Consider the following 55,338-nt stretch of genomic DNA (forward strand, 5'->3'; position numbering starts at 1 on the left):
CGGTGGCCGAGCCGAGGGCGAGCCAGGTGATCCCGGCGACGAGCAGCCCGAGGCCGCGGAAGGCCCACACGCGGCCCGGCGGGCGCGGGTCGGCCGGGGCCGCGACCGGGGGCTCGGTCCGGGTGCCGGGCCGGTCGGCGGGGCGCGGGGCGGGCTCCGTGCTCGTCATGCGGACTCCTTCGGCCACCGGGTTCGGGCCGGCGCACCGTACCCCGATCGTGGCGTTTCGTCCGGTCAGAGCGTTTTGTCGGGTTGCCGGTTCGTGTCCGATCCGTACACGACGGGCGCGGCCGCGACGCCTAGCGTGGCGGCATGACGATCGAGGCGAAGCTGGACGCCATCGGGCAGGTCGTGGGCGACATGGCCGCGACCTGCGCGTTCTACCGCATGCTGGGCCTGGCGATCCCCGACGGAGCGGAGTCCGCGCGGCACGTCGAGGCGACGCTGCCCGGCGGGCTGCGGCTGATGTTCGACACCGAGGACGTCGCCCTCTCCCTGGACCCCGACTGGGTGCCCCCGGTGACCGGTGGCCGGGTGGGGCTCGCGTTCCTGCTGCCGGACCCGGCCGGGGTCGACGCGGCGTACGCCGAGCTGACCGGCGCGGGGCACCCCGGCGAGCGGGAGCCGTTCGACGCGCCGTGGGGCCAGCGCTACGCCAGCGTGCTCGACCCGGACGGTACGACCGTCGACCTGTTCGCCCCCAGCTGACCGGGCGCCACCCCGCCCAGCGCCCGCACCTCGCGCGAGAGGTGCGGCTGGTCGGCGTACCCCGCGCGGGCGGCGACCTCGGCCGGGGCGACGCCCGCGTGCAGCAGCGCCACCGCGCGGCGGAAGCGCAGCACCCGGCGCAGCACCGACGGGCCGTAGCCGAAGGCCTCCAGGCAGCGCCGGTGCAGCGTGCGGGTCGTGCAGCCGAGCGCGTCGGCCGTGGCGGCGACGCCCGCCCCGGACCCGATCCGGGCGGCGAGCTCCGCCGCCGCGCGCTCGGGACCCGGCCCGGGGAGGGCCGTGACGAGATCGGTGAGCAGGGCGACCGCCGCGCGGAGGTCCGCGGACGGGTCCTCCCCGGCCCTGCGGTGGCGGTGCAGGCCGGTCGGGCGGGCCCCGAGGACGTCGCCGACCGGTTCTCTCCGGTCGCGCAGCGCCGTGGCCGGGACGCCGAGCAGCCCGGGCAACCGGCCGGGGGCGAAGCGCAGCCCGACCAGGACCGTGCCCGGGACCCGGCGGGCCGGATGGGGTGCGGTGTCGGGCCCCGCGACGAGGACGCCGTCGCCGGTCCAGATCAGGTCCATGCAGCCGTCGGGCAGCACGTCCTGGACCCCGCCCGGCTCGTCGTCCCCGGTCCGGGACACCCAGCCGCACTCGACGAGCCCGGCCAGCGGAGCCGGCGCCCGGAACTCGCGGTAGGTCACGGAGCCACGGTAGCCGCGCCCCGGACGCACCGCGGCCCCCGACGCGGTGCGTCAGGGGCCGTCGGGGAGCCGGTCGGTGCGGCGATCAGGCGGTGCGCAGCACGCCCTGGATCTCCAGGGTGATCTGGACCTTCTCGCTCACCACGACGCCGCCGCCGTCGAGCGGCATCGCGATGTCGACGCCGTAGTCGCTGCGGTTGATGCTGGTGGTGGCCGTGAACCCGGCGCGCGTGCCGCCGTAGGCGTCGGGGCCGAAGCCGCCGACCTCGACGGCGAGCGTGACGGGCCTGGTGACGCCCTTGATGGTCAGGTCGCCGTCGACGGCCAGGTCGTCACCGTCGGCCCGCACCGCGGTGGAGACGAAGCTCCACGTCGGGTGGTTCTCGACGTCGAAGAAGTCGGCCGAGCGGACGTGGCCGTCGCGCTGGTCGTTGCCGGTGGCGATCGAGGTGGCGTCGATCTCGACGCGGACACTCGATGCGGTGACGTCGTCCGACGTGGTGATCGCACCGGAGAACCCGGTGAACCGGCCGCGTACCTTGCTCACCATCATGTGGCGGACCGTGAACCCGACCTCGGAGTGCACCGGGTCGATGTCCCACGTGCCGGCGATGTATCCGGGGATCTGGGTCTGTGCCGTGGTCATCGGAACCTCCGTGGTTTTGTTGAACTCTCAGGTGTTGAGAGGGACAGTACGGTAAACGGGTTGAGTGTTCAACTATTCCGGGAGGGTGACGTGGACGACACACGGTGGCTGAGCGCCGACGAGCAGCGCACCTGGCGGAGCTTCCTCACGGCCAGCCGGCTGCTCTGGGACCGCGTGGAGCGCCAGCTCCAGCAGGAGGCCGGACTGCCGCACGCCTACTACGAGATCCTCGTGCGGCTCTCCGAGGCCCCGGACCGGACGCTGCGGATGAGCCAGCTCGCCACCACGTCGCTGTCCTCGCGCAGCCGGCTCTCGCACGCCGTCTCGCGGATGGAGGAGGCCGGCTGGGTGCAGCGGCGGCCCTGCCCGTCGGACAAGCGCGGGCAGCTCGCCTCGCTGACCGAGGCCGGGATGGAGCGCCTGCGGGCCGCCGCTCCCGGGCACGTCGAGGAGGTGCGGCAGCTGCTGTTCGACCGGCTCACCCCGGCCCAGCAGGCGTCCCTGCGCGAGATCAGCGACGTGCTCGCGGCCCACCTGTCCCCGGAGCCGCTGTGGCCCGCGGCGGGGGACGTGCCCGCGGACGCGTGAACGGCCCTCCCGCCGCAGCGGGAGGGCCGTTCAGGCGGGTGGGGTCAGGGGAAGGTGATGAGGGGCTTGACGATGCCGTCGGCCTTGGTCGTCATCATCTCGAACGCCTCGCTGATCCGGTCGAAGCCGAAGGTGTGCGTGGTCATGGGCGTCGGGTCGATGCGACCGGACTCCAGCAGGCGCAGCAGCCGCTTCATCCGCTCGCTGCCGCCCGGGCACAGGCCGGTGTGCACGGCCTTGTCGTTCATGCCCAGGCCGAACGCGTCGAGCGGCAGCTGCAGCGGGGCCGGGTTCTCGCCGTGGTAGCCGATGTTCGACACGCGCCCGCCCGCCTTCGTGACGCGCAGGCAGTCCTCGAAGGTCTGCGGGAACCCGAACGCCTCGATGGCGGCGTCGACGCCCTCGCCCCCGGTCAGGTCCATGATCTGCTCGACGGGGTTGCCCTTGCTGAAGTCGACGATGTCGGTGGCGCCGAAGCGCTTGGCCAGTGCCTGGCGCTCGGGGCGGGACTCCACCGCGATGATCCGCCCGGCCCCCATCAGCTGCGCACCGATCGTGGCGGACAGGCCGACGGGGCCCTGCGCGAAGATCGCCACCGTCTCGCCGAACTGCAGGTAGCAGTGCTCGACGCCCATGAACCCCGTGGTGAGCATGTCGCAGCAGTAGGCGGCCTGCTCGTCGCTGATCGCCTCGGGGATCGGGGTGAGGTTGGCCGCCGCGGCCGGGACGACGAAGTACTCGGCCATGTTGCCGTCCATCTGGACGGTGTACTTGTAGCCGCCGAGCGCGCCGCCGCACTGGCTCGTGAAGCCGCGCTGGCACGCCGAGCAGCGGTAGCAGGGCGTCACCGCGCAGACCACGACGCGCTGGCCCTCCTCGAAGCCGGTGACGGCCGAGCCCAGCTTGTGGATGACGCCGACCGACTCGTGCCCGAGCGTGCGGCCGTCGGGGACGGGGAGCGCGCCCTTGACGGTGTGCACGTCGGAGGTGCAGATCAGGGCCGCGGTGGTGCGGACGATCGCTTCCTCCGGACCGGGATCGGGGATCGGCTTCTCGACCACCTCGGTCGCTCCGACCGTCTTGATCACGAAGGACTTCATCGTCTCCGGCATCGAGTACTGCCCCCTTCGGGCTCGGGAAACCCCGATCATGCAGGAGGCCGCATGTGATCCCGGTCTCATCATGCAACATGATCGACGGGCGCACGCCGGGGACCTCCGGGGCGCGGCGGTTAGGCTCGACGCATGAGTGCGCTGAAGGCCCGCCCGTGACGGCCCGTCGGATCATGGGCACCGAGATCGAGTACGGCATCTCGGTCCCGGGCGACCCCACCGCCAACCCGGTGATCACGTCCACGCAGGTGGTGCTGGCCTACGCCGCGGCCGCCGACATCCCGCGCTCGCGGCGCGCCCGCTGGGACTACGAGGTGGAGTCGCCGCTGCGCGACGCCCGGGGCTTCGACCTCTCCGCGCCCACCATGCACAACCCCGTCGACTCCGAGCTCGACGACCTCGGCGCGGCGAACGTCATCCTCACCAACGGCGCGCGGCTCTACGTCGACCACGCCCACCCCGAGTTCTCCACCCCCGAGGTCACCACCCCGCGCGACATCGTGGTGTGGGACAAGGCGGGGGAGCGGGTGATGGAGGAGGCCGCGATGCGCTCGGCCACCGTGCCCGGGGCGCCGCGGATCCAGCTCTACAAGAACAACGTCGACGGCAAGGGCGCGAGCTACGGCGCCCACGAGAACTACCTGATGGCCCGCTCCACCACGTTCCCGTCGATCGTCTCGGGGCTGACGCCGTTCTTCGTGACGCGCCAGGTCGTCTGCGGCGCGGGCCGGGTCGGCCGGGGAGCGGCCGGCGACGAGGCCGGCTACCAGCTCGCGCAGCGCAGCGACTACATCGAGGTCGAGGTCGGCCTGGAGACCACGCTCAAGCGCGGCATCATCAACACCCGCGACGAGCCGCACGCCGACGCCGACAAGTACCGCAGGCTGCACGTCATCATCGGCGACGCCAACATGAGCGAGTACTCCACCCTCCTGAAGGTGGGGACGGCCGCGATCGTCCTGGACATGATCGAGAAGGGCGTGCGGTTCGACGAGCTGCGCCTCGCCGAGCCCGTCCGCTCGGTGCACCGGATCAGCCACGACCCGACGCTGAAGACGACGGTCGACCTGGCGGACGGCAGGCGGATGACGGGCCTGGACATCCAGCAGGCCTACTTCGAGAAGGCGCGCGCGCACGTCGGCGACAGCCCGGACGAGGCCACCGCGGAGGTCATGCAGATCTGGGGCGAGGTCCTCGACGACCTCGCGCGCGACCCGATGAGCACCGCCGACCGCCTCGACTGGACCGCGAAGCTGCGGCTGCTGGAGGGCTACCGCGAGCGCGACGGGCTCACCTGGGACGCCCCCCGCCTGCACCTGGTCGACCTGCAGTACACCGACGTCCGGATGGCGAAGGGGCTCTACAACCGGCTCGCCACGCGCGGCTCGATCAAGCGGTTGGTCTCCGAGGACGACGTCACCGCCGCGATGACCGCGCCGCCGGAGGACACCCGCGCCTACTTCCGCGGCCGCTGCCTGGAGCGCTACCCGGCCGAGGTCGCGGCGGCGTCGTGGGACTCGGTGATCTTCGACCTGGGCCGCGAGTCGCTGGTCCGCATCCCGACGCTGGAGCCGCTGCGCGGCACCCGTTCGCACGTCGGGGAACTGATCGACAACTCGCGCACCGCGGAGGAGCTCGTGGAGGCGCTCACCCGCGGCTGAGCGGCATCGTCGCGCGCCGGATCACGGACTTTCGTCGGCGTACTGGGTTAGTGTTCAACCCAGCACGACCTATCGACAGGAGGCGTCATGTCGCAGGAGCAGACGAAGCGTCAGGGTGGCGGCGGCGGGGACGACGACGAGGGTGCCGACGCCGCGGCGGCCGGCCAGGAGCGTCGCGAGAAGCTCGGCGAGGACGTCGACACGATCCTCGACGAGATCGACGACGTCCTCGAGGAGAACGCGGAGGACTTCGTCCGCGCCTACGTCCAGAAGGGCGGCGAGTAGCCTCCCCGGCTGCCCCCCTCCTCCCTCACCCGCACGAGCAGTACCCGCACGACGAGAGGCGCAGACCTGACCATGTCGTTCCCCGATCCGGGGCGTCGCGCCCCTGTCGGCCTGGACGCGTACCTCGCGCCCGGCCCGTCGTCCTTCACCGACTTCGTCACCGCCCACGCGCCGCACCTGCTCCCCTCCGCGGTGCCGGCCGGGCCCGCCGGCGGCGCGCTGGAGGTCCCGCACGGCACCACGATCGTCGCGCTGGTGTTCTCCGGCGGCGTGGTCATCGCCGGCGACCGGCGCGCGACCCAGGGCAACGTCATCGCCCAGCGCGACATCGAGAAGGTGTTCGTCACCGACTCGCACTCCGCCGTCGGCATCGCCGGGTCGGCGGGCATCGCTCTGGAGATGGTGCGGCTGTTCACCGTCGAGCTCGAGCACTACGAGAAGATCGAGGGCACCACGCTGTCCCTCGACGGCAAGGCCAACAAGCTCGCCGCGATGGTCCGCGCCAACCTCGGTGCCGCGATGCAGGGGTTCGTGGTCGTGCCGCTGTTCGCCGGCTACGACACCGAGGCGCCCGACCCGTCGAAGGCCGGCCGGATCGTCACCTACGACGCCACCGGCGGCCGCTACGACGAGCTGCTCGGCTACCACGCCGTCGGCTCCGGGTCGGTGTTCGCGAAGTCGGCGCTGAAGAAGCGCCACCGCGTCGACGCCGACCTGCCCACCACGGTCCGCACCGCGATCGAGGCGCTCTACGACGCCGCCGACGACGACTCCGCCACCGGCGGGCCGGACCTCACCCGCAAGCTCTACCCGATCGTCGTGTCGATCACCGGCCCCGAGGGCGCGATCCGCCGCCCGGAGACCGAGATCGCCGAGGTCGTCGCCCAGGTCGTGGCCGGCCGCACCGAGAACCCCGGAGGCTGATCCCATGACGATGCCGTTCTACTCGTCGGTCGACCAGCTCCTGCGCGACCGCTCGGAGCTCGCCCGCAAGGGCATCGCCCGGGGCCGCAGCGTCGTGGTCCTCACCTTCACCGACGGCGTGCTGTTCGTCGCGGAGAACCGGTCCACCGCCCTGCACAAGGTGTCCGAGATCTACGACCGCATCGGGTTCGCCGCGGTCGGGCGCTACAACGAGTTCGAGACGCTGCGCAACGCCGGCGTCCGGATGGCCGACGTCCGCGGCTACACCTACGACCGCCGCGACGTCACCGGGCGGATGCTGGCCAACACCTACGCGCAGGTGCTCGGCACCTCCTTCGTCGAGCAGCAGAAGCCCTACGAGGTGGAGCTGTGCCTGGCCGAGGTCGGGGCCACCGTCGACGCCGACCAGCTCTACCGCATCACCTACGACGGCTCCATCACCGACGAGCCGCAGTTCGTGGTCATGGGCGGCACCACCGAGCCGATCAGCGCGAAGCTCAAGGACACCTACCGGGCCGGGCTGGGCCTGGCGGAGTCGATCGCGCTCGCCGTCGAGGCGCTGCAGACCAGCTCCACCCCCGGCAACGGCGGCACCGCCCAGCCCGCCGTGCTCGGCGTGCGCGCGCTGGAGGTGGCGGTGCTCGACCGCGGCCGCCCGCGCCGGTCGTTCCGCCGGATCACCGGCTCGGCGCTGCGCGAGCTGCTCCCCGAGGCCAACCGCACTGTCGACGCCCCGGCCGGGTCCGAGGACGTGGGCGGCGACGAGAGCCCGGTGGTCCCGGAGAACGGCACCGGCTCCTGACGGGTGCGTGACGGGCGGGCCCGGCCCGCCCGTCGCGCCCACCCCCGGTCGGCGCGCACCCGCGATCAGGGAGCGGGGGGTTCCGACCCGCCGCGGGCGTCGATCAGGGCGTCGATCCCGGTGGCCTGCGCCAGGGTCTGCCCGCCGGCCACGGCGGCGAGCCAGTCGGTCTCCCGCTGCGCCACGGCGCGCGTCAGCTCCAGCACGGCGGCCAGCTCGGCGCGCGGTACGACGACCAGCCCGCTGGAGTCGCCGCGCACGACGTCGCCGGGGTGCACGGCGACGCCGCCGCAGTGCACGGGCACGTTGATCGCGCCGGGCCCCTGGTTCGACCCGGTCGCGGGGTGGGCGCCGCGCGCGAACGTGGGCAGGCCGACCTCGTCGAGCCCGGCGACGTCGCGCACCGCCCCGTCGACGACCAGCCCGACCGCGCCGCGGTCGCGGATCGTGCGGCCCACGATGTCGCCGATGACCGCGGCGTCGTCGCGGCCCCCGGCGTCGATGACGAGCACGTCGCCCTCGCCGACGAGGTCGGGGGCCTTGAGCACGAACAGGATGTCGCCCGGCTTCGTCCAGACCGTGACGGCGGTGCCGCAGATCTCCGGCCCGCCCGCCACGCGCCGCAGCGGGGGCCCGACCACGGAGACCGGCCCGCCGCAGTCGGCGATCTGGGTGGTCGAGAACTCCCGCAGGGCGGCGACGTCGGCGGGGTCCGGCCGGTCGACCGACCCGTTCACCGACCACTGCTGCGGATGCGACTTGCTCATGCACTCTCCTGGACGCGGGTGAGGATCGCGGCGGCGAACTCCGCCGCCGCCTCGATCGGGACGAAGTGGCCGACGCCGTCGAGGAAGCGGAGGTCGACGTCGGAGAAGAACGCGTCGAGCCGGTCGGACCACTCGCGCGGGAACAGCGGGTCGTGCTCGGGCCACAGCACGGTCGTCGGGACCGCGATGCGGTCGGCGGGCGCCGGGACCTGCTCCGCGACCGACCGGGCGACCGTGCCCGCCCCGGCGCGGTACCAGTTCACCGACGCGACGAACGCGCCCGGGCGGCCGTAGTCGGCGGCGAGGCGGTCGAGTTCGGCGTCGTCGGGGGTGAAGCCGGGCCCGGACCAGTGCGACCAGAAGTGGGCGAGGTAGCGGCGGGCCGCGGCCGGGTCGCCGTCGACGAGGTGCTCGGCGAGGGCGAGCCGGTGGAAGTGCTGGTACCAGAACTGCTCCTGCGCCGCCGCGGTCAGCACGCGGGGCCCCGCCCCCGGGGTCGGCGGGGAGACCACCAGCGCCCGCACCAGGTCGGGGCGGGACCGGGCCAGCTCCTGCGCGGTGCGCGAGCCGACGTCGTAGCCGCCGACGACGACCGGGCCGAGCCCGAGCTGCTCGATCAGCCCGGCGACGCCGGCGGCCTGCGGGCCGGCCGCGAACTCGGCGGCCCCGGCGCCGGCCGGGCGCTCGGTGGCGCCGAAGCCCCGCAGGTCGGGCACCACGACCCGGCACGACCCCGTGAGACGGCCGACGACGTCGCGGAAGTCGTGCCGGTCGCCGGGCCAGCCGTGCAGCAGGACGACGGGGTCGCCGTCGCCGAGGTCGTCGTGGGCCAGGCGGAACCCGTCGACGGGGTCGGCGAGCGCTGCGGCCGGGCGGGCGGGGGAGTAGGTGCGCAGCTCGACCCCGTTGCCGTCGGGATCGCGCAGGTAGATGCCCTGACCCTGGCCGCGGGCCCCGAACAGGTCCCGCGGCGGGTCGACGCCGTGCCCCGCGGCCAGGGCGGCGAGCGCGTCGGGATCGGCGTCGACGACCAGCGCGAGGTGCTCGACGTTGGTGCCCGACCGGGAGCCGCGCTGCACGTCGACGATCGTGCCCGCGTCCACCCGCAGCGACGCGAACGGCACCTCGCCCGCCCGCCACCGCTCCAGCCGCAGCGGCTCCAGCCCGAGCACGTCGACGTACCAGGCGATCAGCCGTTCGGGATCGTCGCTGACGAGCACGAGATGATCGAGTCCGGTGACGTGCATGCCCCCGTTCTACCGGTCCTGCCACACTCGGGCCATGCCGGAGCCGCTGCTGTTCTGGGACCACACCCCGCTCCACGACGGGCCCGGCCCGTGGGTGCTCAGCCAGTGGTTCGGAGCGGGCCGAGGCGCTGGGCCGCGGGGTGGCCGGGTTCGACGGCGCGCGCTGGGCCGCCGTCGCGTTCGACGTGGTCGTCGCGGGCAACCGGGCCACGTCCGCCCGGCCCGACCTGCGCGGGTACCTGCTCGGGACGGGGCAGCGGCTGCTGGTGGAGGCGAGCCCGCACGACCGCGTCTGGGGCAGCGGGCTGGCCGCCGACCACCCCGACGCCCGGGACCCGGACCGCTGGCCCGGCCGCAACCAGCTCGGCCGGGCGCTGATGCGGGTGCGGGAGCTGCTGCGGACGTGAGGGACTACGGCAGGAACGGCCGGTCGCGGCCGGTCCAGTTCTCCTCGCGGCGCCGGTAGACCTCGATCGGCTCCTTGGCCACGCGGAACGTGTAGTGCCCCGCCTCCTCGACGACCTCGCCGTCGGTGGCGAGCATCCCCGGCACGGAGAGCTGCACGTCGAACTCCGGCACCTCGCGCTGCCCGTAGACCCGGCTGTGGTCCAGCGCGCCGAGCAGCAGGGCCGCGACGGCGCGCAGCCGGGAGAACCGGACGTCGGCGCGCAGCCAGCGCACGTCGAGCAGGCCCGAGTCGAGCGTCGGGCGCCAGGCCGGGACCATGCCGCGCGGGTGGTAGGGCCCGTTGCCGACGAACAGGAACCACACCTTCGTCCAGCGTCCCTCGATCCGCACCCCCACCGGCTCGGCGCGGCGCAGCACCACGACCAGCGCCGCCGCGAACGCGGGCCACTTGCCCCACCGAGGCTGCCACTGCTCGCGCAGCCGCACCAGGTCGGGGTAGGAGCCCAGGCTCGCGGTGTTGAGGAAGCAGCGGGTGCGCACGACGGCCTCGGAGTCCGGGCCGGGGTGCACCTCGACCACCGCGAGGTCGACGGCGACGGCCTCGCCCGCCGCGGTGGCGTCGACGGCCTCCTGCAGGTCGTAGACGCCGACGTCGCGGGCGAAGTGGTTGAGCGTGCCCGTGGGGACCACGACGAACGGGAGCCTGCGGCGGCCCGCGACGGCCGCCGCAGCCGCGACGGTGCCGTCGCCGCCGGCGGCCCCGATGGCCCGCACCCGGTCGCCCGCGGCCTCGACGGCCGCGTCGAGCTGCTCGTCGAGGTCGCGGTCGGGCTCGGCGCGGACGACGACGGCGCGCGGGAACGCCTCCTCGAGGTCGGCGGCCGGGTCGTGCTCCGGGTCGCCCGAGCGCTGGTTGGACACGATGACCAGGCCCTCGCCGCCGGACAGGACCGGGACGGCGTCGAGCGGCCGGGCGCGGGCCTCGTCGGTGAGCCGGACCGGCCACCAGCGCCGCGACAGGAGCGCGACGCCCGTGCCGACCGCGGCGCCCGCGACGACGTCGGAGGTCCAGTGGACGCCGACGTGCACCCGCGAGTAGGCGACGGTGGCGGCCAGCGGCGCGACGGCGAGCCCCAGCTTCGGGCTCTCCATCGCGACGGCCGTGGCGAACGCCGCCGCCGACGCCGCGTGCCCGGACGGGAACGACGACGACGTGGGCGGGTCGGCCAGCTTCTGGTAGGCGGGGAGCTCGGAGGCGGCCGGGCGGCGCCGCGGCAGCAGCGGCTTGAGCACCGCGTTGGCCGACGTGCTGGCCACGGCGATGGAGAACAGGCCCCGCAGCGCCGCCTTGCGGCTGGACCCGCGGCGCGCCGCCAGCAGCCCGGCCACGGCGAACCAGAGCAGGCTGTGGTTCGCCGCCGTCGACAGCGCCTTCATGGCCCCGTCGACCGGGCTGGGAGGCAGCTCGGACACCGCGCGGGTCAGCGCGCGGTCCAGGTCGCTGACTCGTCCCCTGCTCCTGCTCACCCGACTTCTCACCCGGCCGACCCTACGGCGGAGGGTCCGGCGGCGTGCGGCGCGCCCGGAAACCGTCGGTCACATCCGTCACGGATCGGGCCCGCGCCGCCTAGGCTGTGGGGATGCAGCGGCGGATCTACGGTGTGGAGACCGAGTTCGGGGTCACCTGCACCTTCCACGGCCAGCGGCGTCTCTCCCCGGACGAGGTGGCGCGGTACCTGTTCCGCCGCGTCGTCTCCTGGGGGCGCTCGTCGAACGTCTTCCTGCGCAACGGCGCGCGGCTCTACCTCGATGTCGGGTCCCACCCGGAGTACGCCACGGCCGAGTGCGACTCGCTCGCGCAGCTGGTCAGCCACGACAAGGCGGGGGAGCGGATCCTGGAGGACCTGCTCGTCGACGCCGAGCGCCGGCTGGTCGACGAGGGCATCGGCGGCGACATCTACCTGTTCAAGAACAACACCGACTCCGCGGGCAACTCCTACGGCTGCCACGAGAACTACCTCGTCGCCCGGGCCGGGGAGTTCTCCCGGATCGCCGACGTCCTGCTGCCGTTCCTCGTCACCCGCCAGCTGATCTGCGGGGCGGGCAAGGTGCTGCAGACCCCGCGCGGGGCCGTGTACTGCCTCTCGCAGCGGGCCGAGCACATCTGGGAGGGCGTCTCCAGCGCCACCACCCGGTCCCGGCCGATCATCAACACCCGCGACGAGCCGCACGCCGACGCCGAGCGCTACCGCCGCCTGCACGTCATCGTCGGCGACTCGAACATGTCCGAGACCACCACCATGCTCAAGGTCGGTGCGGCCACGCTGGTGCTGGAGATGATCGAGGCGGGCGTCCAGTTCCGGGACTTCACCCTCGACAACCCGATCCGCGCCATCCGCGAGATCAGCCACGACCTCACCGGCCGGCGCACCGTGCGGCTGGCGGGCGGCCGGGAGGCCAGCGCGCTGGACATCCAGCGCGAGTACCACGCCCGCGCCGTCGAGCACCTCGCCACGCGCGGCAGCGAGGACCCCACCATGGCCCGCGTCGTCGAGCTGTGGGGCCGCACCCTGGACGCGGTGGAGAGCCAGAACCTGTCGCTGATCGACCGGGAGATCGACTGGGCGATCAAGCACCGGCTCGTCGAGCGGTACCGCCAGCGCAACGACCTCGACATGGCCAGCGCGCGGGTCGCCCAGCTCGACCTCGCCTACCACGACATCCGGCGGGGCCGGGGGCTGTTCGACCTGCTGCAGCGCAAGGGGATGGTCGAGCGGGTCACCGACGACGGCGAGATCGAGGCGGCCAAGGACACCCCGCCGCAGACGACCCGGGCGAAGCTCCGCGGCGACTTCATCGCCGCCGCCCAGGCCGCGGGCCGGGACTTCACCGTCGACTGGGTGCACCTCAAGCTCAACGACCAGGCCCAGCGCACCGTGCTGTGCAAGGACCCGTTCCGCTCGGTCGACGAGCGGGTCGACCGGCTGATCGCCTCGCTGTAGGCGACGGCCGGTCGGCCGGCGTCACTCCTTGGGCTCGCCCAGCATCCGCTGGCGGATCTCGCTGAGCGTGTCCTGCACGTTCGGCGAGGCCACGGTCTCGTCGTTGCGCCCGGGTTCGATCCCGAACGCGCGCAGCAGGGCCGCCGCGGGCACCGCCGGGTCACCGGCCTCGCCGAGGACCGGGTGCAGGCCGTGGTCGGACAGGTGGCCGAACACCAGGTTCACCACGGTCCACGGGTTGAACGTCTCGGTCTCGGTGTTCGGTTCGGCACTGCTCATGGAATCCCCTTCGTCGCGGCTCCCGGCGAGCTTTCGCCGCCGCGGTGTCGCGGTCAAGCCGCCCGGCGGCCGGTGTCGCAGGATGAGACACCGGGTGGATCACGGCGGCCGCCCACGGGCCGGTGACCTGCGGTCGTACGATGCGGGTCGTGTCCTCCTCGCGGGCCGAGCGGCTGGTGAACCTCGTGCTCTGCCTGCTGTCCACCCGCCAGTTCCTCTCGGCGGAGCGGATCCGCGCGATCGTTCCCGGTTACGCCGACGCGCCGGGCGACGAGGCGTTCTTCCGGATGTTCGAGCGCGACAAGGCCGAGCTGCGCGAGCTGGGCGTCCCGCTGGAGACCGGCCGCCGCTCCAGCTTCGACACCGCCGACGGCTACCGCATCGCCCGCCAGGACTACGAGCTCGGCGAGATCGACCTCGAACCCGACGAGGCCGCGGCCGTCGCGCTGGCCGCGCGGCTGTGGGACTCCCCGCAGCTCGCCGGGGCGGCCCGCGGCGCCCTGGTGAAGCTGCGGGCGGCCGGGGTGGAGGTCGACGAGGACTCCGGCCGGATCCAGCCCCGGGTCCGGGCGGGCGACCCGGCGTTCGCGCCGCTGCTCGCCGCCGTGCAGGCCGGGCGCGCGGTCACCTTCGACCACCGCCGCGGCGGGCCGGGCGGGGAGGTCGTGCGCCGGCACGTCGAGCCGTGGGGGGTCGTGTCGCGGCGCGGCCGCTGGTACCTCGTGGGCCACGACCGCGACCGCGACGACCGGCGCTCGTTCCGGGTGTCGCGGATCGTCGGGCCGGTCACCGCCACCGGGCCGGCCGGGGCCGTGCGCGTGCCGGAGGGGGTCGACCTGGCCGCCGCGGTCCGCGACGGCACCGACCTGCCGCCGGTCAGCGGCGTCGCCCGGGTCTGGGTGGCCGCGGGCCGCGCGCAGGGGCTGCGCCGCCTCGCCCGCCCCGTCGGCCCGCGCACCCGCGGCGGCCGGCCCGGCGACGAGCTGGAGATCGACCTGCGCGACCCCGCGACGGTCGCGCGCTGGCTCGCCGGGCACGGCCCCGACGTCGCCGTGCTCGACCCGCCGGAGCTCGCCGAGCGGGTCCGGGCGACGTGGGCCGCCGCAGCCGACCCGGTGGCGACGCGATGAGCGCCGGCAGCGTCACCGAGCGGCTGCCGCGGCTGCTGTCGCTGGTGCCCTACCTGCTGGCCCGGCCGGGCGTGTACGTCTCGGAGGTCGCCGCCGACTTCGGGGTCACCGAGCGCCAGCTGCGCCGCGACCTGGAGCTGCTGTGGATGTGCGGGCTGCCCGGGTACGGCCCCGGCGACCTCGTGGACCTGTCGTTCGCCGGTGACACCGTCACCGTCACCGAGGACGCCGGCATGCGGCGCCCGCTGCGGCTGACCACGGCCGAGGCCACCGCCCTGCTGGTGGCGCTGCGGACGCTGGGGGAGCAGCCCGGCGTCGTCGACACCGGGGCGGTCCGCCGGGCCACCGCGAAGATCGAGCGGGCCGTCGGCGACGCCGGGCTCTCGGGTGTCGGGCTCCCGGGCGTCGCGGTCGACCTGTCCCGCGAGGAGCAGACCACCTCGGCCGCGGTCCGGCAGGCGCTGGAGGACGGGCGGGCGCTGCGGATCGTCTACTACACGGCGGGCCGCGACGCGGTGTCCCAGCGCGTGGTCGACCCGATGCGGCTGCTGATCGTCGAGGGCCGCGGCTACCTGGAGGCGTGGTGCCGGCGGGCCGAGGGCGTCCGGCTGTTCCGGCTCGACCGCGTCGAGGACGTCACGGTGCTCGACGAGCCGGCGGAGCCGCCCCCGGACGCCGAGCCGTCCGACGTGTCCGGCGGCGCGTTCCGGGCCCGGCCCGACCACCCGGCCGCGGTGCTGCTGCTCGAGCCCGACGCGCTGTGGGTCTCGGAGTACTACCCCGTGGAGGAGGCCGAGGAGGTCGACGGCGGGCGGCTGCGGGTCGTGCTGCGCTACGCCGACCCCGCGTGGCTGGTGCGGCTGGTGCTGGGGTTGGGTGGCGGGGCGCGGGTGCTCGACCCGCCGGAGCTGGCCGCGGCCGTGGTCCAGCGGGCCCGCGAGGCCCTCGCGGGCGACGGGACGGAGAACTGATCATGGTGCTGGCACTGGTGGTCGTCGGGATCGGTGTGCTGCTGCTGATCGGGGTGGTGGTCGCGGTCCTGCCCCGGGTGCAGCGGCTCTCCCGCGCCGCCTCCGACCTGCGCGGAGGCCTGGAACGGGGCCGGTCGGCACTGCCGGTCGTCCGCCGGGCACCGCGGTGAACCCGCGGGCGCCGGGGACCGAACGTCCCCCCGTGGCGTCGGCCGCTCCGGGCTCGTTCATCCGGACGGCGTAGGCTACCGACGTACTGACCTCGACGGAAGGACGAAGCCATGCCGAGCCTCGGCGGCTGGGAATTCGTGATCCTGATCGGCATCCTGGTGCTGCTCTTCGGCGCCAAGCGACTGCCGGACATGGCCCGTTCGATCGGCCAGTCCGCTCGGGTGTTCAAGGGCGAGATGAAGGGGATGAAGAACGACGGCGCCGCCGAGGAGACTCCGGCCCCGCCCCCCCGCGCCCCCCGCGCCCGCGCCGCTGCCCCCCGCGGCGTCGGCTCCGGTCACCCCGCCCGCGCCCGTGCAGGAGTCCACTCCGGCCACCGGGCAGGGTCACTCCACCACCGGCCAGTAGCCTGCTCCGGTGGCCAGGTTCTCCCGGAGTCGGTCGGGGCGCAAGCCCAAGAGCGCCGACGGCACGATGTCGCTCGTCGAGCACCTCTTCGAACTGCGCAACCGACTGACCATCGCGCTGATCGCGATCGCGGTCACCACGGTCTTCGGCTACATCTGGTACGGCGTCGAGTTCTTCGGCCTGCCGAGCCTGGGCACGCTGCTCACCGACCCGTACTGCTCGATCCCCGCGGGACAGCGGGCCGAGTTCACGACCGACGGGTCCTGCACCCTGCTCGCCACCGGTCCGTTCGACCAGTTCAACCTGCGCCTGCGCGTCGGCGTCACGGCCGGCGTCGTGCTGGCCTGCCCGATCTGGCTCTACCAGCTGTGGGGCTTCATCACCCCCGGCCTGTACACGAAGGAACGGCGCTACGCGATCGTCTTCGTGTCCATCGCGGCCGTGCTGTTCGTCGGCGGTGCGGTGCTGGCCTACTTCGTCGTCTCGCAGGGCCTGGCGTTCCTGCTCGCCATCGGCGACGGGGTGCAGACCACGGCGCTGTCGGGTGAGCAGTACTTCAACTTCGTCATCGGGTTGCTGCTGATCTTCGGCGTGAGCTTCGAGATCCCGCTGCTGGTGGTGATGCTCAACTTCGCCGGCATCATCACCTACGAGAAGCTCAGCGCCTCCCGGCGCGGGCTGATCTTCGGCCTGTTCGTCTTCGCGGCGATCGCGACGCCGGGGCAGGACCCGATCTCGATGATCGCACTGGCCCTGGGCCTGGTGATCCTGTTCGAGGTCGCCATCCAGGTGGCCCGGATCAACGACAGGCGCCGGGCCAAGCGCCGCGCGGCCGAGGGCTGGGACGACTGGGATCCCGACGCGCCGTCCCCGATCGACACCACCCCGAGCCCGATCGACACGAGCCCCAGCGCGATCGACCCCACCCCGTCCCCGGTCGACAGCACCCCGGGGGGCTCGCCCTCCCGCCGCCTCGACGACGTGACCTGACCCGCTCACCCGGGGTGCCCCCGGGTGAGCGTCGTCATGCCGGACCGGGTGCCGTCACGCACCGGAACCGTCGATGTGCCAGTGTGGTCCGGTGGCCAGCAGCACGCCTGCTCCCGCGGAGGCCTACGCCGCCGCCCGGAGCCGGGCCGCACGTCCGAACCTGACGGAGTTCGTCTCAGGTCTGCCCTTCGAGCTGGACGGGTTCCAGCGCAGCGCCTGCTCGGCGCTCGAGGACGGGCACGGCGTGCTCGTCTGCGCGCCCACCGGTGCGGGCAAGACCGTGGTGGGCGAGTTCGCCGTCCACCTCGCGCTCGCGCAGGGGCAGAAGTGCTTCTACACGACGCCGATCAAGGCGTTGAGCAACCAGAAGTACGCCGACCTCGTCGCCCGGCACGGCGCCGACGCGGTCGGGCTGCTCACCGGCGACACGGTGATCAACGGCGACGCTCAGGTGGTCGTCATGACCACCGAGGTGCTGCGCAACATGATCTACGCGGGGTCCCGGCAGCTGGAGCACCTGGGCTACGTCGTCATGGACGAGGTGCACTACCTCGCCGACCGCTTCCGCGGGGCGGTGTGGGAGGAGGTCATCCTCCAGCTCCCCGAGCACGTGGCACTGGTCAGCCTGTCGGCGACCGTCAGCAACGCCGAGGAGTTCGGCGACTGGCTGGTGACCGTCCGCGGCGACACCACCGTCGTCGTCGACGAGCACCGGCCCGTGCCGCTGTGGCAGCACATGATGGTGGGCAACCGGCTCGTCGACCTGTTCGCGGGCGAGGACGAGTCCGGGGAGCTGCAGGTCGATCCCGACCTGGTCCGCAGCACCCGCGACCTGGAGCGGTCGAGCTCGGTGTGGGACCGCGGCCGCGGGCGCTCGCCGCGCCCGGGCGGGGGCCGGTCGCAGACCCGGTTCCGGCCGCCGTCGCGCACCACCGTCATCGACCGCCTCGACCGCGACGGCCTGCTCCCGGCCATCACGTTCGTCTTCAGCCGGGCGGGCTGCGACGCCGCCGTCGGGCAGTGCCTGCGGTCCGGGCTGCGGCTCACGACCGAGGACGACGTCGCGCAGATCCGCCGGATCGTCGACGAGCACACCTCCGAGCTGCCGCAGGCCGACCTGGCCGTGCTGGGCTACTGGGAGTGGCGCGAGGCGCTGGAGCGCGGGATCGCCGCGCACCACGCCGGGATGCTCCCCGCGTTCAAGGAGACCGTCGAGGAGCTGTTCGTCCGCGGGCTGGTGCGCGCGGTGTTCGCCACCGAGACCCTCGCGCTGGGGATCAACATGCCCGCGCGCACCGTCGTGCTGGAGCGGCTGGTCAAGTACAACGGGGAGAGCCACGCCGAGCTGACGCCGGGGGAGTACACCCAGCTCACCGGGCGGGCCGGGCGCCGCGGCATCGACGTCGAGGGCCACGCGGTCGTGATCTGGCAGCCCGGCGTCGACCCGACGCAGGTCGCCGGGCTGGCGTCGACGCGGACCTACCCGCTGCGGAGCTCGTTCAAGCCGGGCTACAACATGGCCGTCAACCTGGTGGCGCGGTTGGGCACGGAGGCCGCGCGCGACCTGCTGGAGCAGTCGCTGGGCCAGTTCCAGGCCGACCGCTCCGTCGTCGGCATCTCGCGGCGGATCGACCGCAACGCCGAGGCGCTGGCCGGGTACGAGGAGTCGATGCGCTGCCACCTCGGCGACTTCGGCGAGTACGCGCGGCTGCGCCGGCAGGTGTCGGACCGGGAGAAGTCGCTGTCGCGCCAGGGCGTCGCGGAGAGCCGGGAGGCCTCGGCGTCGTCGCTGCGCCGGCTCAAGGTCGGCGACGTCATCGCGGTGCCGGCCGGGCGCCGCGCCGGGCTCGCGGTCGTCCTGGACCCGGGCGTCGACTCCGACGGCGACCCGCGCCCGCTGGTGCTCAGCGAGGACCGCTGGGCCGGGCGGCTGTCGCCCGCCGACTTCCCGGGGCCGGTCGAGGCGCTGGGCCGGATGCGGCTGCCGCGCCGCGTCGACCACCGCGCCCCGCGCGTCCGCCGCGACCTGGCGTCGTCGCTGCGCAACACCGGGATCGTCGCGCCGAGCACGCCGCGGCGGCGCGGGCGCGGTGACGCCGTCGACGACCCGGAGCTCGCCACCCTGCGCCGGGCCCTGCGGGCCCACCCCTGCCACGGGTGCGACGACCGCGAGGCGCACGCGCGCTGGTCGGAGCGGCACGCCCGGCTGGAGAAGGAGACCGAGCAGCTGCGGCAGAAGCGCCGGGCCACGACGCACTCGCTGGCGCGCGCGTTCGACCGGATCCGGTCGCTGCTGGGCGAGCGCGGCTACCTCGACGGCGAGGAGGTCACCGAGCACGGCGCGCGGCTGGCCCGGCTGTGGGGCGAGTCCGACCTGCTCGCCGCCGAGTGCCTGCGCCACGGGGCGTGGGACGGGCTGGAGCCCGCGGAGCTGGCGTCGGTGGTCTCCGCTCTGGTCTACGAGACGCGGCGCGACAACGGACCGGTGCCGCGCGTGCCGTCCGGGCCGGTCAGCGAGGCGCTCGCGACGACCGTCCGGATCTGGGGCGAGCTCGACGCCGACGAGCGCCGCCACCACGTCGACCGCACCCGGGAGCCCGACCTCGGGTTCGCCTGGCCGATGCACCGCTGGGCCCGGGGCGAGTCGCTCTCGGCCGTGCTCACCGCGGCGGAGCAGAACGGCTCCGAGTTGTCGGCGGGCGACTTCGTGCGCTGGTGCCGGCAGGTCCTGGACCTGCTCGACCAGATCGCCGGGGTCGCCGGGCGCTCCAGCGGCGTCGGCCGGGTCGCCGTGCAGGCCGGGCAGGCCGTGCGCCGCGGGGTGGTGGCGGTGGGCGCCACCTGATCGGGGAGATCGGGTGATCGGCTGCGCCGTCCGGGTCGGCTGTGCTTGGATCCCGGCTGTGCCCGGATGCCGCCGGGTGCGACGACGAGAGGCCGGCGATGACGACGCCCGAGGGGTCCCCGCACGGCAACCCGGACGAGGGTGCCGACCGCGCCGCCTGGGGCCGTCCGCCGGCCGGGGGCTGGGGCGACCCGTCCCGCGACCCCGCCGCCGAGACCCGCTCCTGGAGCGAGAGCGCCCCCGGGGCCGACGACGCGACGCGCGTCGACCAGCCCCGGCCGGAGCAGCCGAGGGAGGACCCGGACGCGACCCGGATGGAGCAGCCGGGGGTGTGGGGTGCCCCCGGGGCGGACCAGCAGGGTGCACAGCCGCAGGGCGGGCAGGTGCCGGCGTGGGCCCAGCAGCCGCCGCCGGGCGGGGGCTGGAACGTGCCGCCGCAGCAGGGCGGGCCGTCGGGGTGGGGTCCGCCGCCGGGCCAGTACCCGCCCCAGCCGTACCAGGGTCAGCAGCCGTACCCCGGCCAGCAGGGGTACCCGGGCCAGCAGCCCTACCCGGGGCAGGGGTATCCCGGGCAGCAGCCGTACCCCGGCCGTCCGGGCCCGCAGTGGGGCCAGGGCTACCCGCCGCTGCCCGACGCCGCCCGCCCGCCGCGCCGCTCGCGCGTCCCGCTCGTCGTCGGCGCGCTCGTGGTCGCGCTGCTCGTGATCGGCGCGGTGCTGGCCTTCGTCTCGCCCGGGTTCCTGAACACCACCGTGTTCGACCAGGCCGCGCTGCAGAGCGGCGTGCAGCGGGTGCTCGTGGAGGACTACGGCTACGGCGTCGTCGGCGACGTCGCGTGCGGGGCGCCGGGGGAGGCGATCCGGGTCACCGACGGCGCCACCTTCACCTGCACCACCACGATCGACGGCGCCCCGGCCACCGTGCCGGTGCGGGTCACGAGCAGCACCGGCGACTACGAGGTCAGCAGGCCCGCCTGATGCCCCAGGTCCACGTCCTCGGTCCCGACGAGCTGCGCGCCGCCCATGTGCTGTTCGCGGCCTCGATCCACCGCGACACGGTCACCGACGCCGACTGGGACGCGGCGTCGCGCAGCTACAGCCCGGGCCGCACCGTGGGCGTCGCCGACGGTGGCGCTCTGATCGGCACGGCCACCTCGTTCCCGACCCGCACCGCCGTGCCGGGCGGCGCCGCCCTCGACACCTCGGCCGTCACCCGCGTCGGGGTGCGCGCGGACCGCACCCGCCGCGGGGTCCTCTCGGCGATGATGCGCGCCCAGCTCGACGAGGCCGTCGGACGCGGCGAGCCCCTCGCGTCGCTGCGGGCCAGCGAGGCCCGGATCTACGGCCGCTTCGGCTACGGCGTGGCCAGCCGGGGGCGCCACGTCTCGGTCAACGGCCGCGGCGCGGGATGGCGCCGGGAGCCCGCGGGGGAGGTGCGGCTCGTCCTCGGCGCCGACATCGAGCCCACGCTGACGGCGCTGCACGACGCGCTCGCGCTGCGCCGCCCCGGCGGGATCACGCGCCGGGAGGCGTGGTGGCGCTGGCAGGTCGCGCAGCCGGTGGAGAAGCACGAGCACCTGATCGCCGCCGTCCACACCGGACCCGACGGCGACGACGGGTTCGCGCTCGCGGTCCCCCTGTCGGAGGGCACGTTCGCGCACCGCGCGCTGAAGGTGAACGACCTGCACGCCGCCGACGACGACGCCACCGCCGCCCTGTGGGCGTTCCTCACCGGCATCGATCTCGTCGACCGCGTCGACGGCTGGCTCCGCCCGGTCGACGAACCGCTGGAGCTGCTGCTCGCCGATCCCCGCGACTGCAGCGTCACCGGCGGCGAGGACGAGACGTGGCTGCGCCTGGTCGACGTGCCCGTGGCCCTCGCCGCCCGCACCTGGGGCGACGGACCGCCCGTGCTGGTCGGGGTGCACGACCGCCTCCTCCCGGCCAACGACGGCGTGTACCGGATCGGCGGCGGCACCGCGGAGCGCGCGGACAGCCCCCCCGAACTGGAGTGCGACGTCGACGCCCTCGCGATGGCCTACCTCGGCGACCGCGCGCCGTCCCTGCTCGCGGCGACGGGGTGGTGGCGGGTGCACGACGCCACGGCCCCCGCCCGGGCCGACGCCCTGTTCGCCACCGACCGCCTGCCGTGGTGCGGGACGTACTTCTGAAACTTCTTCGCAGGTCGCTGTAACCCCGGGCGGTCGGGCGGCGTCGGTGGGGACAGAAGCCCACGAGACCGAGGAGCCCGCGATGTCCGAGTGCACCGACCCCACCGCCCACGCCGACCCCACCACCGAGTACGTCGACCGGGACGGCGACGGCTACACCGAGACCACGCTGCTCGACACCGACGGCGACGGCGCGTTCGACACCGTGCTCGTCGACGTCGACGCGGACGGCCTCACCGACGTGGGCGCGGTCGACATCGACGCCGACGGCCGCATCGACCTGGTCGCCGTCGACATCGACCACGACGGCTACGCCGACGTCGCGTTCCTCGACACCGACCAGGACGGTCTCCCCGACGAGGTGCTCGGTGCCGCGGACGGGCCGTTCCCGTCCCCGACCGACGACGACACCTACCCGCGCACGGCCGCGGCGTCCTGACATGACCCCGGCGCCCCCGACCCCGGCCGCACCGCTCTCAGCGCCCCAGCTGCGCCTTGAGCGAGGTGCGGGCCCGGTGGATCCACACCTTCACGCTGTTGAGGGGCGCGTCCATCAGCTCGGCCACCTGCGCGTAGGGCATGCCGCCGACCCACAGCAGCAGCGCCTCCCGGTGCTTCTCCGGCAGCGTCTCCAGCGCGGCCTGCACCGACATGGTCTCGACCAGCACGTCGGCGAACAGGCTGGCGGAGGCATCGCGGGGGCGGTCCTCGATGTCGTCCACGTTGGTCTCGGGGCGCCTGCCCCGGGCCCGGATCACGCTCAGCGCGGCGTTGCGGGCGATCGTGAACACCCAGGCCCCGAACGGGCAGCGGTGCTCGAAGCGGTGCAGGTTGCGCCAGACCGCGATCTGGCACTCCTGCAGGGCGTCGGCGGCGTCGGTGCGGTTGCCGGTCAGCCGCAGGCACAGCGCGTGCGCCTGCCGCTCCGAGGCCTTCCAGAGGGTCTTGAACGCCTCCTGGTCGCCCGCCTGGGCGGCGGCGACCAGGGCGCCCTCGTCACCGGACTCGTCCGGTTCGGGGAAGGGGCCGGTGGCCATGGTCCTCCTGCGGCTCGGGGGCGCTCGGATCATGGTTCGCGGCGCGACCGTGGATCGTTAGCCATCATGGCCCCAACGGTTCGACCCGGATAGATCCGACTCAGAGAACGGAGAGTGCGATGACCGACGACATGTCCCGCGACGCGCTGCACGAGCTGTTGTTCGACGGCGTCGCGCCGCCCGCCGGGTCCGACGCGATGTTCGCGCAGACCTTCGCGGCCGAGGGTTCCGACGGCGCCGACCTGCTGCCGCCCGACGGGCTGTTCGACATCCCCGCCGACGACGACCTCGACGGCGACCCGATCCCCGGCGACCCGATCCTCGACGACCCGGCGCTCGGCGGCCTCGCCGACGACCCGGCCGACCCCGCGTTCGACGCCGACCACACCGACGACCCCGCCCTCGAGGACCCCGCCCTCGACGACCCGGCCCTCGACCACCACGCCGCCCCGGACGCCGACCACGACGCCGCGGCCGCCGACCCGGCCCTCGGGGGCACCGACCCCGCCGCGGGCCACCCCGACCCCGGCACCGGCTGGTGAGCACGGCCGACCCGCTCGCCGCGCTCCGCGAGCTCTGCCACGGCGGTGCGTCGCGGGCCCGCGACGCGCGGCTGCGCGCGGAGCTGGTGGCGGTCGGGTCGCAGCTGGACCGGCCGCTGCAGCTCGCGGTGGCCGGGTCGGTCAGTGCCGGGAAGTCGACGCTGATCAACGCGATGCTGCGGCGCTCGGTCGCCCCGGCCGACGCGGGGGAGTGCACGCGGCTGGTCACCTGGTACGAGCACGGCGAGCGCGACGGCGTCGTCATCGTCGAGTGCGTCGACGGCACCGTGCACCGCCGCGCCCTGCACGACGGACGGCTGCCCGCCGACCTCGGCGTCGACCCCGCCGGGGTGCTGCGGCTGCGGGTCCAGCTCGCCGACCCGGCGTTGCGCACCGTCACGATCATCGACACGCCCGGCGTCAACACCGTCTCCGCCGAGAACGAGGACGCCACCCGGCGGCTGCTGTTCGGCGACGCGGCCGCCGAGCACGCCCAGGCCCTGCTCTACGTCCTGCGCTACGTCCAGCGCTTCGACGCCGACACCCTCGACGAGTTCCGGGCCCTGTCCGCCGCGTGCGGGATGACCGCGGTGAACACCGCCGCCGTGCTGACCCAGATCGACCGCCGCGGCGACGGCGAGGAGGACCCGTGGCCCACCGCGCGCCGGCTCGTCGCCAAGGCCTCGGCCGACCTGGGCGGCCGCGTGCTCGACGTCGCGCCGGTGATCGGGCTGCTCGCCGAGACCGCCCGTGCGGGCCTGCTCGGCGCCGCCGAGGTCGACGCGCTGCGCGAGCTGGCCGCGCTGCCCCCCGACGAGCTCGACGACCTGCTGCTCGACCTCGACGAGTTCACGACGGAGCCGTACGGGCCCGTCGACCTCGCCACCCGCGCGGTGCTGGTCGCCCGCCTGCACCGCTACGGCATCCGCGAGGCCGTGGCCCGGCTGCGCAGGCGTCCGTCGACCGGACCCGCCGAGCTGCACCGCTGGCTGGCCGGCTGCTCCGGCTACGGGGCGGACGTGTCCGCCGACAGCGGCACCGTCGTCTGGGAGGCCGACACGGGCGGGCCCGACCTGCCCCGCACCCTCGCCGACGTCCTGGACCGGTTCGCCCGCCACGCCGGGCGGCTCAAGGCGTTCGCCGCGGTCGGCCGGATCCGCGCGCTGACCCGCCGCGAGGTCGACCCCTGCGACGCCGGGCTGGTCGCGGAGCTGCGCGAGGCCGTCGACGAGAGCCGGCCGGTGGTCGCGGGCCTGCGCGGCCTGCGGATCCTCGCGGCCTGCGCCGCGGTCGGCCGCGGGCAGCTGCGCCTGGACGACGACATGACCGCCGAGCTCATGCGCCTGGCCCGCTACGACGACCCCGCCACCGGGCTCGGCCTGCCGCTGACCTGCACCGCCGCCGACGTCGTCGCGGCCGCGGGGGAGGCGTCGCGGCGGTGGCGGCGGGTGGTCGCCCTGGCCGGCCCGACCGTCGGCGGGCAGCGGGCCCGCGACGTGCTCGGCGCACTGGAGGACATCGCGGCGGCCGCGCTGTCCGGGGCCCCCGCGCCCGCCCCGGCCCCCGTGCCCGTCGCCGTCCCCGAACCGGATCCCACCCTGGCCCGGATCCACCGCATCGCGCACCCGGGCTGGACCGGTCTCGACGCCGCCGTGCTCGACCGGCTCGCCCGGTCCCCGGCCCTCGGCGAGCGGGAGCGCGGGGCCGTCGGGCGGCTGCTGCGGTCGACCGGGCCCGGTGACGCGCTCGGGACCGAGGACCCGGCCGAGCTGGCGGCGCGGTTCCGGGTGCTGCTGCACCGGCCGCTGCCGGTGGTCGAGCGGCGGGGCGTGCAGGCGGTGTGCGCGGTGTTCGAGGGGCTGACGTTGGGCGCGAGTGCGGGAGGAACGGGATGAGCACGGTCGTCGCAGGGGTGCTGCGCCTGGCGAACGAGGTGCACGGGCTGGCGAAGGCGGCCGGGCGGGAGGACCTGCGGGCCCCGCTGGCCGAGCAGGCCGCCCGCTGGAAGGACGGCACGACGACGGTCGTGCTGGCCGGGGCGCAGAAGCGCGGCAAGAGCCGGCTGCTCAACTGCCTGGTCGGGCACCCCGACCTGCTCCCCGTCGACGCCGACATCGCCACCCACACGCAGGTCGCGGTGACCCGCGGGCCCGAGCTGACGGTCACGGTGCTGCGCACCGACGGCAGCCGCACCGTCGTCGACCCGGCGGAGCTGCCCGCCTACGCCTCGGTGCTGGGCGACCCGGCCGTGCTGCGCGAGGTCACCGGACTGGAGGTGACGATCGACGAGCCGCTGCTCGACGGGCTGCGCCTCGTCGACACCCCCGGCGTCGACAGCCTCACCCTCGGCCACCGGCACGCCACGATGGGCGCCCTCGCCCGCGCCGACGCGCTGCTGTTCGCCGTGAGCGCCCAGGACCAGCCGATCCTGCGCCACGAGCTGGAGTTCCTCGCCGAGGCCGCCGACCGGATCCTGTCGGTCGCGTTCGTGCTGACCAAGGTCGAGGACTCGACGTCGTGGCGGGACCTGCTGGCCGAGAACCGGGCGCGCCTGGCCCGGTTCTGCGGCCCGGACGGCCCTGGCGTCGACCCGGAGGTCGCGCGGCGGCTGCTGGAGGCGCCGTGGCTGCCGGTCAGCGCGAAGCTGGGCGAGGCGGCGCTGACGCTGCAGGCCGCGGGGCACACCGAGCGCGCCGCGGCCCGGCTGGAGCGCAGCGGGCTGCCCGGGCTGCGGCGGCACGTGGAGCGCTGCGGCGAGCGCCGGGAGCTCGTGCGGGCGGGCGGGGTGCTCGGGCTCGTCGTGTCCGGGATCCGGGCGCTGTCCGAGCCGGAGGAGGACCGCGCCGCCGGTGACGCCGACGACGAGCTGGCGCAGCGGCAGGCCGTCGTCGACGAGGAGATCGCCGCGCTCACCGCCCTGAAGCGGGAGCGGCGGCGGCGCAGCATCGACCACCAGCTCATCGGGCGCCGCGTCGTCAACCGGGCCCGGGCCCGCCTGGAGGCCTACCGGCGCACCTACGAGCGCGAGCTGGTCGAGCTGACCAAGCCCGCCGACGTCAGCCGGTACGCCGCGACGCTGCCGGAGAGCATCGAGCGGACCCTCGGCGCGGCGTGGCAGGAGATCTCCGCCGACACCGAGCGGACCGTCGCCGAGGCGCTGCCGCGCTACCTCGCCGAGATGGGCGTCGACCCCTCCGAGCTCGACCGCGTCGTCATGGAGGCGCCGGTCCGCGCGCCCGGTGAGCTGAACGCGGAGGGCCCGGGCGGGAAGTTCGACGTCATCGGGGAGGGGGTGCCCGCGCTGATGATGGCCAGCAGCGTCGGCTTCCTGTCCTCGCACGCGTTCGTCGGGCTCGCGTTCGGGCTCTCGTTCCTCGCTCCCGTCGCCATCGGCGGCCTGCTGGCCGGCACCCTGCTCGCCCACCGCCGCCGCCTCGCCGAGGCCACCCGCAACCGCACCGCGCTGACCAAGGCCCTCGGCGACGCGTTCTTGGTGGCGACCAACGAGATGTCGGTCGCCGTCGAGCAGGCGGTCGCGGCGTGGCGCGGGGGAGCGGAGCAGGCCGTCGACGCCGCGTTCGCCGTCCGTCAGCAGGAGCTCGACGCCCGCCGCCGCGAGCTGGCCGGTCTCGCCGCCCAGGACGCCGCGGCCCGCAAGCGCGCCGCCGCGGCGGCCCAGAGCCGCCTGGACACCCTCACCGAGGCCGACCGGCGGGCCCGCGAGCTGTCGGCGGAGCTGGCGAAGGAGCTGGCCGTCAGCTGAGCCGGACCAGCCGGCCGGGGTCGGAGCAGGAGTCGCCGGGGGGCGCGGCCGGGACGTGGCGGGCGAGCAGGACCCCGGACGCCCGGCCGACCGGCTCGAGCCAGCCGCGGGCGGCGGTGAGCACGCGCAGGCCGGTGGGACCGGCCGAGACGAGCTGGGAGCCGCCCGTGCCGTCGCCCGCGCCGACCAGCAGCGACTCGCCGTCGGCGCGGACCCGCGGTGCCTCGTCGGGGCGGGCGGCCGCGGGGGAGCCGAGCAGCGCGGGCAACCGGCCGAGCTCGCGCAGCCCGCCGTCGTGCAGGGCGTGCACGGCCAGCGCCCGCCCCGGGGCGAGCCGGTCCACGGCCAGTCCGTAGGCCTGCCGGCCCGCCACGGCCCACCGGACGTCGCCGCCGGGCGGGCGGGGGAGCACCGGCCGCCGGCCGGTGCCGCGCGGGTCGGCCCGGTGCTCCAGGCCGGCCGCCCCCGCCACCAGCCAGCGTCCGCCCGAGGCGAGCACCTGGCGCACGCCGGTCTCGTCGGCCACCGGGGTGATCTCCCCGGCCGGTCCGACCAGGCACAGCGTCTGGCGGCCGGCGCGCCCGAGCACCACGGCCAGCGAGCGGCCGTCGCCGAGCAGGGCGGGCAGGGTGCTGCCGGCGCGGGCGGTGGGGTCGAGCATCCGACGGGTGCCGTCGACGTAGGAGTAGACGGCGGGCCCGAGCGGCAGCACCGGCCCCGCGGTGCCGGGGCGCAGCGGGACGACCTGCACCGCGAGCGTGCCGGACTCCTCCAGCGGCCCGGTCATCCGCGTGTCCGGCGACCGCAGCACCACCCACGCGATGCCGCCCGCGGCCACCAGGAACGGCCGGTAGGGCGTGGGCAGCTTCGTCGAGGTGCCCACGGAGAGGTCGGCCCCGAGCGTGTGGCAGTGCAGGTCGCCCGCGCGGCGCTCGGCCACCACGATGCCGCCCTCGGCCACGGCCCAGCCGACGAGCCGCCCGAACCGGATCTTGCGGTCGGCCTGCCCGGTGACCGGGTCGATGCGGGCGATCCGGTGCCGCCCGGCCGTGCCGTCGGGCGCCGACCACACGTACAGGCGCCCGCCGACGACCCGGGCGTCGAGCACCTCCTCGGCCAGCGGGACCAGCTCCTCGCGCCGGGGCAGGTGCCCGATCCGCGTCGGGGGAGCGGGCGGGAGGCCGGGTGACGTCGTGGCGGCGGGGGGTGCGGTGGGTTCGGGGCCGGGCGCGGCCGGCGGCACGGGGGCGGGCTGGTCCGCCGGGATCGCGGGTCGCCCGCCCGCGAGGACCGCCGCCCCCAGCGCGACGGCGCCCTTCGGATCGGCCGACGTGCGGACCCGCGCGCCGTACCGCTCGCGCAGCACCCGCTCCACCAGCGGGGTGCGGGCGGCGCCGCCGGTGAGCAGGACGACGTCGACCTCGGTGCCCGCGACGGTCTCGGCGAGCAGCCGGGCGCTGCGGCGCACGTCGTCGCCGATCAGGTCGTCGAGCTCGGCGCGGGTGATGTGCACGTCCGCGTCGGCCCCGGCCACGTACTGGCTCGCCGTCTCGAACGTCGACAGCGCCTCCTTGGCCAGCCGGGCCTCGGTGAGCAGGTCGGCCTCGGCGGCGAGCCGGGCCGGGTCGGTCGTCAGCTCCTCCCACCACTGCGGGGCCGCGTGCTTGAGCTGCTCCCCGAAGTGCCGGAACACGAGCTGGTCGAACACCTCGCCGCCGAGGTCGGGGTCGCCCCCGGGGCGCCCGACGACGCGGAACCCGCCGCCGTCCGGGGCGAGGACGGTCGCGTCGAACGTGACACCGCCCAGGTCGTACACGGCGACGGTGCCCGTGGCCCGGTGCTGCACCGCGGCGGCGACGGGCTCGGCGACCAGCTCGACCTCGACGCGCGGCAGGACGCGCGCGGCGACCTCCCGCAGCTCCGCGAGCCGGTCCGCGGACCAGCCGACGGGGTGGGTGAGGACCAGGCGGGACGGGTCGGCGTCGTCGTGGCGGCGGCGGCCCTCCTGCACGAACAGCCCCAGCAGCGCGGCGAGGGCGTCGACCGCGCTGACCGGCTTCCCGCCGAGCAGCATCGGTGCCCGCCCGACGTAGCGGCGCGGGTTGCGCTCGGCCCGGTCCGGCAGCCGGCCGACGGCGCGCTGCGCGTAGCTGCCGGCGACGAGCCGGGCGTCCTCGGTGAGCAGGACGGTGGTCGGGACCCGCGGCTCGCCGCCGACCTCCAGCAGCTCCACCGCGCCGTCGACGGCGATCGCGCCCGCGGCGAAGCTCGTGCCCAGGTCGACGCCCAGCGCCCAGGCTCCCGCCCCCTCGGCCACCGTCGTCGCGTCCCTCATCCGTTCCCTCCGGGGCGGGTCAGCGGGCGAGCGCGGCGCGCAGCCGCTCGACCGAGCTGCCGATGCCCCAGCGCTGCGCCAGCGCGTCGAGGCGCTCGGGGTCGACGGGTTCGGTGGGCAGGGCGTCGGGGCGGTCGAGGTGCACGTCGGCGTCGACGGCCACGCGCACGACCGGCTCGACGACCGCGAGGTAGGGCGCCGCCGCGACCAGCTTCGTGCGGACCGTCGCGCTGATCCGGGCGTCGCTGCGGTCCTCGATCGCGGCCCGCAGCTCGGCCCACGACTCGAAGCGCCCGACCAGCGTGGCCGCGGTCTTCGCCCCGACCCCCGGCACGCCGGGGAGACCGTCGGAGGGGTCGCCGCGCAGCATCGCCATCTCCGCGTACGCCTCGCCCGCGCGCCCGATCGGCACCCCGTACTTCTCCGCGACCTCGGCGGGACCCAGCAGCTCGGCCTTGGCCAGCCCGCGTCCGACGTAGAGCAGCCGCACGGCCGGGTCGCCGTCGCCGACGATCTGCATGAGGTCGCGGTCGCCGCTGACGGCCAGCACGTGGTCGGTCCGCTCGGTGGCCGCGAGCGTGCCGATGACGTCGTCGGCCTCGAAGCCCTCCGCGCCGCCGGTGGCGATGCCGGCCGCGGCCAGCACCTCGAGGATCACCGGGACCTGCGGGGCGAGGGTGTCGGGCACCTCCTCCGGGACGCCGGCGGGGGCGGTGTCGGGCTCGCCCGGCACGCGGTGCGCCTTGTAGGTGGGCAGCGCGTCCACCCGGAACGCGGGACGCCAGTCCAGGTCGAGGCAGGCCACCAGCCGCGTGGGGCGGTGCTCGGTGACCAGCCGCGACACCATGTCGGTGAACCCGCGCACCGCGTTGACCGGGGTGCCGTCGGGGGCCGTCATCGACTCGGGCACGCCGTAGTAGGCCCGGAAGTACAGGCTCGCGGCGTCGAGCAGCATCAGTGACGGGACGCGGTTCGCTCCCAGGGGCTCGCTCATGGGTGCAGCTTGCCGGATACCCTGCCGGTCATGACAACGGCCGCGTTCGCCGACCGCATCCGCCGCGCCGGGCTCGTCGCCGCCGACCACGGTGCCGACGTCCTGCTCATCACCCCGGGCACCGATCTGCGGTACCTGCTGGGCATGACCGGGGAGACCCACGAGCGGCTCACCTGCCTGGTGCTGCCCGCCGAGGGGCACCTCGCGCCGCCCGCGCTGGTGGTGCCCCGCCTGGAGGCCCCGGGCCTCACCGGGCTGGGCCTCGACGAGCTCGGCGTCGAGATCGTCACCTGGACCGACGCCGAGGACCCGTACCTGCTGGTCAGCGACCTGGCCGGCGGTCCGACCCGGATCGCCGTGGCCGACGAGATGCCGGCGCGGCACGTGTTCGGGCTGCGCGACGTGTTCCCGGAGGTCGGGCAGGTCCTCGCCGGGCCGGTGATCCGCGAGCTGCGGATGCGCAAGGACGCCGTCGAGGTGGCCGAACTGCGCGCCGCCGGTGCCGCGATCGACCGCGTGCACGCCCGGATGGCGGAGTTCCTGACGGTCGGGCGCACCGAGGCCGAGGTCGGCGAGCTGATCACGCGGGCCATCGTCGACGAGGGGCACACCGGTGCCGCGTTCGTCGTCGTCGGGTCCGGCCCGCACGGCGCCAGCCCGCACCACGACGTGTCCGACCGCGTCATCGCGCGCGGCGACGTCGTGGTGATCGACATCGGCGGCCCGCTGCCCAGCGGGTACAACTCCGACAGCACCCGCACCTACGCCGTCGGCGCCGAGCCCGCAGCCGACGTCCGCGAGGCCTACGCCGTGCTGCAGGCCGCACAGGAGGCGTCGGTCGCGTCGGTGCGGCCCGGCGTCACCGCGGAGTCCGTCGACGACGCCGCCCGCGAGCCGATCACCGCCGCGGGCCTGGGCAAGCACTTCGTGCACCGCACCGGCCACGGCATCGGCCTCGACGTGCACGAGGAGCCCTACATCGTCGGCGGCAACGCGCTGACCCTGGAGCCGGGGATGGCCTTCAGCGTGGAGCCGGGCGTGTACCTCGACGGCGAGTGGGGTGCCCGCATCGAGGACATCGTCGTGGTGACCGAGGACGGCTGCGAGCGCCTCAACACCCGCCCCCGCGACCTGGTGGTCCTGCCCGGCTGACGGCGGCTCGCCGCCGCTCGTCCCCGCGCGCTCAGGCGGGCGACGGGGCGGCGGCGACGCCCGTCTCGGCCCGGACCCGGCCGTCGGCCCCGGCGACGCAGGCCGCGGCGGGGGAGCCGGACCGCACGAACTCCCCGATGCAGCGGCCCATCTCCGCGTGGGCCGCGGCCGTCGGGTGGAACGACTCCTGGGCCAGGTGGTAGCCCGCGGCGTCGAGACCCCCGTAGACGAACGCCTCCGGGTCGACGGTGATCCGCCGCTGCCACTCCTCCGAGCGCGGGCTGCGGCTGCACGCCTCGAAGCCCTCCGTGGCCCGGGCCATGTCGACGAACCGCACGCCGGTGCGCTCGGCCACCCCGCGCAGGGCCTCCGACAGCGCCGGGAACACCACCGTGCGGCCCCAGCCCGCGTCGGCCCGGCTGTACGGGCACCCGCGGGCCCCCTGCAGCGGCACCATCGCCTCCGTGACGGGCGAGGCGTACGAGGCGAGCACGAGCACGTAGTCCTCGTCGGCGTACCCGGCCTGGCCCATCGCCGTCCGCACGTCGCGCACCACCGCCTCGACCCGCGGCGCCACCGCGGCCATCCGGTCCGGGACGCCCGCGCCGAGCGACTCCCGGCACGGCGGGACGGTGGGGTCGAGGTACGCGCGGATGCAGGCGATGCCGGTGCCGGTGAGCTCGGGCTCGTCGTTCGCCCCGACCTGCACGACCACCGTGGTGACCCGGTACTCCCGCGCCACCTCCACGAGCCGCGCCGCCTGCGAGCCCTCCGTGTAGTGCGTGCCCGGCCCGAACCCGACGTCGGCCGCCTCCGCCCCGGAGCACGCGAGGTTCACCGACTCCTCGGCCAGGCCCGTGCGGTGCACGTAGGCGTGCGCGGAGCGGTGGCACCAGTCGCCGCCCTCGCCCCGGGTGCCGGCCACGTAGTCGCCCGCCCCCTCCCCGGACGCAGCGCTGTCGCCGAGCGCGACGACGGCGGTGGGCCGCTGCGCCGCGCCCGCCGGGGGCGCGGCGAGCAGCGTGAGGAGCACCACGGCGAGCACCGGGAGCAGCAGGCGACGGGATCGGGTCACGGGCCCGACGCTAGGGTCCGCGAGCGCCCCCTGACCAGGGCGTCCGCCGATACCTGTGGACAACCCCCGTGCGGAGCAGCCGCGATCACGATCCGCGACGGTTGTCCACCGGATCCGGCGACCGGGGTTGACACCCGGGAACCTCAGGGTGTCCTCCGGGCGTTCACCTGATGTCGACGGCCCGCATCCCGCGGATCGTGGAGCACGGCGACGAGACGCGTCGCACCGAGAGGAGCCTTCGTGGCATCGACCCTGACCCGCCCGCGCAACGGGAAGGTCATCGCCGGCGTGTGCGCCGGGATCGCGGACCGGTTCGGGCTGAGCCCGTTCCTCGTCCGCCTGGCCTTCGTCCTGTCCTGCATCCTGCCGGGGCCGCAGTTCATCGCCTACATCGTGATGTGGGTGCTGATGCCCAAGCGCGGCGTGTGACGCTGCTGCTCGGCGCCCGGGTCCTCGACCCGGGCGCCCCCGCCGGACCGGCCGCCGTCGAGATCGTCGACGGCACGATCACCCGGGTCGGACCGGCCGGCGCCGAGCGCGGCGACCACGTCGTCCACCTCGACGGCGCCGTGCTCACCCCCGCCTTCGTCGACGCCCACGTGCACGCCACCTCCACCGGTCTGCTCGTCGACGGCCTCGACCTCACCGGCTGCCCCTCCCCGCGGGCGCTGCTCGACGCCGTCCGCACCCGCGCGGCCGCCCGCCCGGGCGCGCTGGTCTGGGGCCACGGCTGGCAGGAGCAGGACTGGGACGGCCCGGTCCCCACCCGCGCCGAGCTCGACCGCGCCGCCGCGGGGGCCCCGGTCTACCTCAGCCGCATCGACGTCCACTCCGCGCTGGTCACCGGCGACCTCGCCGGCGGCGCCCCGGACGGCCCGGTCACCGCCGACGCGCACCACCGCGCCCGCCGCGCCGCGCTCGACGCCGTCGACGGCCCGGTCCGCGACGCCGCCCAGCGCGCGTTCCTCGCCGACGCAGCGGCCCACGGGATCGGCGTCGTCCACGAGTGCGCGGGCCCCGACATCTCCTCCCGCGCCGACCTGGCCGCCCTGCTGGCCGCCGACGGCCCGGACGTCGTCGGCTACTGGGGCGAGGCCGTCGCGACCGCCGACGATGCGCGCGACCTGCTCGCCGCCACCGGCGCGCACGGCCTGGCCGGTGACCTGTTCGTCGACGGCTCGATCGGCTCCCGCACCGCCGCGCTGTGCGCTCCCTACTCCGACGCCCCCGGCTGCACCGGGAACCGCTACCTCGACCTCGACGCCGTGGCCGCGCACCTCGCCGCGTGCACCGCGGCCGGGATCCAGGCCGGCTTCCACGTCATCGGCGACGCCGCGGCGGCGCTGCTGGTCGATGCCCTGCGCCGGACCCCGCCGGGCCGGGTCCGCCACCGGGTCGAGCACCTGGAGATGGTCGACGCCGCGCAGATCGCGGTGCTGGCCGGGCACGGCGTCGTCGCGAGCGTCCAGCCGCTGTTCGACGCCTGCTGGGGCGGCGAGGACGGCATGTACGCCGAGCGCCTCGGCCCGCGGGCCCGCGCGATGAACCCGTTCGCGGCCCTGCACGCCGCCGGGGTGGAGCTGGCGCTGGGCTCCGACAGCCCCGTCACGCCGGTCGGGCCGTGGGAGGCCGTCCGCGCGGCCGTCGCCCACCGCACCCCGGGCTCCGGCCTCACGACGGCGCAGGCCCTGGCCGCGCACACCGTCGGCGGGCACCGCGCGGCCGGCGACACCGACCCGCTGGCCGGCCGGATCGTCCCCGGTGCCCCCGCGTCCTACGCCCTGTGGGACGGCGCCGTCGGCGACGGGCGGGTCGGCACCTGCCTGCGCACCGTGCAGCGCGGCCGGGTGCTGCACGACACCCTGCGGTGACGGCCGGCACGGCCTGTGCCATAGTTCCCGCGTGATCGACCGGACCGGGCCCGCGCTGCGTGGGTGCTGTCCGGGGCGCTGTCGCTGTAGCTGACGCCCCCGGCCCCGTCCGCCTGCCGCATCCTGCGGCCCGCACGTCTGCGATCACCCCATGAACGAGCCCGACCTCCCCACGCCCGATCTCCGGGGCCAGACCGTCCTCGTCCTCCACGCCCACCCCGACGACGAGTCGATCTTCTCCGGCCTCACGCTGCGCCGCCTCGCCGACGCGGGTGCCCGCACGATCCTCGTCCTCGCCACGGCGGGGGAGCTGGGCGGTTCCCGCGTGCCGCTGCGGCCGGGGGAGACGGTGCCGGAGCGCCGGATCGCCGAGCTGGAGACCGCGGCGGAGCTGCTCGGCGTCTCCCGGCTGGTCCTGCTCGGCGGCCGCGACTCCGGCCTGCCCGGCGGCCCCGGCCTGGCCCACCCCCGCGCGCTGGCCGCCGCCGACCCCCTCACGCTGGCCCGGCACGTCGCCGAGCTCGCCGACGACGAGGGCGCGGCGACGATCGTCCACGACGACGAGCACGGCATCTACGGCCATCCCGACCACAACGCGGCGTTCCGCGTCGGCGCGCTCGCCGCGGAGCTGACCGGCGCCACCGCGTACCGCACCACCGTCGACCGCGAGCACCTGCACACCGCCGCCCGCGACGGCCACCTCGTGCACGGTGCGGCCCGGGCGGCGGCGACGCCGTTCGGGCGCGCGACCGTCGAGATCGCCCTCGCGGTCAGCGGCACCGACGCCCACCTCGAGGTCAAGCGCGCGGCGATCACCGCGCACGCGAGCCAGCTCGGCCCCGACGACGTCCCGCTGTCGACGTTCGCCGCCGCCTACGGCTACGAGTGGTACCGCCGCACCGGCCCCGCGGGCGTGCTCGACCGCCTGGGCAACGCCCACCTCGTGGGCGCCCCCCGCGTGTAACGGGCCCTCCCGACCCCGCGACAGTGGGTCAGGAGCGCGCTGCAGGGTCGCCGCACGCCCACCGGGTCCGTCGGGGGTCCGGCCGACCCTGGAGGCGCCCGTGTCCGTGACGATCCGGACCGGGTCACCGGTCCTCCCGACCACCCCTCGTGCCCGGCTGCTGTCGGTGCGTGAGGCCGGGCTGTGGGGAGCCGCGTCCGCCGCGCTGTCCACGGCCGTCACGCTCGCCGTGCCGTACCCGAACACCGGCAACGACAGCTACCAGTACCTCGGCGTGGCCGACCACCTGCTCACCGGCCGCGGCATCACCACCGACCTGCCCTTCTTCGACGTCGAGCAGTCCCACGGCGTGCTCCCGGCCCCGTTCACCACGCAGCCGCCCGGCTACCCGCTCGCGATCGCCGGGCTGCGCCTGCTCGGTCTGCCCCCGGTCGTCGCGGGGCTCGCGGTCTCGGTCCTGGCGGTGGCGCTGACCGTGCTGGTGCTCGGCCTCGCCACCCGGACCCTGCGCGTCCCGGCCCGGTTCGCCCGCCCGGCCCTGTTCGCGTTCGCCGTCAACCCCTTCACCCTGACGTTCGCCGGCTCGGTGCTGAGCGAGGCGCTGTTCACGCTGCTGGTCACCGGTGCGGTCCTCGGTCTGGTGCTCGCCGACCGGACCGCGGCCCACCGCCGCGCCTCGCTGCTGGCCGGGATCGCGCTGGGCCTGTCGGTGTGGGTGCGCTACGCGGGCCTGTTCGTGGTCGTCGGGACGGCGGTGGCGCTGACGGCGCTGCTGCTGGTCCGCCGCGACCGCCGGGCGGCGGAGCGGCTCGCGATCACCGTCGGGGTGGCCGCACCGCTGGTCGGGGCGCTGCTGGCGCGCAACGCGGTCGTGGCGGGCAGCTGGCGGGGCGGGAACACCGTGTCCGTCGAGCACTCCGCGGGCGGCCTGGTCGTCGACACCGCCGACGCGCTGCTGCACCTGGTCATCGGCGACGCCTCGAGCCCGCTCGCGCGGGCCGCCCAGGCGGTGCTCGGGCTGGTGGTGCTGGCCGGGCTCGTCGTGCTGGTGCGGCGCCGTCCGCGGCCGGCCGGCGGGCCGGTCGTGCTGCTCGCGGTGGTCGTCGGGGTGCACGGCGTGCTCATGTTCGAGGCCGGGCTGGTCTCGGTCATCTCCTACGGCCCGCGGATGTTCTTCCCCCTGCTGCCCGCCGCGCTGCTGCTGGTCGCCCTGCTGGCGGCGGGCACCGTCCCCCTGGTGCCCGCGCCGCGCCCTCCCGAGCCCGTGCGGCGCGGTCCCGGGTACGCCGCGGTGGCCGCGCTCGCCCTGCTGGTCGGGGTCCTCGGGGTGGTCGCGACGTCCGACCCGCCACCGGACGTCGGTGTGGCGCAGCGGCTCGCCGCCCCGGTCGACGGCGGCGGGTCCGTCCCGCGGTGGCTCGACGCCCGCCTCGCCCCCGACGAGCCCGTCCTCGCCGCCGACGGCCAGGCCACCGGCCACGTCCTGGGCCGCCCGGTGGTCGGGCTCGTCGAGTCGACGTTCTCCGACCTGCGCTGGGACGAGGACACCGTCGCCGCCACGATGGACCGCTTCGGCGCCCGGTACCTGCTGCTCTACCGCCACCCCCGGGACGGCGGCGGGCGGCTCGTGCAGGAGGAGACGCCGTTCCTGCGGATCGTGCTCGCCGGGCGGCCCGTGGCGACGCTGACGCCGGTCGCCGTGAGCGACGAGGTGCTGGTCCTGGAGCGCCGGTGATCGGCGGCGTCCGGCCCCGGACGTAGGCTCCCTCCGTGGCCGCACCCACCACCGATCCCGCCCCGCCCCCCGGGGCCCCGCCGCGCCGTCTCGCGCTCGTCCCGGTCCGCGTGCTCGCGGCGGCGGCCGGCGGCTACCTGCTCTACCTCAGCTTCCCGCCCAGCACGCTGTGGTGGCTCGCGCTGCCCGCGTTCGGCCTGTTCGGCGCGGTGGTCCGCGGCCGGTCGGCGCGCGCCGGGTTCGGCTACGGGTTCGTGTTCTCGATGGCCTTCCTCACGCCGCTGCTGGTGTGGGTCAGCTCGCTGGTGCAGTGGCTGCCGTGGATCGCGCTGTCGGTCTTCGAGTCGCTGTTCGTCGCGGTGGCCTGCGCGGGGATGGCCGTGGTGTCCCGGCTGCCCGCGTGGCCGCTGTGGGCCGCCGCGGTGTGGGGGATCGGGGAGTCGGTGCGCTCGCGGGTCCCGTGGGGCGGGATGCCGTGGGGCCGGGTCGGCTTCGGCCAGCCCGACGGCCCGTTCCTGCCGGTCGCCGCGATCGGCGGGGTGCCGCTGCTGTCGTTCGTCACGGTGCTCGCCGGGCTCGCGCTCGGGGAGCTGGTGCGCCGCCTCGTCGCCCGTGAGGGGTTCGGCTCGGTCCGGACGCCCGCCGTGATCGCCGTCGCCGCGCTGCTCACCGGGCCCCTCGCGGCGCTGGTGCCCGCGTTCGGCGGCGGGCCCGACCGGGTCGTCACCGTCGCCGCGGTCCAGGGCAACGTGCCGCGGCTGGGCCTGGACTTCAACGCCCAGCGCCGCGCCGTGCTCGACAACCACGTCCGGGTCACCGAGGAGCTCGCCGCCGACGTCGCCGCCGGGCGCGCCGAGCAGCCCGACGTCGTCGTGTGGCCGGAGAACTCCTCCGACATCGACCCCCTGCAGAACCCCGACGCCGCCGCGCAGATCGATCGCGCTGCCCGCGCGATCGGGGTGCCGATCCTGCTGGGCACGATCCTGCGCAACCCGCCGGAGCTGGCCAACGGCGACGGCCCGACGTCGAGCAACGCCGCCGTGGTGTGGGAGCCGGGCGTCGGGGTGGTGGAGCGCAGCGACAAGCGCCGCATCCAGCCCTTCGGCGAGTACATGCCCTGGCGCAGCTTCTTCCGCCTGTTCTCGCCCTACGTCGACCGGGCCAGCAACTTCCTGCCCGGGCCGGGGGAGGGGGCGCTCGACGTCGACGGGGTGCGCGTCGGCATCGCGATCTGCTGGGAGATCGCCTTCGACGACCTGCTCGCCGACAGCGTCGCCGCGGGCGCGGAGATGATCGCCGTGCCGAGCAACAACGCGACGTTCGGGTTCACCGACATGACGTACCAGCAGCTGGCGATGTCGCGGATCCGCGCGGTCGAGTTCGACCGGTCGGCGGTCGTCGTCACCACGTCGGGGGTGAGCGCCACGGTCACCCCGGACGGCACCGTCACCGCCCGCACGCAGCAGTTCACCCCGGACACCCTGGTCGATCGGACGACGCTGCGCACCACCGTTACCCTGGCCAGCCAGCTGCGATCGGGCCCGGAGTGGGTCGTGGTCGCCCTGGGTCTGGGTGCCGTCGCCGTGGCGGTCCTCGCACGCCGCCGGGCGGCGGGAAGGAAGTCCGATGTCTGAGGTCCCGGGACCCGTGCTGGTGGTGATCCCGACCTACGACGAGCGCGAGAACATCGGGCCGGTCGTCGCGCGGCTGCACGCCGCCGTGCCCACCGCCGACGTGCTCGTCGTCGACGACAACAGCCCCGACGGCACCGGGAAGCTGGCCGACGAGATGGCCGCGGCCGACCCGCGGATCAGCGTGCTGCACCGCACCGCGAAGGACGGCCTCGGCGCCGCCTACCTCGCCGGGTTCGCCCACGCGCTGGACGGCCCGCACCAGGTCGTCGTCGAGATGGACGCCGACGGCTCGCACGCCCCGGAGGACCTGCCCGCCCTGCTCGACGCGCTGCGCGACGCCGACCTCGTCCTCGGCTCCCGGTACGTGCCGGGCGGTGCGGTCCGCAACTGGCCCGCGCACCGCGAGTGGCTCTCCCGCGGCGGCAACCTCTACTCCCGCCTCGCCCTGGGCGTCCCGATCCAGGACATCACCGGCGGCTACCGCGCGTTCCGGCGGCAGGTGCTCGAGGAGCTCGACCTGGGCGAGGTCGCCTCGCAGGGCTACTGCTTCCAGGTCGACGTCGCCTACCGCGCCGTGCTCGCGGGCTTCCGGGTGCGCGAGGTGCCGATCACCTTCGTCGAGCGGGAGCGGGGGGCGTCGAAGATGAGCCGGTCGATCGTCACCGAGGCGCTGTGGCTGGTCACGCGGTGGGGCGCCGAGCGGGTGCTGCGCCGCCGCGGGGCGGGCGTGCGCGCGTGAGCGAGCGCGAGACGCTGACCTGGGACCTGTTCGGCACCGCGTCACGCGAGCTGGCCGGGCAGGTCGCCGCCGACGGGTACCGGCCCGACATCATCCTGTCGATCGCCCGCGGCGGGCTGTTCGTGGCCGGGGCGCTGGGCTACGCGCTGGACGTGAAGAACCTGCACGTCGCCAACGTCGAGTTCTACACCGGCGTCGACGAGCGCCTGCCCGTCCCGATCATGCTGCCGCCGGTGCCGAACGTCGTCGACCTGTCCGGGTCGCGGGTCCTCGTCGCCGACGACGTGGCCGACACCGGCGCCACGCTGAAGCTGGTGCGCGACTTCTGCTCCGGGCACGTCGCCGACGTCCGCTGCGCGGTGGTCTACGAGAAGCCGCACTCCACGGTGCGGTGCGAGTACGTGTGGCGGCGGACCGACCGGTGGATCAACTTCCCGTGGTCGACGCTGCCGCCCGTCGTCGAGAACGCCGGCCAGGTCCTCGACGCCTGAGCCTCAGAGCGCGTAGGCCTGCCGCTTCACGCCGTTGAGGAAGTCCGACAGCAGTCGGTCCGGCGGGCCGACAGCCCGGATCGTGGGCGCCCGGGTCAGCAGCTCGGTGAGCAGGATCGTCGACTCGGTGCGGGCCAGCGCCGCGCCCAGGCAGTAGTGCGGTCCGGGGCCGCCGAAGCCCAGGTGCGGGTTGGGGGAGCGGGTGATGTCGAACCGGTCCGGGTCGGCGAACACGGCCTCGTCGCAGTTGGCCGAGGTGTAGAACAGCAGCAGCTTGTCACCGGCCCGGACCGGGGTGCCCGCGAGCTCTCCGTCGGCGGTGGCGGTGCGGCGGAACTGCAGCACCGGGCTCGCGTGGCGCACCACCTCCTCGACCGCGCCCCCGATCCGTCCCGGCACGTCGGCCAGCAGGTGCTCGCGCTGCTCGGGATGGTCGGTGAGCAGGCGCAGGGCGTGGCAGATGGTGGCGCGCGTGGTCTCGCTGCCGGCCAGCACCAGCAGGATGAACAGGGTGCCGACCTCGCGCGGGGTGAGCCGCTCGCCGTCGACGTCGGCGTGCACCAGGGTCGAGACGAGGTCGTCACGGGGCTCGCGCAGCCGCTCGCGGCCGATGCGGCGCACCAGCCGGTGCAGCTGCTCACCGGCGAACGCCAGGCGGGCGCTCAGGGGGAACAGGTGCCGCACGCCGGGCGCCCCGTGGTGCAGCAGGTACGCGCGGCTGACCCCGTTGTGCTCCGGGTCGTTCGAGCCGACCAGGGTGTTGCCGTGGCGGGCGACGAGGTCGTGGTGGGAGTCGTCGAGCCCGAGCAGCGCGCAGATGACGGCCACCGGCAGCCGCTGCGCGACCCGGGACACGAACTCCCCGGAGCGCTCGGCCAGCACGTCGTCGACGATCCGGGTGGAGCGGGTGCGGATGTCGGACTCCAGCCGCGCCAGCATCCTCGGCGAGAACGCCCGCGCGACGACCTTGCGCAGCCGCGCGTGCTCCGGCCCGTCCTTGCTGATCATCGAGTCGAGGTAGCGCAGCAACCACGGCGGGATGTCGTAGAGCGAGGCGGCGTTGGGGGCGCTGCCGAACAGCCGGGAGTCCCGGCTCGCCGCCACGACGTCGGCGTGCCGGACGACGGCGTGGAAGCCGTCACGGCTCGGGGTGAACGGTGCGCGGTTGGTGAACGGGACCCACGGCAACCCGTCCCGGCGGCGCAGCGCGGCGAAGACGGCGGCGCGCTCGGCCTCCGGGCGGGCCCAGAAAGCGAGGTGGCCGGGGTCCTCGCTGGTCATCCCGGCATCCTGGTCATCCCGGCATCCTGGGCGACAGGGGTCGGACGGACAAGAGCCGGGCCACCCCGTGGGGTGGCCCGGCTCTCGTGGTGGTGCGGTGCGTCAGGTGGATCCCGCGGATCAGGCGATCTCGCGACGACGCTCGGCCAGCAGCTCGAGGCGCTCGTTGAGCAGCACCTCGAGGTCGGCGACGGAGCGGCGCTCGAGCAGCATGTCCCAGTGGGTGCGCGGCGGCTTGGTCTTCTTCTGCTCCGGCTCCGAGCCGTCCACCAGCTTGGAGATGCTGCCGTGCAGGCGGCACTCCCAGGTGTGCGGGGCTTCGGCGTCGTGCGAGAAGGGCACCTCGAAGTCGTGCCCGCGCGGGCACGCGTAGCGCATCGACTGCCGCGGCGCGAGGTCGTGGTTGCGGTCGGTCTCGTAGCTGACAGCCCCGAGCCGGCTGCCACGGAGCACGCGGTCGGCCATGCGTCTTCCTCCCGTTCTGAACCGAGGGAGCCTCCCTCGGCTTTCACTACCGGGTGTAACGTCTACGTCGCAGGCGCTTGTTCCCGTTCCGGGGCCGCTGACGACCGGTGTCGACGTCATACGACCGACACCCGCTGTTCGCCGCCCCGATCCGACAGTGTGGCGCATCGGGCCCGATCGCACACGCGACTGTGACGTGTCAGCCAACTGTGACTTATGTCACCGGGCTAACCACTGGTGTTCACAGGACGGAAGGTTCGTCGTTACCGGCCTCCCGGATGGCCCGCCGCACCGGGACGAGGGCGAGCGCGACGCCGCCCACGACGAAGAAGGCGATCAACGACAGGATCGCCGGCCGGAACGACCCGGTGGCGTCGGCGACGGCCGCGAACACCAGCGGACCGAGCCACGACGTGCCCTTCTCGCCGATCTCGTAGAGCGCGAAGTACTCCGCCTCGTGGCCGGGGGGCACCATCTGGCTGAACAGCGAGCGGGTCAGCGCCAGCGTGCCGCCCAGGACGAGACCGATGCCGAACGCCACCGCGTAGAACTGCAGCTGCTGCCCGGCCGTGACGAAGTACGCGCCGGTCACGACCACCGTCCACGCCGCGAGGCTGCCCAGCACCGTCCGCTTCGCGCCGAACCGGGCGGCGAGCCGGCCGTGCACGACGGCGCCGGCGAACGCCACGAACTGCACGATCAGGATCGTCACGATGAGCACCTCGCGGGGGAGCAGCAGCTCGCGCTCCCCGTAGAGCCCCGCGATCTGCGCGACCGTCGTGATGCCGTCGGCGAAGACCAGGTAGCTGCCGAGGAACGCGAGCGTGAGCGGCACCCCGCGGGCGTGGCGCAGGGTGTCGGCGAGCTGGCGGAACCCCGCCGTCACCACCGCGGCGCCGCGCTCGGTGCCCTGCGGGGGCTGGTGGCGGCGCAGCCGCCGCAGCGGGATCAGCGTGAACGCCGCCCACCACAGCCCGGCGGTGAGGAAGCAGATCCGCACGGCGGCGGACTCCGAGAGCCCGACGAGGTCGCGCCCGAGGTAGATCGCCAGGTGCAGCAGCAGCGCGAGGCCGCCGCCGAGGTAGCCGAACGCCCAGCCGCGCGCGGAGAGCGCGTCGCGGCCGTCGGGGCCGGCCAGCTCGGGCAGGAACGCGTAGTAGACGACGATCGAGGCGCCGTACGCGGTGTTCGCGACGAGGAACAGCACGAACCCGAGCTGCCAGTCCGTGCCCGCGGTCAGCGCGAGCGCCGCGGTGGCGGCGGACCCGACGAACGCGGAGACGCCGAGCATCCGCCGCTTGTCCTGGGTGCGGTCGGCGATCGCGCCGGTGATCGGCAGCACGAGCACCTGCAGGACCGTGGCCAGCGAGACCAGGTACCCGAAGACCGAGCCCGCGGCGACGTCGAACCCGAGCAGGTCCACGTCGCAGTCGACCAGTGCGCTGTCGCCGGTGCAGGCCTGCCCGCGCGCGCGGGCGTCGGCCTCGGCGATCCCCGTCAGGTACAGCGACAGGAAGACCGTGATCACCGAGGTCTGGAAGACCTGGTTGGCCCAGTCGTAGAAGATCCAGCCGCGGCGCTCGCGCTCGTCCGCGCTCACCGCGGGGGTCACGCCGGCCGTCGTACGGGCAGCAGCGCCACCAGCCCCACGCCGAGCACCAGCAGGATGCCGAGGATGCCCGCGCGGTCGGAGGCGAACAGGTAGGTGAACAGGCCGACCAGCGTCGGCGCGAGGAACGACGCCGCACGGCCGGTGGTGGCGTAGAGGCCGAACAGCTCGCCCTCCTTCCCCGGCGGCGCGAGCCGGGCCAGGAACGTCCGCGACGAGGACTGCGCCGGACCGACGAACAGGCACAGCGCCAGCCCGAACACCCAGAACATCGCCGGCCCGGACACCACCAGCAGCACCACCCCGACGACCAGCATCCCGGCCAGCGACCCCACGATCACCGCCTTGGGCCCGACCCGGTCGTCGACGTACCCGGCCGCGAGCGCCCCCGCCGCGGCCACGACGTTGGCCGCCACCCCGAAGATGAGCACGTCGTCCTCGGCGATGCCGTAGACGGTCACCGCGAGCACCGCGCCGAAGGTGAACACCGCGGCCAGCCCGTCGCGGAACAGGGCGCTGGCCCCGAGGAAGTACAGCGTGTGCGGGCTGTCCCGGTAGAGCGCCCGCAGGTCGGCGAACAGCGCCCGGTAGGAGGCGAGGACGCCGAGCCGGGCCTCCGCGGCGCGGGTCGGCGGCACCTCGGGCACCAGCAGCAGCATCGGGATCGCGAACACCAGGAACCAGGCCGCCGCCACCAGGGCCACGAGCCGGATGTGGAACCCGTTCTCCGTCGGGACGCCGAGCACCCCGCCGCCGCCGACGATGAACCCGACGTAGACGACGAGCAGCAGCACGATCCCGCCGAGGTAGCCCATCGCCCAGCCGAAGCCGGACACCCGGCCCACCGTCGCGGGCGTCGAGACCTGGGAGAGCACGGCGTTGTAGGACACCGACGCGAGCTCGAAGAAGATCGACCCCAACCCGAGCAGCACGAGCCCGAGCGCGAGGAACTGGTAGCTGTCCTGCACCAGGAACAGCCCGGCCATGGTGGCGATCGTCAGCGCCGTCCAGATCGCGACGGCCCGCTTGCGCCGCCCGGCCGCGTCGGCCCGCCGCGCGATCACCGGTGCCATCAGCGCGATGAGCAGCCCCGACGCGCCGATCGAGTAGCCGAGCCAGCTGTTCGCGCTGACGTCCCCCGGCAGGTCGGCCCCGACCGAGTCGGTGAGGTAGACGGAGAAGACGAAGGTGAGGATCACCGCGTTGTAGGCCGCGGATCCCCAGTCCCACAGCCCCCACGCCAGTACCTGGCCGCGGGTGACGGTCGGGGCGCCCACGGGCACGTCGGTACTCACCGGCGGAGGGTAGCGGCCGGACGCGGTGCGCGGCCCCGCCCGACGCGTCAGGTCCAGGCGCCGCGGTCCCGCAGGACGTCGCGGAGCAGGTCGGGGCGGTCCGACAGCAGCCCGTCGACGCCCATGTCGAGCAGCTCGGTCATCTCCGCGGGATCGTCGACGGTCCACACGTGCACCTCGCGGCCGGCGGCGTGGGCGGTGCGCACCAGCTGCTCGTCGACGACGGTGAGCGGGCCGAAGCGGCGCGGCAGCTGCGCGAGCTGCCCGGTGAAGGGCAGGGCCGGCAGGCTCGACAGCGGGGCGGGCAGGGCGTCGGTCCACGCCCGGGTGCGCAGGCCCAGCGCCGAGGTCTGCCCCATCGACGTGCACAGCCGCGGGCCGGCCGCGCGCCGCGCCCGCTGCAGCCACCGCTCGTCGTAGGCGCCGAGGCAGACCCGGTCCCAGGCGTCGAGGCGCTCCAGCACGGGCAGCGTCACGTCGACGGCGGCGGCGGACTTCATCTCGATCGTGCAGCGCGTGCCGGGCAGCGCGGCGAGGACGTCGGCCAGCAGCGGCACGGGTTCGGTTCCGCCGACGCGGATCCCGGCGATCTCGCGGGAGTCGAGCGCGGAGATGCGCCCGGAGCCGTCGGTGGTGCGGTCCAGGGTGGGGTCGTGGTGCACGACGGCGACCGCGTCGGCCGAGGCGTGCACGTCGAACTCGAGGTAGGAGAAGCCCTCGTCGACGGCCCGGGTGAAGCCGGCCAGCGTGTTCTCCTGGCCCCCGCCGACGTGCCAGCCGCGGTGGGCGTAGGCGCGGGGGTAGGGGCCGTCCAGGTAGGGGTGTCCCATGATCAGGAGCGTAGCCGGGGCAGGCGCTGGGGATCGCGCAGCAGCGGGGCCATGAGATCGCCGTGCTCGGCGATCCGCGCGGGCAGGTCGGTGTGCAGGAACGTCAGGTCCGCGGGCGTGCGGCACGCGCGCACCTCGTCCCAGGTCAGCGGTGTGGCGACGGTCGGCCGGGCCCGGCCGCGCAGGGAGTAGCTCCCGATCGTCGTCTTGTGCGGGTTGTTCTGGCTCCAGTCGACGAAGATCCGCCCGCGCCGCCGCGCCTTCGCCATGACGGCGGTGACCCGCTTCGGGTCGTCGCCAGCGAGGTCCTCGGCGATCGCCTTCGCGAACTCGGAGGTCTGCTCGGGGCGCGTGACAACGACCGGCAGGTACAGCTGCATCCCCTTGCCGCCGCTGGTCCGCGGGTAGGCGACCAGGCCGTCGTCGGCGATGCGCTCGGCGATGCGCAGCGCCACCCGGGCGCAGTCGACGACGGTGGTGCCGTCGCCGGGGTCGAGGTCGAACACGACGAGGTCCGGCGGGTGCCGCCCGTCGCGCGGGCCCAGGCGCCACTGCGGGACGTGCAGCTCCAGCGCGGCGAGGTTGGCCGCCCAGGCGAGGCCCTGCTCGTCGTCGATGACGGGGAAGTCGGCGCTCTCCGACCGCCCGCCGGGGGTGCCGACCCGGGCGGTGCGGATCCAGGACGGGGCGTGCCGCGAGACGTCCTTCTCGAAGAACGAGCCGCGCTCGACGCCGTCGGGCCAGCGGACCATCGTGACCGGGCGGTCGCGCAGGTGCGGCAGCATCACCTCGGCTACGGCCAGGTAGTGCTCCAGCACCTCGGCCTTGGTGGTGCCGGTCATCGGGTAGAGGACCTTGTCCGGGTTGGTCAGCCGGGCCTTCCCGACGGGCGCGCGCCGCACCGGCGGCACGGGACGGGGCGCTGCCGGCCTCCCCGGCCCGGTGGCGACCTCCACCCAGTCCCCGCTCGGGCCGGGCGCGTACACCGACCCGCCGGCCTTGGCGATCACCGACGGCAGCCCCTGCGCGGCCACCGCCGTGACCACCTCCGCGCCCGCCCCGGGGAAGACCGGTGCCGGCCGCCAGTGCGCGCCCGCCAGCGGCAGGGCGTCGAGCAGGGCACGGCGCTCCCGGAACGGCAGCGCCGCGGTGTCGCGGCCGTCGAGGTGCAGGAGGTCGCCGATCCACAGGTCGGCGGTGTCGGGGGCCAGCTCGCCGTCGAACAGCGCGCGGGTGGCCGACAGGGAGGGGCCCAGGCCGCGCAGGTGGGGGAGTGTCGCGGTGAGGTCCTCGCCGTCGGCGTCGGCGACCGTGGCGCGGCCCCCGTCGACCCGGACGATCACCCGGCGCCCGCCGAAGCCGACCTGCAGCCACCAGTCGTCACCCTCGGGCAGCGGCCCGGGCGTCGGCTCCATCGGGCGGGCGTCGCGGGGGAGGGGCTCGTGGCCCGCGGGCGTGGGGTCCGAGCGGCGCAGCAGCCAGTCGTCCTCCCCCCGTCCGGTGCGGATGAACAGGTAGCGGCCCCGCGCGCGCTCGCCGTGGAACACCACCGCCACCTCGCGGTGGTGCCACTTCTCGGTCTCGTAGGTGCCGGTGTCCCAGATGGTCATCGAGCCCGCGCCGTACTCGCCCGCCGGGATCTCCCCGTGGAAGTCGAGGTACTCCATCGGGTGGTCCTCGGTGCGCACGGCGAGGCGCACCGTCTCGTTGTCGGTGGGTAGGCCCTTGGGCACCGCCCACGACGCGAGGACGCCGTCGTGCTCGAGCCGGACGTCCCAGTGCAGTCGCCGCGCGTGGTGCTCCTGGATGACGAACCGGGTGCCCGGGCCCGTGACCTGCGGATCCGTCTCCGGAACCGGCTCCGGCGTGCGTGCGGCATCGCGCTTGCGGCGGTACTCGTCGAGCGGCACCCGCACAGACTATTGCGCGCGTCACTGCACGGGTGCGAACATAGCCTGGCCTAAACAAAGGAGTGGCTGTGTACGTGTGCATGTGCTTCGCCGTGTGCGACCGGACCATCCGTTCGTGCATCGCGCGGGGCGCGCGCACCGTCGAGGAGGTCGGCGAGATCACCGAGGCCGGCACCGGCTGCGGCGGCTGCCAGGGCCACATCGACACCCTGCTCACGGCCACCCTGGCGCCATCGGTACTCGACGACCTGCCCGCCACCGGCTGAGGCGGCACTTACCGCCGATCAGGCGATCCTGCCTCGTTCGTGTCCGGAACGGGCCGTTAACGTCCGCGTCGACCCTTTCCCCCGACGCGAGGACACGACACCGATGCGTGGCGACCCCGAGATCATCGAGCTGCTCAACGCGCAGCTGACCAGCGAGCTCACGGCGATCAACCAGTACTTCCTGCACGCGAAGATGCAGCAGAACTGGGGACTCACGAAGCTCGCGGCCTACACGCGCGACGAGTCCATCGACGAGATGAAGCACGCGGAGAAGATCACCGACCGCATCCTGTTCCTCGAGGGCCTGCCGAACTACCAGCGGCTGGGCACGCTGCGGATCGGGCAGACCGTCAAGGAGCAGCTGGAGTCCGACCTCGCGATCGAGATCGCGGTCGTCGAGCGGCTGCGTCCCGGCGTCCAGATGTGCCGGTCGAAGGGCGACCACACCTCCGCGATCCTGCTCGAGGAGATCCTCGCCGACGAGGAGCACCACATCGACTACATCGAGACCAACCTCGAGCTGATCGACAAGCTCGGCGAGCAGCTGTACCTGGCCCAGCTCGTCGACCAGCCCCCGAACCCGGGCTGATCGGTCAGTCGGCGCAGGCCGGCTCCACCGCCCCCGCCTCCTGGTAGGACTCCGGCAGCCCGGTCACGCCGAGCTGCTGGAGCAGGGTGGCGGCGTAGGACAGGTTGCGGGTGGCGTCGCCGAAGCGGGCGACGCCCTGCGAGTACGCGTCGGCCGTGAGCGGGTCCGACGCCTCGACGATCCCCTGCCCCTCGACGAGCGACGCCCGGGCCTGCGTGAACTCGTCGATGACCAGCCCGAAGCCCGAGGCGATCGCCGGGGTCGGCGCGTTGTCGCGCAGGTAGGTGTAGTCGATCAGGGCGATGTCGATCGTCGCGATCGTGCGCGAGACCCCGGCGAGGTACTCCTGCCGGGCGACCGTCGGGTCCCCGGTGACCGTCGTCGTGCCCGTCGACTCGCTGATGTCGACGAGCAGGTCACCGCTCTCGCACAGCCGCCGTACGTACTGGGCCTCCGGGCCGTCCGGGTCGACGTCGGAGACGACCGCGGGCGTCGTGGTCGGCGGGGTGTCGACGACCGGGCCGGTGGCGGCGCGGTCGGCCACCGCCAGCGCCGTGGCCCCGGCCAACAGGACGACCCCGACGGCGGTCCCCGCCACCAGCAGCGCCCGGCGCCGTCCGGGACGCGGGGGGCGGGGCGGGAGCGGCATCGGCGGGGGAGCGCTCGCCCCGCGCAGCCACATAGCGACCTGTGGGGCCGTCGGACGGCGGGCGGGGTCCTTCGCCAGGCAGCGGCGGGCGATGTCGGCCGCGGCCGGCGGCATCCCGCGCAGGTCGGGCTCGGACTCCAGCACCCGGTAGAGCACCGCCGCCGAGCTCCCGGCCGCGAACGGGCCGCGCCCGGTGGCGGCGAAGCACAGCGTGGCGCCCATCGAGAACACGTCGCTCGCCGGTCCGGGCGGGCCGGTGCCGGCCACCTGCTCGGGCGACATGTACTCCGGCGTGCCGATCATCTCCCCGGTGCCGGTCAGCGGCGTCGCGTCGGAGGTGTGGGCGATCCCGAAGTCGATGACCTTCGCGCCGTCGGCGGCCAGCAGGACGTTGGCCGGCTTGAGGTCGCGGTGCACCAGCCCGGCCGCGTGGATCGCGCTCAGCGCCTCGGCGAGCCCCAGCGTCAGCCGGTGCAGCGAGCGCTCGTCGAGCGGGCCGTGGGTCAGCACCACCTCGCGCAGCGGCGGCCCCTCGACGAACTGGGTGGCCAGCCAGGGCGGCTCGCCCTCGGGGTCGGCGTCCAGGACCCGGGCGGTGAACATGCCGGCGACGGCGGTGGCCGCCGAGACCTCGCGGCGGAACCGGTGCCGGAACCCCGTGTCGCCGGCCAGGTCGTCGCGGATGACCTTCACGGCGGCCTGCTGGCCCTCCGGGGTGCGGCCCAGGTACACCCGGCCCATCCCGCCCTCGCCGAGGCGGCCGAGCAGGCGGTACCGCCCGACGCTGTCCGGGTCACCGGCCTGGAGGGGGTCCACGGGGCCAGCCTACTGAGCCGTCCGGCCCTGTCCGCCGTACGACTACGCAGGCGCGGGAGTGTCATAACGGGGGCCGGGGTGCGCCCCGAGGTGCGGGGGCGGGGGTTCGAAGATACGTTCGAGCCATGACTGACAAGAACGATGTCCCGGCCACGGCGGAGAAGGATCCCGACGACTGGACGACCGGCGACGAGCCCATGACGGGCGCGCAGAAGTCCTACCTCCAGACGCTGGCCACCGAGGCCGGCGAGCAGGTGCCGGACGACCTGTCCAAGGCCGACGCGTCGAAGCGGATCGACGAGCTGCAGGCCCAGACCGGCCGGGGTCAGTGACCCGCTCCTAACGATCCGATAATCGAGGTTATGACAGTTCGATCCGGCAGGGCCCGTCGAGCGGGCCTCCCCGGGCCGGGTCAGTCGTAGTCGCGCCAGATCTCCGAGACCCCGGCGGCCGGTACGGCGCCGGGGTCCGTGCGTCCCTCGACCGTCACCATCACCGCGCCCGACGGCATCTCCAGCACGACGCGCCGGTTGTTGGGCACGTCGGCCTGCAGGACGCCGCGCGGCATGACGTTGCCGTGGTCGTCGAGCGCCGTGATGAGCACGTGGCTGCCGCCCCAGGTGGATCCGAACGTGACCCAGGCGCGCTTGACGACGGCCGACGACCGGCCCGCCTCCACCATGGCGGTGGCGCGGAACGAGCCGTCGGGGTGCGGGGTGATGGGGATGCCGAACATGGCGACATGCTCTCAGGTCCGCACCGGGACCCCTCCCCCGCGCGTCACCCCGATGGAGCAGTGCCCGGCGGGCCGGGTGAGCGGGTCGCCGTCCTGCAGCGTGCGCCACCGCCCGCACGGGCAGCGCTGGTAGCTGACCAGGCCCTCCGAGGTGAGGTGCCGGGAGATCGTGAACCACAGGTGCGTCATGGCACCCAGCCTGCTGTAATGCCCTCGTGCACATCAACCCTTACGGGCGTGACCCCGTCCTGCTCGCCGTGGGCCTGGTGAACGACCCGCCCGGGTCCCCCGCCGCCCTGCGGGCCCGCTGCCTCGACGCGGGACTGGTCGTGGAGCGGGCGGTCGACGAGGCCGATCTCGCCGAGGTCCGGGCCTATCTGGACGCCTGGACCGGGATCGTCGACGCGCCGGACCCGGCCACGCGCGCGGCCCGGCTCAACGTGCTCCTGGCCGCGTCGGCGGCGTACCCACGGCTGACCGACCACGTCGGCACCGGGTGGCACATCCACTACCGCGACGACGACATGACCCTCGCCGGCGTCGTCCGATCGCTGGTCAGCGTGGGTACGGCGCTGCACCTGACCGGCCGCGGGATGCACCGCCTCGACCGGTGCGCCGCCGACGGGTGCCCGCGGGTGTTCGCCGACGTCTCCCGCACCGGCAGGCAGCGCTACTGCACCCCCGCCTGCGCCAACCGCGACGCCGTGCGGCGGCACCGGCGCCGCGGGTGAGCGGCCCCGTTCACCGTTCCGCGGACGCGGCCCACAGGTTGATCCCGCCCTCGACGGCGTGCTCGTCGATCCGCTTCAGCTCGTCGTCGTCGAAGCCGAGGTGGTCCAGGGCGCCGAGGTTGTCGTCGAGCTGCTCGACGCTGCTCGCGCCGATCAGGACCGACGTCACGCGCTCGTCGCGCAGGGCCCAGGCCAGCGCCAGCTGCGCGAGGCTCTGCCCGCGGGCCGCGGCCATGTCGTTCAGGGCGCGGACGTGGTGCAGCGTCTGCTCGGTGAGCAGGTCGGGCGAGAGCGAGGTGTCCTGCGCGGCGCGGGAGTCGGCCGGGACGCCGTCGAGGTACCTGCTGGTCAGCATGCCCTGGGCGAGCGGGGAGAACGCGATGCAGCCGATTCCCTCCTCGCCGAGCACGTCGAGCAGGTCCTCCTCGATCCAGCGGTTGAGCATCGAGTACGAGGGCTGGTGGATCAGCAGCGGCGTGCCCAGGTCGCGCAGGATCGCCGCGGCCTCGCGGGTGCGCTCGCCGGAGTAGGACGAGATGCCCGCGTAGAGCGCCTTCCCGGACCGGACGGCGGTGTCGAGGGCGCCCATCGTCTCCTCGAGCGGGGTGTCGGGGTCGAAGCGGTGGCTGTAGAAGATGTCGACGTAGTCGACACCCATCCGCGCGAGCGACTGGTCCAGGCTCGCGAGCAGGTACTTCCGCGAGCCGCCGCCCTGGCCGTACGGGCCGGGCCACATGTCGTAGCCCGCCTTCGTCGACAGGATCAGCTCGTCGCGGTACGGGCGCAGGTCCTGGGCGTAGATGGTGCCGAAGTTGGACTCGGCGCTGCCGTAGGGCGGGCCGTAGTTGTTGGCCAGGTCGATGTGGGTGACGCCGCGGTCGAACGCCCGGCGCAGGATGGCGCGCTGCGTCTCCAGCGGCCTGCCGTCGCCGAAGTTGTGCCACAGGCCGAGCGAGATCGCGGGGAGCACGAGCCCGCTGCGGCCGGTGCGCCGGAAGGTGGCGGTGCCGTCGGACCGGGCGTCGTAGCGGGTGGGGTCAGCGAGGTAGGTCACCGGACCATCCTGCACCCGGGGCATGATCGTCGGGTGACCCCCGACGCGTTCGAGCGACCCTGGGTGCGCGGGGCGCTGATGGCCGTCGCCGGGGCCGGGGTGGCGGTCGCCGTGCAGTGGGTCGGGCAGTCCGTCGCCCCGACGGTCGAGGTGCGTGCGGTGATCGACGCGTCGTCCGTCGAGTTGAGTGAGGGGCGCGGGGGAACGATCCGGGACCACACGGTCCGGGCCGTCACCGCGTCCGGCCAGGTGATCGACCTGGCCGGGTCGGGCAACGGGGCCGGGCTCTCGGCGTCGGCCGCCGGCCTGGACCGCGGCGTTCCCGTGCTGATCACCCGGTCCACCTACGACGGGGAGATCCTCGCCGTGCGCTCGCCGCTCGCGACGGTGCCGGTCGCGCAGCACGGCGCGGGCGTCCTGCTGCGCGTGATCGGCCTCGTGGTGGCCGCGGGGGCGCTGGTCCTCGGGGTGCGCGGGTGGTCGCGGAGCACCGTGGGGCTCCCGGTGCTGTGCGCGGTGGGCGGGCTCGCGCTGGCCGCGCTGCTGATCCGTCCCTCCCCCGACCTCGGGCCGTCGCGATACCCGCCGCCCGACGCGATGGCCGGGTACGCCGACCCGCCCACCGGTCCGTCGCCGGACCCGCTGCTGAGCACCCGCACCGTCGACGCCGTCGCGGCCCCGGGGACGCCGGTGCCGACCGAGCCGGGCGTCTCCCTCACCGTGACGGGTCCGCCGGTGCCCGGCACCGCCGACGGGTTCGCGACCGTCCGCATCCCGCTCGCCGTCGACCCCGGGGACGGCGCCCCGGTGCCGAACCTGCGGCTGATCGGCACCGGCGCGGGGCGGACCGTCGAGCTCCCGGAGTGCGGCCCGTCCGGGTTCCCGCCGCGGCTGACGGCCCCGGGCGGAGGCGTCGTCTGCTTCGCCGTGCCGGACGGCTTCGCCCCGCGCTACCTGGTCCTCACCGGCGACGGCGTGGCGATCGAGCTGGGGTGACCACCAGCGCGGACGCCAGCAGCGCGGCCGCGACGAGGCCGAGGGCGGGCAGGACGAGCGCGGCGCGGTAGCCGGCGGCGTCGGCGACCGCCCCGACCAGCACCGGGCCCACCAGGAACCCGAGGTAGCCGCAGGTGGCGACGCCGGCGATCGCCCGGCTCGCCGCGGCCGGGTCGCGGGCGCCCGCGGCGCTGAAGGCCAGCGGGACGACCGCGGCCAGGCCGAGCCCCACCAGCGCCAGCCCCGCGATGCCGACGGCCGGCGTCGGCGCGGCCAGGGTGACCGCGAACCCCGTCCCGGCGACCGCGCAGGACCCGCGCAGGACCCGTGGTGCCCCGGCCGCGGTCACGAGCCGGTCGGCGACCAGGCGCACCGCGACCATCGCCGCGGAGAACGCGACGAACCCCAGCGACGCGACGGCCGCCCCGGCGCCGGTGCTCGCCTCCAGGTGCACCGCGCCCCAGTCGTTGACGGTGCCCTCGGCGAGGAACCCGCAGAACGCGATGGCGCCCAGCGGCAGCAGCGCGCGCCCGGGGAAGGTGAACGCCCCGCCCTGCCCGGCGTCCGGGCCGGGGAGGAAGGCGCGCGTCGCCCCGGCCGCCGCGACGAGCAGCACCGCGCCGGCCACCGGGAAGTGGACGCCGATCGGGACCGCCGCGAGCAGTGCGCCCGCACCGGCCCCGACCAGCGCGCCGACGTTCCACCAGGCGTGGAAGCTCGCGAAGATCGGCCGCCCGTGGGCCTGCTCCACGCGCGCGGCGTGGGTGTTCATGGCGACGTCGAGCAGCCCGTTGCCTGCACCGAGCACGAGCAGGGCCGCGGTGAACCACGGCAGGTCCGGGGCGAGTGCGGCGGCCGGGAGCCCGGCGCACAGGATCGTTGCCCCGGCGAGCGCGGCGCGCCGGCTGCCGGTGCGGGTGATCAGCGGTCCCGCGGCGAGCAGGGCCGCGACCGATCCGGCGGCCAGCCCGAACAGCGCCACCGCGAGCCCGCCCGCGTCGAGGCCGAGCCGCTGCTGGGCGGCGGGGACGCGGGCGGCCCACGTGGCGAAGCCCGCCCCGCACACCGCGAAGACGACGGACACGGCGATCCGGGCGCGGCGGGTCACCGGGGCGTCGCGGACCGGCTCGGGGTCGTCCGGGCGCGCAGCACGTCACGAACGTACAAGAGCCGCGTTCCGCGGAACGCCGTCGACGACGCCGTCGACGACGCCGTCGACGAGGTGCGGCGCGGTCAGCGTGCGGTGAGCGTCTGCACCGTCAGCTGCTCGCCGGGCGGGGTGCCCGCGCAGCCGGTGCCGTCCATCGGCACGAACAGCGACGCGGTGTCGCCGGGCGGGTAGACCCGCAGACCCCGCACCGGGGTCGGCGAGCACACCGCGGCGTCGTAGTTCTCGACGTTCACCATCCGCACCTGCGCCCCGGCCGCCGCGCCGACGGCGAGGCGCACCTCCCCGCCGCGGGGGCCGTCCATCGCGGCGGCCGGGCCGACCTGGTGGCCGTCGTCGCCCGCGACGTAGGAGACGCCGGGGAAGCCCGTCAGCTCGCAGGTGCGGGTGCCGGTGTTGGTCAGCACGAGCGTGACGAAGCGGGACCCGGCCCCGGCGTCCCCGTCGGCGAGCGACCCGGTCAGCTCGCCGGTGGTGCAGCGCTCCGGGTCGCCGCCCCCTCCCCCGCCCGTCTCGGCGACCGGCGCGGGCGTCGCGGTGCCGGTCGGCGCGGCCGTCGAGGTCGGTGCGGGCGACGTGCCGATCACCGGTCCGTCCGGCGCGGTCGACGGCGGCCCCGAGCACCCGGCGAGCAGCGCCGCGGCCGCGACGGCCGTCAGCAGGCTCCTGGTCCTGATCATGAGATCCCCCGATCCCTCGTCGTTGCGAACCCACAACGAGAGACGTCCGGTCCCGGACATCGGTTGCGTCACGCAACGATCCGATCGGGTGATGCCGGATACGCTGTCGGCCA

At 75.2% G+C, this 55,338-nt stretch carries 56 protein-coding genes and 2 pseudogenes (2 of these 58 running past the window's edge); 34 read left to right on the forward strand and 24 right to left on the reverse strand.

Annotated features, from left to right (window positions below):
* Positions 1-169: the beginning of an SLC13 family permease gene (locus tag H6H00_RS23630; protein WP_185717891.1), read on the reverse strand. 1,448 nt of this gene lie to the left of the window's left edge; only the first 169 of its 1,617 coding nucleotides appear in the window; it begins with the start codon at positions 167-169; its stop codon lies off the left edge, out of view.
* A gap of 143 nt (positions 170-312) precedes the next feature.
* Between H6H00_RS23630 and H6H00_RS23635 the strand changes: the two genes are divergently transcribed.
* Positions 313-708 (forward strand): VOC family protein, encoded by a 396-nt coding sequence (locus H6H00_RS23635; RefSeq protein WP_185717892.1) that lies wholly within the window; start codon positions 313-315, stop codon positions 706-708.
* On the opposite strand, the gene H6H00_RS23640 is transcribed toward H6H00_RS23635, so the two are convergent.
* Both H6H00_RS23640 and H6H00_RS23645 read right to left on the reverse strand, forming a co-directional pair.
* Complete coding sequence (locus tag H6H00_RS23640; RefSeq protein WP_185717893.1) at positions 651-1,412, reverse strand: helix-turn-helix domain-containing protein; 762 nt, start codon at positions 1,410-1,412, stop codon at positions 651-653. The two genes, H6H00_RS23635 and H6H00_RS23640, sit on opposite strands and share 58 nt — an antisense overlap.
* 85 nt (positions 1,413-1,497) lie before the next feature.
* On the reverse strand, positions 1,498-2,058 hold the full coding sequence (locus H6H00_RS23645) for a YceI family protein (RefSeq protein ID WP_185717894.1): 561 nt from the start codon (positions 2,056-2,058) through the stop codon (positions 1,498-1,500).
* A gap of 90 nt (positions 2,059-2,148) precedes the next feature.
* On the opposite strand from H6H00_RS23645, the gene H6H00_RS23650 reads away from it, so the two are divergent.
* Positions 2,149-2,646 carry a MarR family winged helix-turn-helix transcriptional regulator gene (locus H6H00_RS23650; protein ID WP_185717895.1) on the forward strand — a complete coding sequence of 166 codons (498 nt, stop codon included), beginning with the start codon at positions 2,149-2,151 and terminating at the stop codon, positions 2,644-2,646.
* Positions 2,647-2,690: 44 nt separating this feature from the next.
* On the opposite strand, the gene H6H00_RS23655 is transcribed toward H6H00_RS23650, so the two are convergent.
* A complete protein-coding gene (locus tag H6H00_RS23655; protein WP_185717896.1) occupies positions 2,691-3,758 on the reverse strand; it encodes an NAD(P)-dependent alcohol dehydrogenase in 1,068 nt (355 codons plus the stop codon).
* 173 nt (positions 3,759-3,931) lie between these two features.
* On the opposite strand from H6H00_RS23655, the gene dop reads away from it, so the two are divergent.
* The 4 genes from dop to prcA all read left to right on the forward strand — a co-directional run bounded on the left by dop (position 3,932) and on the right by prcA (position 7,430).
* Complete coding sequence (gene dop / locus H6H00_RS23660; RefSeq protein WP_185717897.1) at positions 3,932-5,419, forward strand: depupylase/deamidase Dop; 1,488 nt, start codon at positions 3,932-3,934, stop codon at positions 5,417-5,419.
* Between the two features lie 87 nt (positions 5,420-5,506).
* Positions 5,507-5,704 carry a ubiquitin-like protein Pup gene (locus H6H00_RS23665; RefSeq protein WP_141276402.1) on the forward strand — a complete coding sequence of 66 codons (198 nt, stop codon included), beginning with the start codon at positions 5,507-5,509 and terminating at the stop codon, positions 5,702-5,704.
* 72 nt (positions 5,705-5,776) lie between these two features.
* On the forward strand, positions 5,777-6,628 hold the full coding sequence (gene prcB, locus H6H00_RS23670) for a proteasome subunit beta (protein WP_185717898.1): 852 nt from the start codon (positions 5,777-5,779) through the stop codon (positions 6,626-6,628).
* Between the two features lie 4 nt (positions 6,629-6,632).
* Positions 6,633-7,430 (forward strand): proteasome subunit alpha, encoded by a 798-nt coding sequence (gene prcA / locus H6H00_RS23675; RefSeq protein ID WP_185717899.1) that lies wholly within the window; start codon positions 6,633-6,635, stop codon positions 7,428-7,430.
* Between the two features lie 65 nt (positions 7,431-7,495).
* Here the strand turns inward: prcA and H6H00_RS23680 are convergent, their stop codons facing one another.
* Both H6H00_RS23680 and H6H00_RS23685 read right to left on the reverse strand, forming a co-directional pair.
* Positions 7,496-8,197: an RraA family protein gene (locus tag H6H00_RS23680; RefSeq protein WP_185717900.1), complete on the reverse strand. Its 702-nt coding sequence runs from the start codon at positions 8,195-8,197 to the stop codon at positions 7,496-7,498.
* Positions 8,194-9,444, reverse strand: coding sequence for an alpha/beta fold hydrolase (locus tag H6H00_RS23685; RefSeq protein ID WP_185717901.1), 1,251 nt, complete (start codon positions 9,442-9,444; stop codon positions 8,194-8,196). The genes H6H00_RS23680 and H6H00_RS23685 overlap by 4 nt, the downstream gene beginning before the upstream one ends.
* 119 nt (positions 9,445-9,563) lie before the next feature.
* Between H6H00_RS23685 and H6H00_RS23690 the strand changes: the two are divergent.
* Positions 9,564-9,851 (forward strand): annotated as a pseudogene (locus tag H6H00_RS23690) (NADAR domain-containing protein); the annotation flags it as partial.
* 4 nt (positions 9,852-9,855) lie between these two features.
* Here the strand turns inward: H6H00_RS23690 and H6H00_RS23695 are convergent.
* Positions 9,856-11,379: a bifunctional phosphatase PAP2/diacylglycerol kinase family protein gene (locus H6H00_RS23695; protein ID WP_255425339.1), complete on the reverse strand. Its 1,524-nt coding sequence runs from the start codon at positions 11,377-11,379 to the stop codon at positions 9,856-9,858.
* A gap of 113 nt (positions 11,380-11,492) precedes the next feature.
* Between H6H00_RS23695 and pafA the strand changes: the two genes are divergently transcribed.
* Positions 11,493-12,854, forward strand: coding sequence for a Pup--protein ligase (pafA, locus tag H6H00_RS23700; RefSeq protein ID WP_185717902.1), 1,362 nt, complete (start codon positions 11,493-11,495; stop codon positions 12,852-12,854).
* Positions 12,855-12,875: 21 nt separating this feature from the next.
* On the opposite strand, the gene H6H00_RS23705 is transcribed toward pafA, so the two are convergent.
* On the reverse strand, positions 12,876-13,133 hold the full coding sequence (locus H6H00_RS23705) for a hypothetical protein (RefSeq protein WP_185717903.1): 258 nt from the start codon (positions 13,131-13,133) through the stop codon (positions 12,876-12,878).
* Between the two features lie 149 nt (positions 13,134-13,282).
* Between H6H00_RS23705 and H6H00_RS23710 the strand changes: the two genes are divergently transcribed.
* The 9 genes and pseudogenes from H6H00_RS23710 (at position 13,283) to H6H00_RS23750 (ending at position 22,257) form a co-directional block, all read left to right on the forward strand.
* Positions 13,283-14,263, forward strand: a complete 981-nt coding sequence (locus H6H00_RS23710; RefSeq protein WP_185717904.1) for a helix-turn-helix transcriptional regulator — start codon at positions 13,283-13,285, stop codon at positions 14,261-14,263.
* Positions 14,260-15,234, forward strand: coding sequence for a helix-turn-helix transcriptional regulator (locus H6H00_RS23715; protein WP_185717905.1), 975 nt, complete (start codon positions 14,260-14,262; stop codon positions 15,232-15,234). The genes H6H00_RS23710 and H6H00_RS23715 overlap by 4 nt, the downstream gene beginning before the upstream one ends.
* 2 nt (positions 15,235-15,236) lie before the next feature.
* A complete protein-coding gene (locus H6H00_RS23720; protein WP_185717906.1) occupies positions 15,237-15,404 on the forward strand; it encodes a hypothetical protein in 168 nt (55 codons plus the stop codon).
* 111 nt (positions 15,405-15,515) lie between these two features.
* A pseudogene (gene tatA, locus H6H00_RS23725) lies at positions 15,516-15,813 on the forward strand (Sec-independent protein translocase subunit TatA).
* A 66-nt stretch (positions 15,814-15,879) separates the two neighbouring features.
* Positions 15,880-16,803 carry a twin-arginine translocase subunit TatC gene (tatC, locus tag H6H00_RS23730; protein ID WP_185722726.1) on the forward strand — a complete coding sequence of 308 codons (924 nt, stop codon included), beginning with the start codon at positions 15,880-15,882 and terminating at the stop codon, positions 16,801-16,803.
* A 73-nt stretch (positions 16,804-16,876) separates the two neighbouring features.
* Positions 16,877-19,648 carry a DEAD/DEAH box helicase gene (locus H6H00_RS23735; RefSeq protein ID WP_185717907.1) on the forward strand — a complete coding sequence of 924 codons (2,772 nt, stop codon included), beginning with the start codon at positions 16,877-16,879 and terminating at the stop codon, positions 19,646-19,648.
* A 98-nt stretch (positions 19,649-19,746) separates the two neighbouring features.
* A complete protein-coding gene (locus H6H00_RS23740; RefSeq protein WP_185717908.1) occupies positions 19,747-20,625 on the forward strand; it encodes a DUF4333 domain-containing protein in 879 nt (292 codons plus the stop codon).
* Complete coding sequence (locus H6H00_RS23745; RefSeq protein ID WP_185717909.1) at positions 20,625-21,818, forward strand: GNAT family N-acetyltransferase; 1,194 nt, start codon at positions 20,625-20,627, stop codon at positions 21,816-21,818. Before H6H00_RS23740 ends, H6H00_RS23745 begins: the two co-directional genes overlap by 1 nt.
* Positions 21,819-21,900: 82 nt before the next feature.
* Positions 21,901-22,257 carry a hypothetical protein gene (locus tag H6H00_RS23750; RefSeq protein WP_185717910.1) on the forward strand — a complete coding sequence of 119 codons (357 nt, stop codon included), beginning with the start codon at positions 21,901-21,903 and terminating at the stop codon, positions 22,255-22,257.
* Between the two features lie 37 nt (positions 22,258-22,294).
* Here H6H00_RS23750 and H6H00_RS23755 read toward each other — a convergent pair whose 3' ends face one another.
* Positions 22,295-22,855, reverse strand: a complete 561-nt coding sequence (locus H6H00_RS23755; RefSeq protein ID WP_185717911.1) for an RNA polymerase sigma factor — start codon at positions 22,853-22,855, stop codon at positions 22,295-22,297.
* Between the two features lie 119 nt (positions 22,856-22,974).
* Here H6H00_RS23755 and H6H00_RS23760 point away from each other — a divergent pair, with 119 nt between their 5' ends.
* The 3 genes from H6H00_RS23760 to H6H00_RS23770 are packed head-to-tail and all read left to right on the forward strand — an operon-like array spanning position 22,975 to position 27,160.
* Positions 22,975-23,397 (forward strand): hypothetical protein, encoded by a 423-nt coding sequence (locus tag H6H00_RS23760; protein WP_185717912.1) that lies wholly within the window; start codon positions 22,975-22,977, stop codon positions 23,395-23,397.
* On the forward strand, positions 23,394-25,292 hold the full coding sequence (locus H6H00_RS23765; protein WP_185717913.1) for a dynamin family protein: 1,899 nt from the start codon (positions 23,394-23,396) through the stop codon (positions 25,290-25,292). The genes H6H00_RS23760 and H6H00_RS23765 overlap by 4 nt, the downstream gene beginning before the upstream one ends.
* On the forward strand, positions 25,289-27,160 hold the full coding sequence (locus H6H00_RS23770; protein WP_185717914.1) for a dynamin family protein: 1,872 nt from the start codon (positions 25,289-25,291) through the stop codon (positions 27,158-27,160). The genes H6H00_RS23765 and H6H00_RS23770 overlap by 4 nt, the downstream gene beginning before the upstream one ends.
* Here H6H00_RS23770 and H6H00_RS23775 read toward each other — a convergent pair.
* Positions 27,153-29,495 carry an Hsp70 family protein gene (locus H6H00_RS23775; RefSeq protein WP_185717915.1) on the reverse strand — a complete coding sequence of 781 codons (2,343 nt, stop codon included), beginning with the start codon at positions 29,493-29,495 and terminating at the stop codon, positions 27,153-27,155. The genes H6H00_RS23770 and H6H00_RS23775 overlap by 8 nt on opposite strands.
* 19 nt (positions 29,496-29,514) lie before the next feature.
* Entirely contained in the window at positions 29,515-30,489 is a 975-nt protein-coding gene (locus H6H00_RS23780) for a 5'-3' exonuclease (RefSeq protein WP_255425341.1), read from the reverse strand.
* A 30-nt stretch (positions 30,490-30,519) separates the two neighbouring features.
* Here H6H00_RS23780 and H6H00_RS23785 point away from each other — a divergent pair, with 30 nt between their 5' ends.
* Entirely contained in the window at positions 30,520-31,641 is a 1,122-nt protein-coding gene (locus H6H00_RS23785; RefSeq protein WP_185717916.1) for a M24 family metallopeptidase, read from the forward strand.
* Positions 31,642-31,672: 31 nt separating this feature from the next.
* Here the strand turns inward: H6H00_RS23785 and H6H00_RS23790 are convergent, their stop codons facing one another.
* The gene (locus tag H6H00_RS23790) at positions 31,673-32,716 is read right to left on the reverse strand and encodes a GDSL-type esterase/lipase family protein (RefSeq protein ID WP_255425342.1); all 1,044 of its coding nucleotides are present in this window, start codon (positions 32,714-32,716) and stop codon (positions 31,673-31,675) included.
* A 240-nt stretch (positions 32,717-32,956) separates the two neighbouring features.
* Here H6H00_RS23790 and H6H00_RS23795 point away from each other — a divergent pair, with 240 nt between their 5' ends.
* The 7 genes from H6H00_RS23795 to H6H00_RS23825 all read left to right on the forward strand — a co-directional run bounded on the left by H6H00_RS23795 (position 32,957) and on the right by H6H00_RS23825 (position 40,150).
* The gene (locus H6H00_RS23795; RefSeq protein WP_185717917.1) at positions 32,957-33,145 is read left to right on the forward strand and encodes a PspC domain-containing protein; all 189 of its coding nucleotides are present in this window, start codon (positions 32,957-32,959) and stop codon (positions 33,143-33,145) included.
* Positions 33,142-34,587: an amidohydrolase gene (locus H6H00_RS23800; RefSeq protein ID WP_185717918.1), complete on the forward strand. Its 1,446-nt coding sequence runs from the start codon at positions 33,142-33,144 to the stop codon at positions 34,585-34,587. Before H6H00_RS23795 ends, H6H00_RS23800 begins: the two co-directional genes overlap by 4 nt.
* A gap of 151 nt (positions 34,588-34,738) precedes the next feature.
* A complete protein-coding gene (locus H6H00_RS23805) occupies positions 34,739-35,551 on the forward strand; it encodes a PIG-L deacetylase family protein (protein WP_185717919.1) in 813 nt (270 codons plus the stop codon).
* A 100-nt stretch (positions 35,552-35,651) separates the two neighbouring features.
* Positions 35,652-37,286 (forward strand): glycosyltransferase family protein, encoded by a 1,635-nt coding sequence (locus H6H00_RS23810; RefSeq protein ID WP_185717920.1) that lies wholly within the window; start codon positions 35,652-35,654, stop codon positions 37,284-37,286.
* 35 nt (positions 37,287-37,321) lie between these two features.
* Entirely contained in the window at positions 37,322-38,920 is a 1,599-nt protein-coding gene (gene lnt / locus H6H00_RS23815; protein ID WP_185717921.1) for an apolipoprotein N-acyltransferase, read from the forward strand.
* Positions 38,913-39,659: a polyprenol monophosphomannose synthase gene (locus tag H6H00_RS23820; RefSeq protein ID WP_185717922.1), complete on the forward strand. Its 747-nt coding sequence runs from the start codon at positions 38,913-38,915 to the stop codon at positions 39,657-39,659. The genes lnt and H6H00_RS23820 overlap by 8 nt, the downstream gene beginning before the upstream one ends.
* Positions 39,656-40,150 (forward strand): phosphoribosyltransferase, encoded by a 495-nt coding sequence (locus H6H00_RS23825; protein ID WP_185717923.1) that lies wholly within the window; start codon positions 39,656-39,658, stop codon positions 40,148-40,150. Before H6H00_RS23820 ends, H6H00_RS23825 begins: the two co-directional genes overlap by 4 nt.
* Positions 40,151-40,153: 3 nt before the next feature.
* On the opposite strand, the gene H6H00_RS23830 is transcribed toward H6H00_RS23825, so the two are convergent.
* The 6 genes from H6H00_RS23830 to ligD all read right to left on the reverse strand — a co-directional run bounded on the left by H6H00_RS23830 (position 40,154) and on the right by ligD (position 47,540).
* Complete coding sequence (locus H6H00_RS23830) at positions 40,154-41,431, reverse strand: cytochrome P450 (protein WP_185717924.1); 1,278 nt, start codon at positions 41,429-41,431, stop codon at positions 40,154-40,156.
* 120 nt (positions 41,432-41,551) lie between these two features.
* The gene (locus tag H6H00_RS23835; RefSeq protein WP_141276432.1) at positions 41,552-41,896 is read right to left on the reverse strand and encodes an RNA polymerase-binding protein RbpA; all 345 of its coding nucleotides are present in this window, start codon (positions 41,894-41,896) and stop codon (positions 41,552-41,554) included.
* A gap of 241 nt (positions 41,897-42,137) precedes the next feature.
* Positions 42,138-43,508: an MFS transporter gene (locus H6H00_RS23840; protein WP_185717925.1), complete on the reverse strand. Its 1,371-nt coding sequence runs from the start codon at positions 43,506-43,508 to the stop codon at positions 42,138-42,140.
* Positions 43,505-44,800, reverse strand: coding sequence for an MFS transporter (locus H6H00_RS23845; protein WP_185717926.1), 1,296 nt, complete (start codon positions 44,798-44,800; stop codon positions 43,505-43,507). Before H6H00_RS23845 ends, H6H00_RS23840 begins: the two co-directional genes overlap by 4 nt.
* 47 nt (positions 44,801-44,847) lie before the next feature.
* Positions 44,848-45,630: a glycerophosphodiester phosphodiesterase family protein gene (locus H6H00_RS23850; RefSeq protein WP_185717927.1), complete on the reverse strand. Its 783-nt coding sequence runs from the start codon at positions 45,628-45,630 to the stop codon at positions 44,848-44,850.
* 2 nt (positions 45,631-45,632) lie between these two features.
* The gene (ligD, locus tag H6H00_RS32910) at positions 45,633-47,540 is read right to left on the reverse strand and encodes a non-homologous end-joining DNA ligase (RefSeq protein ID WP_344735736.1); all 1,908 of its coding nucleotides are present in this window, start codon (positions 47,538-47,540) and stop codon (positions 45,633-45,635) included.
* 68 nt (positions 47,541-47,608) lie between these two features.
* Between ligD and H6H00_RS23865 the strand changes: the two genes are divergently transcribed.
* The gene (locus H6H00_RS23865; protein WP_185717928.1) at positions 47,609-47,806 is read left to right on the forward strand and encodes a (2Fe-2S)-binding protein; all 198 of its coding nucleotides are present in this window, start codon (positions 47,609-47,611) and stop codon (positions 47,804-47,806) included.
* Positions 47,807-47,909: 103 nt separating this feature from the next.
* Positions 47,910-48,395 carry a bacterioferritin gene (bfr, locus tag H6H00_RS23870; protein ID WP_185717929.1) on the forward strand — a complete coding sequence of 162 codons (486 nt, stop codon included), beginning with the start codon at positions 47,910-47,912 and terminating at the stop codon, positions 48,393-48,395.
* A gap of 4 nt (positions 48,396-48,399) precedes the next feature.
* On the opposite strand, the gene H6H00_RS31975 is transcribed toward bfr, so the two are convergent.
* Positions 48,400-49,860: a serine/threonine-protein kinase gene (locus H6H00_RS31975; protein WP_221775642.1), complete on the reverse strand. Its 1,461-nt coding sequence runs from the start codon at positions 49,858-49,860 to the stop codon at positions 48,400-48,402.
* A gap of 125 nt (positions 49,861-49,985) precedes the next feature.
* Between H6H00_RS31975 and H6H00_RS23880 the strand changes: the two genes are divergently transcribed.
* A complete protein-coding gene (locus H6H00_RS23880; protein WP_185717930.1) occupies positions 49,986-50,192 on the forward strand; it encodes a DUF3072 domain-containing protein in 207 nt (68 codons plus the stop codon).
* Between the two features lie 80 nt (positions 50,193-50,272).
* On the opposite strand, the gene H6H00_RS23885 is transcribed toward H6H00_RS23880, so the two are convergent.
* Together H6H00_RS23885 and H6H00_RS23890 are read right to left on the reverse strand one after the other, a co-directional pair.
* Positions 50,273-50,596 carry a hypothetical protein gene (locus tag H6H00_RS23885; protein ID WP_185717931.1) on the reverse strand — a complete coding sequence of 108 codons (324 nt, stop codon included), beginning with the start codon at positions 50,594-50,596 and terminating at the stop codon, positions 50,273-50,275.
* Positions 50,597-50,608: 12 nt separating this feature from the next.
* Positions 50,609-50,785 (reverse strand): hypothetical protein, encoded by a 177-nt coding sequence (locus tag H6H00_RS23890; protein WP_185717932.1) that lies wholly within the window; start codon positions 50,783-50,785, stop codon positions 50,609-50,611.
* Positions 50,786-50,811: 26 nt separating this feature from the next.
* Here H6H00_RS23890 and H6H00_RS23895 point away from each other — a divergent pair, with 26 nt between their 5' ends.
* Positions 50,812-51,327 (forward strand): CGNR zinc finger domain-containing protein, encoded by a 516-nt coding sequence (locus H6H00_RS23895; RefSeq protein ID WP_185717933.1) that lies wholly within the window; start codon positions 50,812-50,814, stop codon positions 51,325-51,327.
* 10 nt (positions 51,328-51,337) lie between these two features.
* Here the strand turns inward: H6H00_RS23895 and mgrA are convergent, their stop codons facing one another.
* A complete protein-coding gene (gene mgrA / locus H6H00_RS23900) occupies positions 51,338-52,405 on the reverse strand; it encodes an L-glyceraldehyde 3-phosphate reductase (protein ID WP_185717934.1) in 1,068 nt (355 codons plus the stop codon).
* A gap of 9 nt (positions 52,406-52,414) precedes the next feature.
* On the opposite strand from mgrA, the gene H6H00_RS23905 reads away from it, so the two are divergent.
* Positions 52,415-53,377, forward strand: a complete 963-nt coding sequence (locus tag H6H00_RS23905) for a hypothetical protein (protein ID WP_185717935.1) — start codon at positions 52,415-52,417, stop codon at positions 53,375-53,377.
* On the opposite strand, the gene H6H00_RS23910 is transcribed toward H6H00_RS23905, so the two are convergent.
* Positions 53,343-54,485 (reverse strand): MFS transporter, encoded by a 1,143-nt coding sequence (locus tag H6H00_RS23910; protein ID WP_185717936.1) that lies wholly within the window; start codon positions 54,483-54,485, stop codon positions 53,343-53,345. The genes H6H00_RS23905 and H6H00_RS23910 overlap by 35 nt on opposite strands.
* A 125-nt stretch (positions 54,486-54,610) precedes the next feature.
* Entirely contained in the window at positions 54,611-55,225 is a 615-nt protein-coding gene (locus tag H6H00_RS23915; protein ID WP_185717937.1) for a DUF4232 domain-containing protein, read from the reverse strand.
* A gap of 112 nt (positions 55,226-55,337) precedes the next feature.
* On the opposite strand from H6H00_RS23915, the gene H6H00_RS23920 reads away from it, so the two are divergent.
* A protein-coding gene (locus tag H6H00_RS23920; protein ID WP_185717938.1) for a PadR family transcriptional regulator crosses the window boundary here: on the forward strand, position 55,338 shows a 1-nt sliver of it. Its footprint extends 578 nt past the window's final position; just 1 of its 579 coding nucleotides falls inside the window; only part of the start codon is in view: it crosses the right edge, with 1 base visible at position 55,338; its stop codon lies beyond the right edge, outside the window.

The organism is Pseudonocardia petroleophila (assembly GCF_014235185.1).
Lineage (GTDB): Bacteria > Actinomycetota > Actinomycetes > Mycobacteriales > Pseudonocardiaceae > Pseudonocardia > Pseudonocardia petroleophila.

Bases quoted from the DNA above. Each gene is read 5' to 3' on its own strand.
- H6H00_RS23740 (WP_185717908.1), top strand. From the start codon at position 19,747: ATGACGACGCCCGAGGGGTCCCCGCACGGCAACCCGGACGAGGGTGCC.
- H6H00_RS23645 (WP_185717894.1), bottom strand. From the start codon at position 2,058: ATGACCACGGCACAGACCCAGATCCCCGGATACATCGCCGGCACGTGG.
- prcB (WP_185717898.1), top strand. From the start codon at position 5,777: ATGTCGTTCCCCGATCCGGGGCGTCGCGCCCCTGTCGGCCTGGACGCG.
- H6H00_RS23785 (WP_185717916.1), top strand. From the start codon at position 30,520: ATGACAACGGCCGCGTTCGCCGACCGCATCCGCCGCGCCGGGCTCGTC.
- H6H00_RS23655 (WP_185717896.1), bottom strand. From the start codon at position 3,758: ATGCCGGAGACGATGAAGTCCTTCGTGATCAAGACGGTCGGAGCGACC.
- H6H00_RS23850 (WP_185717927.1), bottom strand. From the start codon at position 45,630: ATGGGACACCCCTACCTGGACGGCCCCTACCCCCGCGCCTACGCCCAC.
- H6H00_RS23770 (WP_185717914.1), top strand. From the start codon at position 25,289: ATGAGCACGGTCGTCGCAGGGGTGCTGCGCCTGGCGAACGAGGTGCAC.
- H6H00_RS23880 (WP_185717930.1), top strand. From the start codon at position 49,986: ATGACTGACAAGAACGATGTCCCGGCCACGGCGGAGAAGGATCCCGAC.
- H6H00_RS23720 (WP_185717906.1), top strand. From the start codon at position 15,237: ATGGTGCTGGCACTGGTGGTCGTCGGGATCGGTGTGCTGCTGCTGATC.
- H6H00_RS23835 (WP_141276432.1), bottom strand. From the start codon at position 41,896: ATGGCCGACCGCGTGCTCCGTGGCAGCCGGCTCGGGGCTGTCAGCTAC.
- tatC (WP_185722726.1), top strand. From the start codon at position 15,880: ATGTCGCTCGTCGAGCACCTCTTCGAACTGCGCAACCGACTGACCATC.
- pafA (WP_185717902.1), top strand. From the start codon at position 11,493: ATGCAGCGGCGGATCTACGGTGTGGAGACCGAGTTCGGGGTCACCTGC.
- bfr (WP_185717929.1), top strand. From the start codon at position 47,910: ATGCGTGGCGACCCCGAGATCATCGAGCTGCTCAACGCGCAGCTGACC.
- mgrA (WP_185717934.1), bottom strand. From the start codon at position 52,405: ATGCCCCGGGTGCAGGATGGTCCGGTGACCTACCTCGCTGACCCCACC.
- H6H00_RS23805 (WP_185717919.1), top strand. From the start codon at position 34,739: ATGAACGAGCCCGACCTCCCCACGCCCGATCTCCGGGGCCAGACCGTC.
- H6H00_RS23890 (WP_185717932.1), bottom strand. From the start codon at position 50,785: ATGACGCACCTGTGGTTCACGATCTCCCGGCACCTCACCTCGGAGGGC.
- H6H00_RS23745 (WP_185717909.1), top strand. From the start codon at position 20,625: ATGCCCCAGGTCCACGTCCTCGGTCCCGACGAGCTGCGCGCCGCCCAT.
- H6H00_RS23680 (WP_185717900.1), bottom strand. From the start codon at position 8,197: ATGAGCAAGTCGCATCCGCAGCAGTGGTCGGTGAACGGGTCGGTCGAC.
- H6H00_RS23755 (WP_185717911.1), bottom strand. From the start codon at position 22,855: ATGGCCACCGGCCCCTTCCCCGAACCGGACGAGTCCGGTGACGAGGGC.
- H6H00_RS23715 (WP_185717905.1), top strand. From the start codon at position 14,260: ATGAGCGCCGGCAGCGTCACCGAGCGGCTGCCGCGGCTGCTGTCGCTG.
- H6H00_RS23685 (WP_185717901.1), bottom strand. From the start codon at position 9,444: ATGCACGTCACCGGACTCGATCATCTCGTGCTCGTCAGCGACGATCCC.
- H6H00_RS23750 (WP_185717910.1), top strand. From the start codon at position 21,901: ATGTCCGAGTGCACCGACCCCACCGCCCACGCCGACCCCACCACCGAG.
- dop (WP_185717897.1), top strand. From the start codon at position 3,932: ATGGGCACCGAGATCGAGTACGGCATCTCGGTCCCGGGCGACCCCACC.
- H6H00_RS23775 (WP_185717915.1), bottom strand. From the start codon at position 29,495: ATGAGGGACGCGACGACGGTGGCCGAGGGGGCGGGAGCCTGGGCGCTG.
- H6H00_RS23885 (WP_185717931.1), bottom strand. From the start codon at position 50,596: ATGTTCGGCATCCCCATCACCCCGCACCCCGACGGCTCGTTCCGCGCC.
- prcA (WP_185717899.1), top strand. From the start codon at position 6,633: ATGACGATGCCGTTCTACTCGTCGGTCGACCAGCTCCTGCGCGACCGC.
- H6H00_RS23760 (WP_185717912.1), top strand. From the start codon at position 22,975: ATGACCGACGACATGTCCCGCGACGCGCTGCACGAGCTGTTGTTCGAC.
- H6H00_RS23635 (WP_185717892.1), top strand. From the start codon at position 313: ATGACGATCGAGGCGAAGCTGGACGCCATCGGGCAGGTCGTGGGCGAC.
- H6H00_RS23665 (WP_141276402.1), top strand. From the start codon at position 5,507: ATGTCGCAGGAGCAGACGAAGCGTCAGGGTGGCGGCGGCGGGGACGAC.
- H6H00_RS23915 (WP_185717937.1), bottom strand. From the start codon at position 55,225: ATGATCAGGACCAGGAGCCTGCTGACGGCCGTCGCGGCCGCGGCGCTG.
- H6H00_RS23780 (WP_255425341.1), bottom strand. From the start codon at position 30,489: ATGAGCGAGCCCCTGGGAGCGAACCGCGTCCCGTCACTGATGCTGCTC.
- H6H00_RS23735 (WP_185717907.1), top strand. From the start codon at position 16,877: ATGTGCCAGTGTGGTCCGGTGGCCAGCAGCACGCCTGCTCCCGCGGAG.
- H6H00_RS23820 (WP_185717922.1), top strand. From the start codon at position 38,913: ATGTCTGAGGTCCCGGGACCCGTGCTGGTGGTGATCCCGACCTACGAC.
- H6H00_RS23830 (WP_185717924.1), bottom strand. From the start codon at position 41,431: ATGACCAGCGAGGACCCCGGCCACCTCGCTTTCTGGGCCCGCCCGGAG.
- H6H00_RS23705 (WP_185717903.1), bottom strand. From the start codon at position 13,133: ATGAGCAGTGCCGAACCGAACACCGAGACCGAGACGTTCAACCCGTGG.